The organism is Bacillus sp. BSL6 (assembly GCF_052928345.1).
Window position 1 is genome coordinate 57672 of sequence record NZ_JAVGCW010000002.1, and the last position, 57671, is coordinate 115342.

Here is a 57671-nt window from a genome sequence, read left to right on the forward strand (position 1 = left end):
ATGCTTAATCCTAGCAAAAAAACACTTCCAAAAATAATATTTCGTTTCATAACATCCTCTTTCACTACGGATAAAATGTGGAAAAGAGGAAAGCATAAATCTTTCCTCTTCTCAAAACTCAATTATTATAAATTAAGAATTCTTTACAGGTTTTTTTCTAAAGAAAATAAACGCTGCTGTTGCCATTAATAACAGACCTGCTACTGTAAAGAAGATTGTTCCTATACCACCTGTTGCTGGAATAATCCAACCGCTCTTATTATTCTCAACCTGTAGCTCTATTTTTTGGTGTTTTTCATCAATTGTAATATCAATCGGATCTCTTAACTTTTGATATTGCTCAACTGCACCGTCTTTATCTTTATACTTTGGTGCTTCCGTTTCAACAATTTGATATTCACCGTACGGTATTTCATTCCATGTAATAATACCATTTGCATCGGTTACATCGTTCATTTCTTTCCCATTAATTTTTATAACATTACCTTTTTTATCTTGTAATTGGAACTTTGCACCTTCTAATTTAAGTGCCTTATCTTTACCATCAACTTTTTCAATTTTAATATTTCCTACTGTCGGTGTAACTACTACTTCATTAGATGGCTTTCCGTCTTTTTCTGATGAAATATCATCTTTATTCGTGAAATCAAGTGAAGCTACGTTCGGAATTTCTATTCCGGCTTGAGTATCTCCTTTAATTTGTGCAGTAATTTGTAAATGTAGCTCTTTTCCATTTATTTTTGAAAAATCTTCAATCGTAGCGGTTACTTTTTGGCCTTCTACAACTACTTTTACACTACCATCTTCAACTTTCTTTCCATCAATCATAACAATTGGGTGACCTTTTATTTCCAAACGCTCATCTAAAATATCTGTTACGACATATTTTTTATATAATTTAATATCTTCTGGAAGTAATGTTTTAATATCATACGTATAATCTGTTTCTTTATTAATTCCAGCTACTTTTGAACCGTTATTTATACTTTTAGTAATGGTAGGTTCTTTAAAGTTCTTTATATCGTCCAGCTTAACTACTTTACCAGATTCCTTAATAGAGAAAGGGTGCTCTTCTTTACTAGTTAAATAATCTGTTGGAGCCTTATGCTCAATAAAATAATAATAATCTCCATATTCTAGAGAATCTACATGAATTTTACCATCTTCTCCTGTTACTAATGAACTCGGTGTCTTAACTTGTGTACTTGTTCCATCTTTATTCTTTTTAAATAAATGGAACTCTGCATCTTTTAATACTTTACCGCCTTCACCTTTTTTTACGAATTCTACTGAACCACGTTTTGTTTCATTTTTAGGGTAAATATGAACATCGTAATTTAAATCTTTACCGTCTGGACTTGTCATTGGAATATCGACAATAAAAGTAGTCTCGTCCAATTCAATATGTTCTGGGCCTTTAATAGCTTTTACTTCATAACGTCCTAGCGGAAGGTTTGTAAAGACAGCTTCCCCTTTTGCATCTGTTATCTTTGTAATTGCAGCGTCTTTTACTGGCTTTGCATCTTCTTTTATAACAGTTCCATCTTTTGAGATTTTTTCAAATGACTCAATTCGTTTAATTTCAAAAGTTACACCTTCTAAAGGTTTTGCATCTTCTGGAACAGTTTGTCCTTCTTTTCCATTACCTTCTGTAGTTGTTTTAGAATCTTTACTTTGTTCAAATTTGTGAATCGTTAACGTACCTGTACTTCTAGATTCCGCACTAACAATCATGTTAGATAACGTTGAAAAAGCTAACATACAGATTAAAAATAAACTAAAAATCTTTTTCATTGTTGTCCACTCCCTATCATTTGCATTACTTTTGTTATTTCTATCTCTCATTATTTCTCTTTTTAACAAAGAGGAAGAATGTAACAAACATCAATATTCCACCAATTGCATAATAAATAATTGTCCCTATTCCACCAGTCTCTGGAATAACAAATTCACTCTTTTTATTTTCTATTCTTATTCTTTGTGAATCCATTCCAGATTTCACTTCTATTTCTACTGGTTCTCTCATCAACATATATCCTTTTGGTGCTTGTACTTCTTTTAATGTATATTTGCCAACTATTAATGGAATAGAAGTTGCCAAACCATCTTTATCGGTTGTTAATTTACATACTATGGTTCCATCTTTGCTAATCACCTCAAATACTGCGCCTTCCAACTTGAGATTTTCATCGTTCGCATCTACTTTTTCAATCTCAAATTTCCCTAATGCTGGCGGTACTACGAATACTTCATTTGACACGGATTTATTCTGATCAAACAGTAATTCCGCTTTATTTGGAATACCATTATTTGCATTGTATTTCGTTAGTATATCTGCATCTACATTATCATTTAATCTTGACTTAATATGCATTGTATACGATTGATTCGCAAGATAAGTATAATTTCCGTCCTGCTTCGGCAACTCAATACTTACTTTCTTTAATTGTTCATCAATTTGCGGTATAACTTCTATTTCTTCTCCATCGCTGTTTACAAGTTTTACTTGTAGGATCGTTAAAATGTCTTCTAAGTCATCCTGCAATACTACTTTTTCGAGGTTCATAACATCATTACCAAAATTATAGTTTACATGCCATGTAAACTCTTCATCTATACTTTGTATTGTCGCCTTTTCCACTTCTTTCTCATCTGCATCCGAAACCATCTTTCTTACTTTAGGTTCCTTTGCCTCTACATTTGTTTTTACATTCGGTTTTTGTGGTGGCAAATCTTCATTATCTGGTGTTTTTCCCTCCACAACCGCTATGTTCTCAATTTCTTTCGTTTTTAATGCATCTTGCGTAACTTTCACGCTAAAAGTTATAATTCTTTCTTCTGTATCAAGCACGTCACCAAAGTTTACTTTAATCGTATTATCCTCATACGATCCCTCATCTTCGTCAACTGCATCTGTCAGGAAATTCCCATTCAATTTCATACTCCCAGCTATATACTCTATACCTTCAGGAAGTTTATCCATTAGACGCATGTCTTTAATAAGCCCATTTTCCAATTTATTTCGAGCTTTAATTTGATACTCAAATTCATCATTAACATGAAATTTTTCTTGTTTTATACCAATAATCTCTTTTTTCGACTCTAGTTGTCCAGACAACGGATCAACCGGCGTTTCAACTTCTGGCTTCTCCTTATCTTTCGAACTATCAGTCTCAACTATTGCTATATTTTTTATTTTCTTATTCGCCATCTCCGGTTTTACAACAACTTCAAACGTGATTGCTTTCTCTTCCTCACCTTTAAGATCGCCGAAATGAGCATAAATCGTTCCATCTTTTAAATGTGCATAATCTTCATCTTCAACATCCGTTTGTTCCTTCCCGTTTATCTTTAACGTATTTGGAACATACTCTACTCCTTCAGGAAGATTATCCGTAATTTTAACTGCCTTTAAGATGGAATCTGGCACACTATTTTTAGCATGAATTGTATATTCTAGTTTGTCGCCAACTTTCAGCGTACCACCGTTTATATCTTTAGCTAGTTTAGTAGCTACTAACTTCCCGGGTTTCTCTTCTCGTTCGGGTAATACTTTAACTACTACTTTATTAGAATCGTTAGCTTCAACCTGACTTCCTGTTAACTCATCAACCCCTTGAACAACAGCGATATTAGGGACTTCTGTTTCTACCTTCTCTCCCCCTAATTTTGCTTTAAATTCAATTGTTGTCTCAGGTGTTTTATCCGTATAGATTCCACCTTTTGTAGCATTTGCTCCTTCACCAATTCTTATTGTTAACTTTCTTGTCTTTGCATCATAGTCAACTTGTTCTGTTTCATTTCCAGCATTCGGACCAGAAATGATTTTCACCGAATTTGGTACAAATTCTAGACGCGAATCTAAAACATCTTCAATTTTTGTATCAACAGAACTCGAATTCGGTTCAATGTTTTTCACCCTTAAACGGTATGTAACTTCATCACCTGGCTCATACTTTTCTTTTGCATCTACTACTTCCTTATCGATGACAAGCTCTGGCGCTGTTGCATTTACTGCAAAAGCTAATGTGTTTAATACGTAGTCATCACCAGCTGTCGCAGCTTTTAAGCGTATTTCCTTTTGCGCTGGTTTAATATATCCTGCTGGTAACTTGATTAAATCTGCATCAACTCCCAAATTATTTTTATAATCTGGGTTAAATGTACCCGGATACTTATCTCGCATATGTTCTTCATATTCAGAAATAGTGGAATTGAATATATTACCAGTTGGATTGAGCTTATCATTAATTTCTTTCCAAGCATTATCTGTGTGAACAAACAGTTTATCACCTTGCCAATATCTATCACCTTGGACAGCGAAAACAGAAACTTTCGGATCTAAATCTCCAGTTTTTGAAGCAATAAAGTTTTTCACTGTGAATTCTTTTTCACCTGATCCAGTAGCTCTTTTCAATCCACCATCATAAACAGTAAATGCTTTTCTTGTTTTTGACTTATCTTTCGTAATAACTAACATGTACCAACCAGCAAATGAATAATATCCATAATTATAGGCAAGTTTTGTATTTGGATAAGGAATATTTGCTACAGTATAGCTTCCTCCTTTTGAATTAGAGGACTGTAAAAGCTTTGTAACATCTGCATAGTTAGAATAATAAGTACCATCAATACCAAAACCATAAAGTAAACCACTTCCGTAATACGTATTACTTGGTTTTACTTGAAAGCTCTTGCCTGTTGGAGTAGTAAACTTAATTGGTGATACATACTGTTGTTGCGTTAATTCATAACGTGTTGAACTCCAATATAATCCAGCCCATTCAATTTCAGCATCTTCTGGAACGGGAATGTATGCCTTAGATGAATTTGTAGTTGTTGGATCATCATCTACATCAATGAGTTCACGGGTATAACCATTCGGTGCTGTCGCATAGGTATACGTTATATCCGAATACAATGCTGTTTTCTTCTGATCTTCAGTGGCTTTAATACCTAAATTTACATTCCCGGTAGAGTACATATCACCTTTATGAATAGATTGATAAGTCGGTGCATCAAATCCTTCTGCATCTGTAACTGCTGCTTGTGCCGTATTAATTGGACTTAAAAACTGCAACTGAGATAATAGCAAGAATAAACTCATAACAACTACAAATACATTTAATATTTTTTTATTTTCTTTCCTCCTACTGTGCAAAGAGGTCACCTCCTTCAATAAAATTCATTAACATATTATATAAATATATCTTATACGTATTATTCTAATATAAATCACATATTTTGTTAACAAAATATGTGATTTATCCCTATTTTAAACATTCATATATAAAGATTTTTATCTCTAGTGATAATAAAATTTCGAACATCAATATAGAAACCATCTTACTTCATTCAAGTGACAATAAAAAAACGAAATATTAATAAGAAGCATGACTTCTTTTCTATTTATTACATGCTAAACTATATGAAAAGGAGGATTGTATATGAAAAATACTTCACAAAAAACGAGTCATTATTATGCAGTTATTTTCACTTCTCATTTATCAAATGATACGACAGATTATAGTGTCGCCGCTGACAAAATGGAAGAACTTGCAAAGCAGCAACCTGGATTTCTAGGCGTAGAAAGTGCACGAGATCATTCAGGACTCGGAATCACAATTTCTTATTGGAAATCACTTGAAGCAATTGAAAATTGGAAACAGAACGTCTTACATAAAGAAGCGAAAAAAAGAGGTCGTGAGCAATGGTATGAACACTTCCACCTACGTATCTGCCTTGTTGAGAAAGAATTTAAGTTTCATAGAGGTACTTTGTAGATATGAAGAAAAAATTAGCTCTCATTGCTGTTCATGAAATATATGGTGTGAACGATCATATGCATCACGTTACCCATCACTTCACTTCATCTCATATAGATGTATTCTGTCCTAATCTGCTACAATCGCAACATGCATTTCCTTATAGTGATGAAGAAAAAGCATATCATTTTTTTATGAATCATATTGGATTTGAAGATGGAAAACAGCAAATTGAAACATTCATTACTTCTCTTTCTAGTAGTTACACACATATTGGACTTATCGGCTTTAGTGTTGGTGCTACCATCTCATGGCTATGTAGTAACAATCCGAAAATAGATTTTATTATCGGATGTTACGGTTCTCGTATACGTGACTATGTTCACATAAAGCCTACATGCGCTACATTACTTATATTCCCTGAAAAAGAAGCTAGTTTTTCAGTATCCTCTTTCATTCAATCGTTGCAGCAACAAAAAAATCCTTTATTAGAAATAAAAGAACTACATGGTGAACATGGGTTTCTGAATCCGTACACTAAAAAATATAACGAGTACTCAACAAAGCAAGCATATAATTTAATAGATGCATTTCTTGTAAAAAACACTTTTATAAAGGAAATCTAAATGACGCTTACATTATTCTTACTTATTTTCATGCTCATTGCCTTTTTCTTAGCGCTAACTATTATTTTAGCAACTGTAAAAAAGGGGGAGTTTTCCAAACGCCCCTACTTACAATCTATTATCGTTTGCATTTTATTTTTTACAAATTGGATTTTATATTTATCAACTTTTTATGCGTTACTTCCTGAAAAGATTAGCGAGTTCCTATTCCTGCCCATTTGGTTTTTCCTTTGTATTTTAGGTTTTATCACTTTTTGGCGCGAATGGAGAAACAATCGTGTGTTCTCGATATGTATCGGTTTTCTTTCCTTTATTAGTTTTTTATTTGGTTTATTGTTGTTAGTTCTTTCGGGGATGTGACTGTTATAAGGGGGATAAAAATCCTCTTTATAACAGTCTTTTTCGTTCCATAACGAAAGGAATTATTAAATAAAGAGCGTAAGCAATCACCATCCAAATGGTAAATGACATGATTTGCTGTGAGGTTAATTGTGAGAATATATTAGAAGAATGATACAAGATGTAAGAATCTAAAGTTAAACCAATCGCTGTGCCACATATACCTAACTTAATAACTGCATATTTCGAGGTATCCAGTTTTTGATATAACCACATTACAAAATATAAAGCTATAGCTGTCCCTAATTCAAGCAACGCCATTTGTAGAAAAAATCTATTTGAAGTGTATTCTAATAAAACAGAAGAACCGAAAATAATGAAGAACGCTGAGGCAAAAAACCAAACGCCGATAGAAAATAAAATAGTGAGCCAAAGTTTATTATTCACTACCATTACCTCCCTTTTGTAGCTCTATGAACTTTTCCAATAACAGGTACAAATCACCATATACTTTGTCGCTAGAAAAAGATGGATTGAATAAGGCTTGCAATGCCAAACCGTCAATTAATGCATTACATAAAACGCTCCACGTTTCAATTGAAATTTGAGATGTCATATTATCTCCTACTATTTCATTTAACACCCTTGCTAGTTCTTGATTTTCATACTGTAACAGTTCACCAATTTTATCTTTCATCGCATCATTTTGCAATCCACTAGCCACTAATTGAAAAAACAAATGATGATACATTGAATCTTTCACGCATCTACTTTCAGCAGACTGTAAAGCCTTTTCTAACTGTACATCCTTTCCTATTTGTTGCCACGACGCTTTACAAAACGATTCAGTTACTTCAAGTAATAATTGATCTTTCGTTTTAAAATGATAATATACGGTACCTTGTGTAACTTGAGCACTCTCTGCAACTGCTTTTAATGTCAACTTTTCCATCCCATGCTCTGCAATAATTTCTTTTGCTGCTTGTAGTAACTTCTCTTTATTAACAACATTCGGTTTTGCCATTTCTATGCCTCCTTTTAAGTCAGTTGAATAACTAACTTAAATTATACAGAAAAGTCAGATAAAACAAAAGGAAGAAAAGCCAACTTTCAACTTTTCTTCCTTTTATGTTTACCTTTAGATTTCACTGTCACTGATTCACAAGGTGTGTAATAAATTTGAGGTGTCGCCCTATCAACAAACATCACAAACGTAATAAAGCCGATAATAAAGAAAATAAACAACGTTAATAAAATTGCTCCTATCGTTAAAAGGATCATAACACCACCCCTATATTTTTCATGTTATTACACTTTTCGCTATTATATGAGCGTAATCCTTTTTAGAAAAAGAAACGTAACAAAATAATCACAATCACACCAGTTAATACTGTACCTAATAAACTACGAGTATATATCGCTACAAGAAATGTTGGAATTGCTGCAATCAAGTAATCCCACTGCATCGTGTCATGCATAAATAAAACTTGCGATAAAAGTGCTGCTAATATCGCGATTGGTATGTAATTTAACCATTTTAAACCCCATTCTGGAATTTGTAGTTTACTAAATACGAGTAGAGGTAAAATACGTGGTACGAGTGTGACAGCACCTGCTGCTAATAAAAGTAATAATATGTCTAATCTCATTTCCATTTTTCAATCACCACTCCAATCGTCGCAGCTAGTAAGGTTGCGATAATAACCGCTATACTATCTGGCATAAATAAGTGTGAAACGTACGCAATTATAATCGCTATAATGGCAACAGTAAGATGAATAGCTAGTTTTGGTTTACTACTTATGAGCTGAAGTACAAATAATCCGATAAACATCGCTGGTAATGCATAATCCATCCCGTATGTATGCGGATCTGGTATCCATTCACCAAATAGCCCGCCAATAATGGTAGCAAGAATCCAATTTAAATAAGCTGTGACGTTAAGCCCAATCATCCATCTTTCACCTAAATATCCTTTTTGCGCTGCGTGCTGCACTGCAACGCCGAAAGTTTCATCTGTAATTTGCGAACCGATGATTAAGTTTTTAAATAGAGGAATTTTTGTAAAATACGGTGCAAGTGCTGCACTCATTAATAAATGACGTAAATTAACAAAAAATACGGTAAAAATAATTGCGGAAGCAGGAGCACCTGCTGCATACATACCAGCTAATATAAATTGGGCAGAACCTGCATAAATTAAAGTAGACATAAACGCAATTTCAATGATGGAGAAACCCGCTGTTTTTGCAATTACACCAGCTGCTATACCGATGCTTAAATAACCAAATACAGTTGGTAAACAATCTTTTACTCCTTGCTGAAATGTATCATCGCTCTGCAAAGCCACATGTGCCTCAGCTTTACTCATCCTTATCATCCTCCATTCCTTCCAGAGTTCGTTTTCCTGTTACGACATGAACTAAATCTATATTTTCACGCCACAACGTATCTAACTTATCAGCTCCAAATTCCTTCGTGATTTCTTCGACCATAATATCGTGACGCACATACTCTGTAGCAACGAGAACTAGTGCTGGGTCATACGTTGTAACAGCCCATGAAGTACTATCATTTGAGAAGTTCGCAATTAATACTTCTTTCCCATCACGTGCGATTACAGTTAAATGACCACCCATTCTCTTTTCAACAACGTGAGGCGTCATATAATTATGGTGAAACGTCGCGCCTATTTTCGTTTCTGGAGCGCCAAATAAAATTGAAAATATATGTACACCTTCCTCTTTCTTTTGATAAATGTATGGCTCAATTTCATGCACTTGATCTTCCCATACAGAAATCCATAACTCTTCCTTTGCTCTATTAATTATATTGCAAATTTCCTTCAAAACCCGATCATTTGAGCGAATATGCGAAATTACATCTATTTGTCGCTCTTGTTCTAAACTATTTAATTTCTCATCTAAAAATTCAAAGGACTTTTCAAAGTCTTTTCGCATTCGATTCATTAATTCGGTAGCTGGTACTGGTACATATTTAACTGGTTCAGAAGGTACAATATGTACTGCTCCTTTATCCATTAACTTACCGAGTACCTCGTAAATCATAGAACGAGGTACTCCTGTTTGTTTACTCACTTCATACCCAGTTACTGGGGAATGTTTTAGTAGTCCAATATACGCTTTACATTCGTACTGGGAAAAACCTAACTTTTGTAATTCTTTTATAATTTCATCCATCAGTAATCCCCCACATTCTATATAACTCTCATTTCAAAACGACGTATGTATATTAGTAGTTATTAGTATACCTACTAATATAAAAAAATCGACCTATAAAGTCAATTGATAATTCTGAAATTTAAACCAAAAATAAAAGAAACTCCCGCTAATGGAAGTCCTTTATCTCAATATTTCATTCGCTTCTTTTTCATAAATTTTATCAAATGAAGTCATAACGCGTTGTGATGCTGAAATCATTTTTTGATCTGTCATAAGATCAGCCATCTCTTTCGTCATATCTACATTTGAATTTTCTAGCATATGGTTTTTTACTAATCCTGTTCCGTTCGGTAAATCAGCAATGTTTCCTTCTGCTAGTGTAAAGCTTTTGTTTTCACGTTGCACGAGACGATTATTCGCTTCTGCATCTACTGTTTTCGTTTGCAGGCGAGCAATATTATTTTGTGTTACTTCATCATATAATGTACCATCTGCTTGTACAGCTACCTTTGCTCCTTCAGGAATACGAATACGTTCATTATTCTCTCCCATAACATAAGCACCTGAAGATGTTTGCAAGTAACGATCACTATTTATTGTAAAACTACCATCCCTCGTTAAGAATGTTTCATCGTTTTTAGATGTAACGAAAAATGATGTTGTACCGGCTGCACCGTCATCTAAAAAGAAATCTGTAGCACTATTTGTCATTTGTATATTTCCTTGTACTAAGTTCACATGCGTTGCGGCTGGCACTACAGCATAATCGACCGAACCGATATTTGTTACAGCCCCATCTCCGCGACGATATGTGTCTTGTACATCAAATACTTTAGAAGTCATATTTTCTGCTTTAAATCCTGTCGTTTGAGCATTTGCAACGTTATTTGAATGAACATTAATACGCTGCATGTAATTCATCATACCCATAGAACCTATATAAAGACCGTTCATACTCGTTTGAATAAGGCAGTTGCCTTATCCTTCACCTCTTTTCTATGATGTTTGCAACATTTGTTTCGCTAAATGTTCCGCTGTAGCGATATGTATGTTTTTCTTTACGTCTTGTCCGTCTGTCATTAATACAATAGGAGCTGATGATACTGCTGGAATTTTCAACAATTCACCACTACTTGCCGTTTCATCAAATTTCGTAAAGACGATACCATCAATATGAATATCCTTAAAGTTCGTAATGATTTCGATCATGTCTTTACTTTTCATCGAAGCTGATAACGTTAAACAAATATAATCTGGCTCTACTTGTCCCATCGTTTCAATCATTTCTTCCACTGTTTCTGACGCACGATAATTTTTTCCAGCTGTATCAATTAAAATATAATCGACGCGCGCTTCTTCTTTAAAGTACGTAAGCGCTCTTGTCATTGCAGCTTCATCACGTACAGCGATTACTTCAAATCCAATTGTCTTTACGTAATCTTGCAATTGCTGCACTGTTCCAATGCGAGAATGGTCTGTCGTAATAAAACCAACCGTTTTTTTCATACCGTGAAATTGCCATGCCATTTTCGCAAGTGTCGTCGTTTTTCCAACACCAGTGGGACCGATTAATGCAATTGTTTGTACTTCCTTTTCAAATACGTTTTCCGTATTGAAATGAGAGCTCATATCTTCCAATATATATTTGATCACTTCTTCTTCTGTAATCATCGTTGCATTCTCAAACTTCACTTTTAACTTTTCAGCATATGCATGAATGAAGTATTGTTCTACGTCGTTTTGCTCTAGCATACGAATTACTTTTTGAATAATAAATGGTACAGATTCTTGCTTTTCTTTCTTTACAACCACTTCTTCTTTCTTGACAGGAACGACTTTTTTCACAGCTTTTTGCTTTTTCGTTTCTTCCGTCTGTTTCACAACGACGATACCTTTTTCAAACAGCTTTAATAGTTTCTCTTTCTTTCTTGCCCATTCTTCACTATTTCCTGTTTGCATCGCCGCGTATGACATAGGAGTCGTCACGTTTTCTAAATTGTGTAGTACCGATTGAATTCCGTTCGCCTTCACAATTTGTTCTGAAGGCTCATTCACAACATCCATTAATTGCGCATGAAATTGAGCTGTGCCTTCGTTCACTTCTTCCTGTTTATCCTCTGGAAAAGCAACTAACATTTCATAATTCTTTTTCCAAAAAAACGGGATATTTCGTTTCACACTTTCATCGACAACGTAATAATAATCTGTACCATATTGGTCAAATAACTTTCGATACAATTCATTTTTCGAAGCTGCTTTTATTCGCATTAACGCTTCTTTCTTTTCTGTACTTTCCATTACTTCACCCCCTACTATTCAATATAGGCAATTTGATCTACAACAATTTCTGGTGCTAATTCGCTAATACAAAGTACTTGTGCTTCTACTTGATAACGCTCAAGAAGTCTTACAATCGCAAATCTGAAATCTTTTCTACGCGTTAATAATACTGGTTCTCTTCCCATTAACCTCGCTTGTTTCAATACGCGTTGTACTTGCTCAACAACTCGCGTTTCTAAATCTAAATCCCAGTTTAATAAATAACCTTGATAAGAATTGTTCACAACATCTGCGTCTAACTCAATTGAATCTGAGAAGAGCGCCGCATATATTTTACCGTCAGGATTTTTCGCATTTTCACAAATCACTTTTGAAATACATTCACGGACGAATGATGTTACACCGTCAACATGATTTTGATAAATTTCTTTTCCGTCAATAATACCTTCGATAATGGTTGGTAAATCACGAATAGAAATACCTTCTTTTAGCAATTGTTTAATAACATTTTGAACGAGTGATAAATCAATTTCTTTCTTCTTAATCTCTTCTAATAAAACGCCGTTATCATTTTCAAGGGAGTTAATTAAGTCTTTCACATGTTGACGCTGAATTAACTCATGAAGATTACGTCTAACGACAACATCTAAATGCGTAATTAATATGCTAAGTGGCTCTAACACTTGATAGCCTTTCAATTGTGCATCTTGTACCATATGCTCTAAAATCCAATATCCATCTTCACCAAAAATCGGATCTTTCGCTGGTTCTGCATCTAAATCGGCCATTACATTCGGTGTTTTCAGTGCTAATAAGTAACCTGATTTCAAAACACCTTCAGCTGCCTTCGCACCTTTAATGCGAATAATGTAACGTCCGCGTGGTCTAAAACTCGTATTATCTTTAAAGTTAATTCCAGGAACGTTAATACCAAGGTCGGTAATAATCGACTTCCTCATAAGAACAACTTTATCACGAGCTGTTTCCCCGTTAATTTTCTGCTTTACAAGTGCTGCTAAATCTAAACCGAGTTCTACAATAATTGGATATTTATCTGTAAATACGCCAAATGAATCTTCCACTTGTTGCAGTTGCTCATCTTCACCTTGAATCATTTCTATTTCTTTTTGAAGCTCGTCTTCTTTTTCTTTCTTTATTCGGTTTTTATTACGAATTCCTAAGAAGATAATTGTTCCACCAACGAGCGCGAATGGTAGAAATGGTAGCGGAGTGAAAATACCCATTGCGATAAATAAACCACCAAGTGCATATACAACGACTTCATGCGCTAATAACTCTTTAAAGATACCTTCCGTTACCGTATCCGGTGAACCGTCAAATACACGCGTTACGATAATACCTGTTGAAATCGCAAGCATTAACGAACCAATTTGGTTTACAATTCCGTCGCCGACAGTTAGCTGCGTGTAATGAAGAGCCGCTTCACCAAAGCTCATGCCCTGCTGCATCATACCAACAATTAAACCGAAAATAATATTTACGAATAAAATGACAATCCCGAAAATAACGTCCCCTTTAATGAACTTTCCGGCACCATCCATCGCTCCGTAAAACTCTGTTTCCATATTTAATTTTTTTCGTTTTGCCTGTGCATCTTTTTCTGTAATAATGCGCTGATTTAAATCCGCATCGATAGACATTTGTTTCCCAGGTAAAGAATCAAGTGTAAAACGAGCTGCAACTTCAGCTGTACGTGATGCACCGTTTGCAACGATAAACTGGAATATGATTAATACTGTAAAAATAACGATACCAATTAATAAGTTCCCGCCAATTACGAACTGGCCGAACTCTTCAATAACATGTCCGGCATTTCCGTCTGTCAAAATCGCTCGCGTCGTCGATACGTTAATCGATACACGGAAAATCCCGATTAATAACAACATCGTCGGAAATGACTTTAATTCATCCCACTCGTTAATACTTGTCGCTCGCATATAAATAAGCACTGACATACTTAGTAGAAAAACGATAATGATATCAAGTATAAATGGTGGAAGTGGAATTAAGAGCGCCACTACGAATGACGCTGCTAAAAAGATAGAAAAATAGGTTCTTGCAGAATCTATCTTAAACAAAGAGATCTCCTCCAAACGCGCTATTATACTTCAAGTTCATTCGTTTGAATTAAATAGCGCATAACTTCAATTACAGCTACGTATAAATCTTCTGGAATCGCCTCATCTTCCTCGACTTGATAATATAAAGAACGAGCAAGTGGACGGTTTTCCACCATTGGTATTTCTTGTTCACGGGCAAGCGTTCGTATATATAATGCGAGTTCATCTTCCCCTTTTGCAACGACAATTGGTGCTGCATCAACGTGTTTATTGTATCTGAGTACGACTGAAATATGAGTCGGATTGTTTACAATAAACGTTGCGCCATCCATCTTCTTCGCAATTGTTCCTTGCAATATGGCATGCATAAAGTTTTTTCGTTTCCCTTTTACTTGCGGGTCCCCTTCATTATCTTTATGCTCTTGTTTTACTTCTTCTTTTTTCATCTTAATATCTTGTTCGTACTCCCACTTTTGATATATAAAATCGATAATAGAAAGAACAATTAATATAATTAAAATAGCTAAAAAGATAAATTTAATTTGCCTGATAATTTCAGTAAGTGACGCAGTCCAGTTAAATCCAATCATACTAACGATTTTCTCTAAATTCTTTTTAAAAAGAACGTAAGCGACGTAACCGATTAATCCCATATAAAACAATGATTTCAAAATATCTACTAAACTTTTACGACTAAACAATCTCGTAAAATAGTTTTTCGGATTAATACGTGACGCTTTTGGCTTAATGACTTTAGAAGAAAATAAGAAACCAACTTGAATCATATAATTGAATAAATGAAAAGCGTATACGAGTATTAATATCGGAGCTGATACTTTCAGAAGTAATATACCCATTAAATAAAAATACTCAGTCGAATCTGTATTTTTTCCAATTTGATCAAACAGCACCGCTACGGAATTCGCAATCTCAAACCCTAGCCAATCTCCGAAAAAGTAAACGACAACTGCTAATACAAGAATGGAAAATAAATTATTTAAATCTTTACTCCGGGCGATATTCCCTTCTTCACGCGATTTCTTACGCTTCTGCGGGGTGGCCTTTTCTGTTTTATTATCCTTTGCCATGCGCGTCCCCCTACTTCGTTAAGAAAAAGTTAAATAGTTTCGTATATTCCTCAAGCAATACATCCGTCATATTTTTAAACACATAACCGAGCATCGGTACACTCATCGCAATAAACAAAATGCCACACGTAATTTTAATAACATACGCATTCATAAAAACGTTTAATTGCGGAGCGTTTTTTGCGATTAAAATTAAAACAAAGTTAATGATGAACAAACTTCCCATGAGCGGAAGAGCAATTTCAACCGCTGATGTGATCGCAAATAATAACGTTGCGAGTAGACTATCTAAAAAACTAGTCGTCAGCAATTTTGAAATCGCCTCTGTATATTGAAACGACTTTAAAATCGTGGCAACGAAATAATTAATGCCGCCAAGTGAAATAAAAATAATAAGAAAAAATATATCAAAAATGGTTGATAGTAAAGTAGACTGTGAGCCTGCATTTACATCAAACAAACTTGCTTGTGATAAACCGATATCAAAGTCTAAAATATGCCCGGCCATTTTTGGAATGTTCCACAGCATTTCTACAATTTTTGAGAGAGATAATCCAATTACAATTTGTGTTGCTGCATAAGCTGCAACGTCCCAAACTGTCTTTATATGAGAGATATCCACTTGATCAGCAACTGTAACCGAAAGACCGAGCCCGAATGTAACCTTCGCCATCGCTGGAATGGATCGACCAGAGAAAAACGGTAAAAAATATAAAAATGAAGTAATGCGGCAAAACGCAAAAAACGTCGCCGCCCATAATTCCATATTCATTTCAGTTCCCCTATCTTAGTACGAACGCAATAGCGATGGAATTTTATCAAATAAATCTAAAATAAGCGTCGTTAACTCTTGAAACATCCACGGACCTAAAATGATAATAACGAGTACAATACTCGCCATTTTCGGTAAAAACGTCAGCGTTTGCTCTTGAATTTGCATCATCGCCATAATGACAGCGATGATAATAACGACAATCATACTAACGCCGGCAACCGGCATTAAAATCATAACCCCTTTATAAAAAAAGGTTTGAAAAATATCTATAATTGGTGACGTATTCATTTATATGACTCCTATCACATAGCATCAAACGCTTCAGGCGACCGTTTTAAACATAATGTCGACGATTTTTGTATATCCACCTAAATATACGAAAACGAGTATTTTAAATGGTAAACTTAAAATCATCGGCGGTACCATCATCATCCCGAGGTACATTAACAGTGTACTAATAATCAAATCTATAAATACAAACGCTAAATAAATGAACATCCCCGTTAATAATCCCTTTTGGATTTGCGTTAACGTAAAGGATGGTACAAGCGTAAATAAGGAAAGATCTTTTAGATCTTTTAGATCTTTCGGCAACTCTTCTCCGCGCACTTTCAGCATCATTTTCAAATCATGCTTATACGTATGCTTTGACATATACTCTTTCATAATCGGAGCTGTCGTCTCCGCAGCTTGACTTACCGTTATTTTCTCTTTCGTCATCGGATCCCACACATCACTCTTCAGTTGCCCAAGTACAGGCTGCATCGTAAAGAGTGATAAAAATAATGCAAGTCCAACAAGTACTTGGTTCGGCGGTAAATTCATTACCCCGAGTCCTTGACGTGTAATCCCAAGAACGATCATAAAATAAGTAAAATGTGTAAATAATAGAACGATAGATGAAGATAATGATAAAAGGGTAACGAGCGCAAATAGCTGTACACTTGAATTACTCGTAAACTCTTTTCCATTTTCGAAATTAATAAAACCGTTTTGGGCTGCATACGCTGGATTTACAAAAATAATTGAAAAAACGATAGAAAATACGAAAATAACGGCTAATAATGATAACTGTTTCTTTATTCTCATGATGGATCCTCTACTTTTTTCGTTTCACTCTTCACCGCGTCTTCTAGCGCTTGTTGAAACTGATTTCCTGTTCCTGTTAATTGCACAGATTGTACACCGTTATTACTAATAACAGTGAACACTTGCTTGCCGTCTACTTCAAATAAAAAGGCGCTCGTTTGATGATTTAAATAAACGCCGTCCTTCACTTGAATGTGGCCATTTTCACCTTGTTTAAAAAACTGCTGTTTGCGCGTCTTTTTCGTCATATAATATGCACCGTAACCGAGCGCACCAAACAGTAAAACGACTTGAAATAAGGTCGTCATATACGACATATGACTCCTCCTCTACTCTTTATCTTGCATTTGACTTTGTGCTTTCATAAGCGCAGCTTGCTTCTTGTCAGCTTCAATTTCAGAAATAATAATACCGAACTTCTCGTCCATTACGATCGCTTCCCCAATGCCGACTTTCATATTACTTAAATACACATCTACTTTATGTCCTAAGTTTTTCTCTACTTCCAGAACATCGCCCACTTTTAACGCTTTCACATCACCAAGTGTAATAGATGTTTTTCCAAGCTTTACACCAAGTTCAATCGAAATATCTGAAACAGTATCAATATGTGCTTTACTTGTTTCATTTCGCTTTCCTGCAAATTCTTCTAACCCCATTAATGACACAGGAGATACTTCATGCTTCATATGGATCCTCCTACTCTACAAAACTTTTAAATAAGAGCGCCTTACGCGTTCCGTCTTTTCCAATAAAACAATTAAATTTATGTTTTCCATCTACATAACCACGCAATTGGTCCGAAACTTTCGTATGAAGCGGAATAATATCGCCCTCTTCAATTTGTTCAATCTCACCCATTGTCATCTTCTGCTCACCAATCGCAACGTGAACAGGTTTATACACTTGATTTACTTTCACTTCCACTTCAGACGTATACTTTTTACGCTTATCCGAAGAATGTTCGACAATATTTTCAGACGTTAACTTATCCATAATTTCTTCAACAGATAAGAATGGAATCCCAATACGCACCGTCGTATTCCAAAAATCTGTTTTCATATTTACATTCAGCAATGAAATAATATCGCTCGCTGTCGTAATCTTAAGTGCATTTGGATCTGTCTCAGTCGTTACAAATGTCGGTTTAATCGCAACAACACTTTCAAATGATTGCTCTAAATTTTTACATAAAAGCGAGAATATATTATCCAGCGTTAAAAACTCAAATGCTGTTAACGGTCTACGCATCGTAAAATTACGCTTACTATCTCCGCCAAGCCAACATTCATGAATATAAATAACAAACGCTAAATCAATCTCAATCACAATTTCTCCAAGCTCTGGAAGTCCGAGATCAATAACGCAATATAAATAATAATCTTTCGGCATCTTCTCCACATACTCACTCGTAAATGGAACTTGCTCCACTGTCGAAGGCTCTAGCTCAATTGGAATACGCATACGCGCTGACAACGTCTGTGACGTCTGTTTCCCAAACGTCGAAGCAATTGCTTGCAGACTACGCAAATGTTCCACACCAAACTTCTCCGGTCTATTAAAATCATACTCTTGAAATTTATTTTGCTTCCCTGCTACTTGTGTGAAAGCTGGCATTTCCTCGCCTTCATTTACCGCCTTCAGCAGGGCATCAATTTGTTCTTGGCTTAATTTATCGCCACTCATGAAAATCCCCTTCCCTACCTTTTCAACTCAACGATTTCGACATACATCTTTCCATTTTTCGTCAAAATCTTTCCGGTTCCAATCTCTTCATTCTCAAGCATAAGACGCACCGTATTTTTCGTTGAATTTTCAAGACGATACAATGTACCTTTCGTAATATGAAGCAGATCCTCAATTTTCTTTTTCGTATTTCCAATTTCAAAATAAATTGTTAACGGAATATCATCTTGTAATTTCAAATCTAGCCAACTCCCATATCATGTTCACGAAAATTTCATATTCTCTCTATATAATGAAATTCTTTATTTTGAAACGTCGATATTTAATATTTTTTTAATATATCCTTGCGTTTCTTTAAATGGAGGTACACCCCCGTATTTTCTCACATTACCAGGACCAGCATTATAAGATGCAAGCGCTAGTACTAAATCGCCGTTATTTCTCTTTAAATAACCACTTAACTCTTTCACGCCGCCCTCAATACTCTCAGCTGGTGAAAATGGATTTTTTATACCCATCTCTTTCACATTCGCTGGCATAAGCTGCATAAGCCCCATCGCCCCTGCATGAGACACCGTTTTCGGATTGAAATTAGACTCAACTTCAATCATTTTTTGAATTAACGTTTTCGGAATTCCGTATGTACGACTTACTCTATCTATAATATCCTCATACTTCCCTTTATTTGAAGAACGTATTTTTTGAATATTATACTTCTTCGTTAATCCCCACGTATCAACAGCCTCATTTTTCGTTTCCGGGAAACGTCGTTCAAACTCTTTTTGCGCGACTCGCACGTCATCGACTTTCTTCGTTTCAGGCTTTTCGTCCGACTTACTTACTCCCTCTACTTTATGAATAGACTCTGCTTGTTTATTTACAACCGCTTCTATTTTCGTAGATTGTACCGGCTGACTCATATCCTCTACTTTGGCCGGCTGCGTCGTAGCCTTCGTCTCCTTCATAGGATCGCTTTGCAAATTCTCTTGAAACCTACTACTAATAAAAGCCTGCGGACTACTTAACTTTTGCTGAAACTGTCCTTTTTTATATGCAAGTACTTCTTTTACTATATTTCCAACTACCATAATATCACCTTTTCGGTAAACAAAGATAATCTAATATTAGAGTTTTTTCGTAAAGTTTGCAATAATCCTTTGCAATTATATTGTAATAAAAAAACGACTAAATTGTTAAACTGTTATTTTTTTATATTTATTAATTCAAATTTTCAGTTGACACTTGATATAGCAAGGATTACAATAAATTCGAAATTGTTTTTTTTGTATATTACCGTTTAGGAATTAACAGAAAAATCAAAATCAAAAAATGGGGGTTCTTAACATGAGAATTAATACAAATATTAATAGCATGCGTACACAAGAGTACATGCGCCAAAACCAAGCAAAAATGAGTAACTCAATGGACCGTTTATCAAGCGGTAAACGTATCAACAACGCTTCTGACGATGCAGCAGGTCTTGCAATCGCAACTCGTATGCGTGCACGTGAAAACGGTTTAGGTGTTGCAGCTAACAACACACAAGACGGTATTTCTTTAATCCGTACAGCTGATTCAGCAATGAACTCAGTATCTAACATCTTACTTCGTATGCGTGACCTTGCTAACCAATCTGCAAACGGCACAAACACAGATGCTAACAAAGCTGCATTAGATAAAGAATTTTCTGCATTAAAAGATCAAATTGATTATATTTCAAAAAACACAGAATTCAATGATAAAAAGTTATTAGACGGTAGCAATAATACTATTTCAATTCAAACTCTAGATTCGAATGATACAAACAAGCAAATAAAAATCCAATTAGCTAATACATCTGCTGTATCATTAAATATTGATCGATTAGGAATCAATGGCAACCCAGCCGGCAAACCAATAGTTAGTGTTTCACAAACGCTTATTGATAACGCTAAAACTGATGGAGCAGACCAAGGAAATGCGACAGCTTTAAAGTCTTTCACTTATGTTGCTAGTACTGAACCTGAAAAAGCAAATGAAAGAACTGCTGCTGTAGATAAATTCATAACAAACTTTAACGCAGTTAAATCTGCTATGAATGAGGAAGATGTAGCAAATATTTCAGCTGCGATTGATACATTCAGATCTAGCCCAGGTGGTGTTAGCGGAAATACTGATGCTAACATGAAAAAAATAGGTGAAGCATATCTAAAGGCTGCTAGTCCTATTTTGACTGATGATGTAACAGCTGCTAACGGATTTGCTACAGCGTTAACAAGCTTAACAAATACAGCTAGTTCTGGATCTACACCTCAAGAAAGAACTGATGCAGTAAAATCTTTTACAGATGAATTTAATAAGATTAAAGGTGGAATGAGCAAAGAAGCTGCAACGAAAATTGCTGATGCAATTGACCGTTTTAACAAAGTCGATGGCTCTGGTAACAGTCTAGAAGCTGCCCAAGCAATTGGAAAGGCATTTTTAGATGCTACAACAGCTACTCCTACATCAACAACTGGTGATCCATCAGCTGCAATTAAAGCTATCGATGAGGCATTAGAAAAAATCGCCTCTAACCGTGCAACTCTAGGTGCTACATTAAATCGTCTTGACTTTAACGTAAATAACCTTAAGAGCCAACAATCTAGTATGGCATCTGCTGCTTCTCAAGTAGAAGACGCTGACATGGCGAAAGAAATGTCTGAAATGACTAAGTTCAAAATCTTGAACGAAGCTGGTATCAGCATGCTTTCTCAAGCAAACCAAACTCCACAAATGGTTTCTAAATTATTACAATAAGCCATTTGAGATGAATAAACCTCTCCGCTTGCGGAGAGGTTTATTTTTTCCATATAGATAGATTCGAAGCTTTCTTTTTAGCTTAAATAGAAGCTCTAGCCATATTTTGAAGCGGTCAGGGCTTATTTTCGTTCTCTTCCCTTGTTTTAAAACAAAAAGATACAATAAGCATAAGGCTTTCTATCCTTCCATAGCCGTTTATTAGCCTTAAAACACCTACCGCATATACCAATCTATAAAGAGTTGCTATTATGCGTATTGATACAAATGTTTTGATTATGATTGCTAGGCAGTCGTTGTATGGAAATGAGCAACACATCAATATTATGGATTATTTTGCGCCAAGTAAGACGTTAAATGCACTTCAAATAATCCACCCTTGTGGCTCATTTTTATGCAAAAGCAAAAGGGAAATACATATAAACTATGTACTTCCCTTTTATTTTGTACCCAATACTTTTATGGCGCTACCGTCATAACTTGTCCTCTACGATCGATTCTTATTTTCATTTTTCCGTCTTGTGCGTTATATAGTCCTAGTTTATGTAATTCTATTTTACAATCTTGTACGAAAGTTGGTAATTTACGAATTTGATCGACGTCGGAGCTTTTAATAAAATAAACTAACTGTTGCGTCATATCTTTCACATCTCGCACCAGTTCTTCTTTTTCTCGTTTTAACCTTTCGTTTTCCAATCGTAGCGCTCGCAATTCACTTTCTAGGCTACTTCTATTCGATTCCTCTTTGAAATGCCCAGCCGCCATGCTAGAAAGCTTATAAATACCTTCCATAAACTGATGTAGTTCATCTTCTTTTCTTTCACTATGTTGACTAATTGTCTCAAAGTTATCAACGATACCCGATATAACTGTTACAAGGCTTTTTTCACTCTCTTTATGCTGTACTTCCTCTTTTAATACTTGATTGTTTTCTTTTTTTGTTTCAACATTTGTTTCTTTTACAGGTATATATTTGCGCTTTCGTCCAGGTTTTTGTTTTTCAATATTTTCAAACGGTATTTCACATTTTTTTAATTTGTAATACGTATTTTGTAATTGACTTTCTGTTTTCGGGAAAAGATTTAGTTCGTTTTTACTAACATATTTTGAAATATTAATAATGTTTAAACCGTGACGTTGGCAAAATTGATACACTTCATACAGTAACTCTAGTTCAGACTTGAGCCATGTAATCGTTGATTTTTCATATGCTCGCATTCCGCCATGTTTTTCTATATCTATTTGAAATAATACCATTCTATTATATAAATCAACTAGTTCTTCATATTTTACTTGGAATTGTTTTTCTATTTTTTTAAATTCCGCTTCTAGTTGCATATCGTTCATTTTATTATTTGACATGTTTTGTAAGAGACTTAATACATTGATTGCTGTGTGGTGATACATAACCTGTGCCACTCCCCCTCATCCTTTCACAATTCTCATCAGACTCCCATGTCTTTTCTGAAAATAGAAAATTTTACATATCCATATTATAACATTTCGAAATTGTCTGTCAAATAATAAACATACAAAAATGTATAGTAAGTATAGAAATAGAAAAAATTTTTTCATTCATATGCATAATTGCATATCAATCACTTTTAATTATATTATATGGTATTTAGAATGTAATTTCACCGAAAAAATTTGCGTTATTACGAAAAATTACTAAAATAATCCAAAGATACGTTTTTATATTTTTAAATCAAAAATCTTCAAATAAAGATTGTTCATACATACAACCACAAACACTCCAAAAACATTCCATCTTTCCACCTATACAGCATATAGAACACTAAAAAGGAACTAACCAATACTACATATGGCTAGTTCCCTTTTCTCCACTATAATAATAGAATTGTAAATAGAGTCTGCAAATCCTCAATCAAGGCCTCACTTCTTCTACTTACCTAATAAAACCACTCCATATCTCTCGTCTCACATCGCATAGTGCTTTATTAAGCGCTGATTACTACCATACATAGCTAGTTCATCTATTCCTATAAATAGATGAGAGTTATACTCCAACTCTTCTAAAACTATCTCGGCCGCTCTCTTGCCCCATTTACCCAAAACCACTTCATATCTCTGGTCTCATATGGCATGAGGCTCTATTAGGCACTGACCGCCACCACACATAGCTAGAAAAAGCGCTTTTAACACTCTTTTACAGCACTAACTTATCTACTAAACCTATTAATTCTTGAATGTCTGGCTTACTTACTTGAGCATTTGCTCCTACCGCTTCGCCTTTATGGAATAATTCATTTGTAATTAAGGAAGAGAAAATAACGACTGGTAAACGATTCATTATCTCGCTGTCTTTAATTACTTTCGTTAAATGGTGTCCATCCATTTTTGGCATTTCAATATCCGTAATGAGCAAGTGAATATGTTCAAACATTTTTTCGCCTTGCTCTTTCGCTAGTTTTTCAATTTGCGCTAACGCTTCTGCGCCATTACTGAAGAAGTTCATTTTCGTATATCCAGCCGACGATAATGTTTCTTCTAATATTTGACGAAGCATCGCTGAGTCTTCTGCAATATAAATAACTTTTTCAGCTCGATCTGTTTTTTGCTCTAATCCTGCAAGTGATTTATTTTCATAACCAGTGTTGCTAATTTCGCAAACAATTTTTTCATAATCTAATAGTAAGATGATTTTTCCATCTAGTTTTACAATACCAGATGTCGTTTCTTCTAATCCCATAGATAATGAAGCTGGCTCATCAATTTGCTCCCATGAAATACGTTGAATACGATGCACTTCATCCACACGGAAAATAACCTTCATTTGGTTTAACTCTGAAATGATAAATTTCGTTTGATCAAGCGGCTTTGTCGATTTTAAATTTAGAGCCGTCGCTAAATTAATAACTGGTAAAATTTCACCGCGTACTTGAACAACACCTTCAACTGCATGATGAGATTCTGGCACAGTTGTAACTGGGAATGGATTAATGATTTCACGTACTTTCATTACATTGATACTAAATAGATTTTCGCCAACAGTATATGTAACAATCTCTAATTCATTTGTTCCGCTTTCTAATAAAATACTTTGTGCTTGTGACATAAAGATGTAGCTCCCCTTTCATTAATTCCGTATATCTAATTATTAAGCTTTATAAAAACGAAAAAGTCAACTATCTATATAAAAAATATAGATAGTCGAACGATTCATTTTTTAAAACAATCTTTCATCTTGTATAATCGAAGCAAGTGCCTCTAGTAATACTTCTTGCGCTCCTACAATTTCAGTCGGCATTGCTTCCCATTTTTTCGAAAGTTCTGTTTCTACTCTCATTCTTAACTCTTGGTTCATTTCTCCAAGCACATATTCTTTCGTTGCAATATCAACATCCAGTAGCGCAAGTGCATATAGTTCCGGATCATTTATTCTTTCAAATAATCGTTTGAAAACTGCCGGTGCTATATGTTTTAATTTTTCAATATGAATTTCCTTATCTGAAAATAGTAACTCATATTGAATAAACGTAACATTTTCTTTAATTACTTTAAAATAACAATTATTTTTTTTATCATTTACAAAATAACCGTTCGGATCAGCAATAATACCCTCTACTTTACGAATTAAATCTGGCAAACTACTCGCCGTCATTACAGTCCGCTGCTCAACCTCACTCGGCGAAATGAATGTAACGCGATACTTATTCTGCGCCATCCTCCTCACCTCTCCTTTTATAGAAATTCAGTCTAATTGTATACTAAATTAACTTAAACTTATTTCATATCAACGCTTCTAAACTTATATAGACCCTATCGTCAAAGGACGAAGAAGCACTAACCGCTACCACATATGGCTCGGCCTTCTCTCAAAACCTAAAAAAGAGCTTTTAAAATCTTTTAAGATCTTTTCAGTAACTCGATGTTATTAAACCAAAACGCAATTTGCTGATCCGTTATCCCTGATAACGTAACAAAAAACTCACGGCATTTCATCTCATCTTTAAATAGTTGATACTTCCACTCGCCATCACTACCAACACTTATGAAATAAAACTCATGAATACGGCCAATGATTGCTTGTTTTTCGCCAAATGAGTACGGAGGTACTTGTTTAATTTCAAATTGATCCGGTAAATATACATGCTCTTCTCGTTCTATTTTTAACACTTGATCAGCAAGTTCACGCTTATTTTCGAAAAAAGGCAATTGTAAAATTCGCTCTTGTCTTGTCATACGAATAAAAAACCCTTTCTACTTCCTTATAAATTTTCTTTATGATTTATTATCGAATTAAGTTGACAACTTCATTTAATACTTCATCTGAAATTTTAATTACTTTTGCATTTCCTTGGAAGCCACGTTGATATAGCATTAAATCAACGAATTCTACAGATAAATCTACGTTTGCACCTTCTTGTGCACTACCACGTACTTTCCCTGCACCATTTTGACCAGATACGCCAAGTGCTAAAATACCAGTTGTATTTGTCGCTGTAAAGTTACCATTACCAGTTTTCATTAGGCCGCCTTCATTCGGGAACATCCCAATAGCTAATTGACCTGCTGCTTTCATACTTCCATCAGAATATTTTACCATTACATATCCACCGTCAGCAATAAAGCAATCTTTCACAGTTGCCGCTGGTCTACCATCTACATTTGTTACTGCTATCGTTTTCTCAGTCGGGTGGTTTGTTAATTTACTAAAGTCTATTTTTACTGTTCCATTATTAAATGGTATATTCGCTTCAGGGTTTACCGGATCTGGCTTCCCTACCTCATTGAATTTTACATTACCACCTGCGCCTTGAACCTCTGTAAACTCTGTTTCTTTCTTCGATTCGTTACGCATCTTTACTGTATATTTATAATTATGTTCACCATCTTGTGTAAACTCTACGCGCATTGTCCATGTATTACCGGCATCATCGTATGCAGGCAATTCTTGCGTAATTTGTTTTGCATCAGCTGGAATGTTTCCTCCAACGATTCCTTGTGACGTTCGAATACCACCGATTGCTGATCCCATTGGAATTTGCAATGGTCCCGGAATACCAGATAAGTCAACATTACCAGTTGATGGATCAGCTGGATAAGCAAATACATATTGACCTTCTGTATTCGTAATATAATAATCTGAAGATATTGTAAATGTCCCTTTACGTGTAAATTCCATATTTCCGCCTTTTGAATCACCTACAACGAAGAAACCATTACCTTCCAATGCTGCTTGTGTTTTACCACCAGTTAACGTAATTGTACCATCGGTATAATCCGTCACCGTTCCGCTCATTTTCACACCGTTACCGATACTTTTTGGGTTCGTCCCTGCGTATCTATCGTCACCTTTTGCACCAACTGAATTGTTGTACAGTAAATCATCAAACATCGCTTTTTGTTTTTTATAACCTACTGTTTGTGCATTCGCAATATTATTTGAAGTTACACTTAATGCATTTTGTGTTGCATTCATCCCTGAAATACTTGTATATAATGCTTTAATCATAACGTATGAACACTCCCTTATGAATTTGTTGTTTTTACTTCTTCAGTTACTTTCTGGTCGTCTTTCTTTACGTCTTCTGGATTCGTTTCTCCAATCGGTTTATCAGATACTCTTTCAACGAAACGAAGGGATACAACTTTATTATCAATTACGAGCTGTACATCGTTATTTTCTGCAAGGCGAACTGTCTCTACTTGACCAGTTACTTTGTTACCGTCACCGTCAACACCTCTTACGTACTTCCCTAAAAACTTCATTCCGCCATCAAGCGCTGTCGAATACATCGTCGTTCTTAAAGAGTCAACTGCCTTTGTCATATTTTGCACTTGTTCCATAAGAGATAACTGCGCTGTTTGATTCATCATTTGATTCATATCCATCGCATTGAATGGATCTTGGTGCTGGAAACTCGATAAAAACAATTTTAAAAAATCGTCTTTTCCCATTACACCAGGCGTTTTCTGTTCACTTGCTGCTACTCCATTCGTTTGCCCTACTGGCGATTGTACACCGTTAACAGGGACATTACTTCTTTGCGCTCCTGCTTGTAACGGAATATGATTTGTACTCGTTGTATTTAATCCAACTGTTGGCACGCTTTATTCCTCCAATAACCCCGCAAATTCTTTTGATTGTTGATTCTCCTGTTTCGTACTTGCTACTTTTTGTTTTTGCCTTTGCTCTTGTTCTCGCTGTTCTTTACGGTTTTCATCTTTATCTGAATAGCTAATTTGTATATTGATTTCTTTTTCTTTTAACTTTAATCTCAATTCATCAAAAATGATTTCAACACGTTTTTTTGCATCGTGTTTTTCCATTTCTACATGAACATCAATTTGATCTCCGTGTTTTCTCATAAACACAGTTAATGTACCAAGTTTTTCTGGATTGAGCTGGAATAAAACACGTTCTTGTTTCACTACAAATTTTTGCAGCGCTTCTACTTGCGCTTCCATTTTCTTTCCTAAGTCAGGCAATGAAACCTTCTCAGCGCCACTATTTGACTTTCCTACTTGATCGGTACTTGTCGCTTTATTTAATAACTCCGCACCCGCAGAACTTGAATCGTTTAATGTATCACCTTCTGGTAACTCTACCTTTACATCATCGCTCTCTGATTTTAAAAGATCTAGGTCTAAGTCTTTAGAGTCTTCTTGTTTCTTTGCGATATTACAAGTTTCTGTTTCTACAACTTTCAATGCTTCCATCGTTTGCTCTGGCATCGTCACTTTGTCTAATACCATTTGCATTGTATCTTCTAAACATATAGCATTTTTGATATTCATATTGGAAAGGAGCTCTTGTAATTGTTGTAATTCACCTGCGGGCAATTCGTTAAGTTTTATATTTCCATATTCTTTATATAACTCTTGTATTTTTTGTATGTATTGATATAACAATTCTGGCTGCACACGTAATTGCTCAATTGCAACCATTTGCTCAGATACAGCTAACAATAACTGTTCTGTCCCTTTTTTTTCTTCTTTCTTTACAAAAGGCGCTTCTTTTGTTACCGATTTTTTAGAAAGACTATACTCTTTTTTCTCTTCAATTGGCGCTTCTTCTCGTTTCGTTTTCTCCGTTTTCGGCTGCTTTTTATTTTCCATTCTCATCGTACTATCGAATGAAGAATTTTCACTTTTTGATTGTGTTTCTAGCCCTTTTTCTTTTTGCGGAGGTAAACTTTGTTGCACCGGTAATACAGATTGTATCACTACATTCACCTCATCCATTCATACACATTTTCAAATCAAGAAGCATTTTTTCTTCCAGCTTTTCTTGTATTTTCGCAAGCTTCTTACAATCTTCTTGATACATTTCATCAATAACACGTTCTTTTTCTTTTACTTGTTCTAAAAGGCTTTCATTTTTTTGAATAAAATCTTCTGTTTTTTTTATTTTCCGATTCCATTCTTCTATTCTTTCAGGTGAAAACGTATGTGATGAAAGCATACCAGCCATAATACGTTGCCCAGTTTGTACAACTTTACTACGCGATTTCACAACATATAAATCATATTCTTTTTTTTGTTCTATTTTTCTTTTTTCAGCTGTTAATTCGTATACTTCTTTTAAAATCTGTTCTTTTTCTTGATTTATTTGTAATTTTATCGTGTCGTACTGCTGCTTATCCACCTGTTTTCATAGCCCCTTCCTATTATAACGCTCTCTTTTTCTATTATATAGTTTTTTTCCAAAAAAATCTGTGAAATATTAAAAAACAAAAAAATAAGACCTCAGAGCATGAGGCCTTATATTATATGGTGCATCGCTTGCACAATATCATCAAATTGGAAGCTATCCGATCGACCTTGCTTTAAAAATGTATTTATACCTTCTACTTTATTTTTACATTCAAAAATATAAGCATTTTCTTCATTTTCTTGAATCGTTCCTAATTTGAAATACAATTCATTTTCCTTATAAATAGATAAGATTTTTCTCATTTCATTTGCAAGTTGCCAATGGTTCGCCGACACGATTTCTTCCATAATCCTACTTACTGAATCTAATACTGAAATCGCAGGATAGTGACTGAGTGTTGCAAGCTCACGTTTTAATACAATATGCCCATCTAAAATACCACGTGCTAAATCTGGTACAGGGCCATTTAAGTCATCTCCATCAACGAGTACAGTATAAATACCTGTTATGGATCCTTTTTTCGTTTTTCCAGAACGCTCTAACAACTTCTTCATATAACTTTCCATTAAGAGTGTTTTACCACCAATCGGTAACTCTTTAACGGCAATGTCAACACTTCTACGTGCATCAGCAAAACGAGTAACAGAATCCATCATAAGTAGTACGTTGTTACCTTGATCACGGAAGTATTCGGCAATAGATGTTGCAAGCTTAGCTGCACGAAGCTGCATAAGGTGACTTTCATCTGACGTCGCTACAACAACGACGCTTTTCCTCATACCTTCCTCACCTAATTCTTTTCGAATAAAATCCTTTACTTCTCGGCCACGTTCTCCTACTAAACTAATAACGTTAATATCAGCTTTTGCGTTTTTTGCAATCATTCCAAGTAAAGTAGATTTACCAACACCTGATCCAGCAAAAATACCAATCTTTTGACCGATACCAATTGTTAACATGGAATCAATTGATTTTATTCCCGTTTCAAATACTTCAGTAATCTCTTCACGTTCAAATGCATGAATCGGCGGAGCATCTAATTTTATTTTTTGTAATGGAATGTTTGCAGCGTTCTCATTTAACACTTCTCCATTTGCGCTTAACACTTTTCCAAGTAAATGATTACCACGAGGTACAGCAACATCTTCTGCAATTAATGTAACTGAATCTCCGTAACATACTCTTTCTGTTTGTTCAAACGGGAGTAACATATTGTTTTCTTTCTCAATTGCAATTACTTCACATAAAACATTATGTTCTCCAACGAAGCAAACATCTCCAATTTTTGCTTTCGGTCCTTTCGCTACGAAAAACTGTTCTTGTACACTATGAACTTTACCGACTTTCGTATAGAACGGCGTTTCAATAAACGTATTCCATTTACTATGTTCGATTATGAGCTGGTTGTTCATACATTTTGCTCCTCAAATAATTTCTCTTCTTCCCATTTTTGACGAAGTTTCGCAAATATAGGTGCAAATTTAAATTCAAAGAACTCTTTCTCTTCTTCCAGAACAAATTCACCAAACTGTAAGGAAAAATCATATTTCCATTCTACTAATTGTAGTAGCCAATACTCTTTCGTATTTTCCTTCTCTTCTTGAATGCGTTCAAATGTTTCTGGATGTACGGTAATGACCAATTTTTCAAACGAAGTAGGCAATGTTTGAACAATGCCAGTTAAAATAGGTAGTACATCAAGTAATCGCGAATCTACTGCTTGATTTACAATTTTTTCTGCTAGTTGAAAAGATTGATCCCATAATAATTCTGTCCATTGGTATGCTGTTTCTTGTTGCTCTTTTTGAAACTGCAAACGCTCAGACTCTATCTGTTTCATTTGCTGCTGAACATGCATTTGAAATTGTTCCTTATCTTGCAATAGCTGTTGACGCTCTCGTTCTAACACTTGCTGCTCTTGTCTTAGTTGGTGCATTTCAATATGTAACGATTCTTGCTGTGCACGAAGCTCTTCATGATCTACTTGTATTTCTTCTTCAGCGTAAACGGGTATTGGTTTTGGAAATTGTAGTTCATACGTTTCTTCAGAAAAAGAAACAGAATTCTTCGGAATTCTGTTTTTAAATAAGGACATCCTCTTCACCTCTTTGAACGATAATTCTTCCTTCTTTCTCTAGCTTTTTCACTGTACCAGTGATCGTTTGCTGTGCCTTTTCAGCATCCGTCATCTTAAGCGGTCCTAAGCCATCTAATTCTTCTAGAATCATCTCTTTACGGTTTGAAGACATACATGTAAATAATTTCTCTTTAATTTCTTCTTTTGCAATTTTAAGTGCCTTCGCAAGTACGCCGTTATCCGTAATTTCTTCTAATACACGGCGAAGCGCAAGATCTTCAAGACCGAGTAAATCTTCAAAGACAAACATATTTTCTTTAATTTTCTCAGATAACTCATAATCGATTTCATCCAGTCTTTGAAAGACAGTTTTTTCAACACCTCGTGAAACGTTATTTAAAATGTTCACTATCGTTTTCAAGCCATCTGTTTTATTAATCGCACTAAATGCCATATTATTTAATTTTGATTTTAATAACTCACCAATTTGATTAATTAATTCACCATCAACTTGCTCTAGTTTCGCAATACCCATTACCGTTTCTACTCGCTTATGATCTGGTAATCTCTCAATTAATTGAGAAGCAAGTTGCGGTTTAATATAAGAAGCGATAATCGCAATCGTTTGTGGTGATTCATCATTAAGTACTGTAAGAAGTGGTTCTAAATCTGTAAGTGAATTTAAGAATTCAAACGGATTATCTTTGTTATACCAAAGGTCTTCTAATAATTTTTCCAACTCATCTTCTGGCATATTTTTAAATATGCGACGAATATACTCTTTATCTGGAGTTACTAGATTCAATTCTTTTACATTCAGTTCATATAAGAACTCCCCTAGTACATTTTCTAACGTTTCTGGTTTATATACACGAAACTTCGCGATTTCACGAAGTAACACTTCTTTTTCCTCAGCCGTCATGTATTCAATGACTTTTGCTGCCACCTCTTCATCTAATGTACGAATGAGGATGGCAGCTTTTTCTTTGGAGGAGATTTCATCTAACATCGTTATTCCTCCCTTACTGTCCGTTTAACCATTTTTTAATTACTTTCGCAGTACCTTCTACATGTTCTTTCGTAGCGTCCTGTACTTGTTCATCTAACGTTGGTTCTTTCGCTTTTTCTGGTTCAGGCTTTGGTTCTGGCGCTATTTCTTCTTCAGGAATTTCCATAATGCTTTCACTACTTGCAGCAACTTCCTCTTCTGCTAAGTATTCTTCATATTCCTCTTCTTCTTTCTTTCTCTTACGTCTTGCTAAGAAGAACCATAATAGACCAACAAGTGCTAACAAGCCACCTGTAATTCCGCCGATCAACCACCAATTCATACCACTTTCTTCTCGTTCTTTCGGCTTCTCTTCTTTCGGTTGGTCAAACTGAACAGTTACAACGTTTACTTGACCATTTGTAAAGTTGCCATTCTGATCTGCTTGAAGTCCTGCCGCTGTTCCAATCGCCTCTTTGAAAGTTGTCATATCAATTCTTCGTTTTACTAACGTATCATTATCTACCCACACAACAACATTTGTTTTCGTTAATTCTGGATGTTTCTTAATCGTTTCAACTGTTTTATCTATTTCATAGTTTTCGATTTTGTTACCATTTTTATTATCGTAGACGATTTTACCATTTTGATTATTGTTCGTACCATAGTTTGGTACTTCGCCATTCGCTGTAATACCAGCGCCTTGCTTTGTCTCTGCTCCTTCTTGTGCAGTAGAACTTTCTTCTTGCTCTTGTTTACTACGAAGTACACCTTTATCACCATATTTTTCTGACTGACGTGTAACTTCATCGTAGTTTACAGACACTTTCGTATTTACTTTATATTCATTTGGTTTAAACATCGTCATTAACGTTGCATCGATATCTTGCTTTAATTTACCTTCAATTTGGTGTTGCATCTCTACTTCTTTCTCATACGAAGAGGAACTACTAGAATGCACTTCATTGGCTCCTTTTGAGATAACACCTTTTTTGCTATCAATAACGCTTACTTCTTCTGCTTTGACACCAGGAACTGCTGCACTAATCATTTGCTGTATACCCGCTACTTGATCAGCCGTTAATAATTGTCCACGTTTTACGCCAACCGTAATCGCCGCTGTTCCTTTTGCTTTTTCTTCATCAAAAATTGTCTCTTTTTCAGGTAATGTAATTTGAACATTTGCCGTCTCAACCGTCGCAAAGTTTCTTACAATATCTTGCTCCAACTGCTTTTTCGTACCGACAATTTGTTTCATTTTTTTATCTTGCTCACTTGAACCGAGAGAGCTTTCTAATAAAATTTCCTCACCGCTTTTAGAATTAAACGGTAAGCCCATTCCATTCATTTCTTTTCGAACCCATGGAGCATCATTCTTTTGCACACGAATCGAACCATCGGCTGCTAATTGGTAATCTACACCTAGCTTCGATAATTCTGCTGTAATCTCTTGCTTGTCTGCATCATTTAAATTTTGATATACAACAACATATTTATCTGGCAAGGTGAAGTATAAAAGTGCTCCTGTTACAATTGCTAAAAGCGCTGCACCAATAACTAACTTATGCCACGTTTTTAACGATTGGAAAACATTTTTTAACTTTTCCATTTAAACACACCCGTCCATTTTCCTAAATTTGCATATTAATTAGTGACTTATAATTTTCAATAAGATTATCACGTACAAGAGCAGCCGTTTTCATTTGAGACTCAGCTTTCTTTTGCTGAATTAAAACGTCATGTGTTTCTCCTACCCCTTTTGTTAGTAAATCATATACGGCTGTTTGCGCGTTATTTTGTGTTTGATTCATATCTTCCAATAAATCAATAAACTTTTTCCCCGAAACTACAGATGTTTGCGAGTTTTTCTGTGTACCAATTGACTGAATCGCACCAAATGGCTGTGTGTTTAACATTGGTTGGATTTTCATATTCCCATTTCCCCCTTTATCCTCGGCCGATTTCTAAATCTTTATCAAGCATTTTTTTATTTGCATTTAATACACTTGTATTTGCTTCATACATTTTTTGGGCAACCATTACATTCGTCATTTCAGCCGTCACATCAATATTCGGATAACGTACATACCCTTCTTCATTTGCATGCGGATGCGTCGGATCATACACTAAGTTTTCAGTTTTATCTGCTTCAATACTTTTTATTTTCACACCGTTAGTAGGAGTCCCGTCTAACATACTAGCAAAACTATTATTTGATTCAAGTACTACACTACGGCGCTCATACAAATCTGCCCCCGGAGCCGCTGTTGTATTTGCATTTACAATATTATTAGAAGTAACTTCCATCCACTTTCTCGCTGTCGTTAGCCCTGAGCCACTTGCATTAATCGCCTGAAACATCGTTGTCTCTCCTTCTACTTTTAACGTCCACGTGCTGCTTGGTTAATTGCGTATTGTGTATTAATTGCGTTAATTGAAATACCATATAATTGGTTTGCTTTCATTAAATCTAGCATTTCTGTCGTTACATCCACACTATTTCCATCTTTATTCGTTTGCATTGACTTCGTTTGAATCTTTGCATATGTATTTTTCGCATTTACTGTCGGTAAGTGCATTTCATTCGTTTGATATAAATCCGTATTACCCTTTAAATCCGCAGTATTGTTCTTATATAATGCACTACTCTTATTCATTTGCTCAGCAAATGTAACATCTTGTGCTTTATAGCCAGGTGTATTCGCATTTGCAATATTACTAGAAACAGTATTTCGTTTCGTCACTAAATAATTCATATAATGGCTTATATCACTCACTAAATCTGGCATACTCCACACCCTTCCTTTTTAACTTACCATTTTGAACATATTGATCCACTGATGGAAGTTTCACTTCATTATTTAATTTCCTATATGTATTTATTAAAATATTAACTATTATGTACCCTTACATATTTTATTCCATTTTTACATTGTTGTCTTTAGAAAAATACAAAAATATAAAAAAGAATACAAAAAAGCTGTATACGCGTAGTAATCTATATAATATTTGAACATATTTACGACTAGCTGTAGATTATTTTTATATTATTTAGATTACTTCTATTTTTTACAGTCATAAAATGAAACCTCAATCAGCGGAACTCTTTATTTACATGAAGGAATGGATCCCCTTGTAATAAGGGGGATCCGTTTCCACACTTTATAATTAATATTTACCGTAAAATGAATTAGCTTTCATTCGCCCATCATTTGTCATAATCATTTCTTCCAAAATCTTTTGCTTATCTCGAATATGCTGTGCTGCCTTAATAATGAATGGACTTACTTCTGCCGCAACTTGTGCGCGCGTTTCTTCATCCAATGTCATCATCCAGCGATTTAACATCGCACTCTTCTCAGCAAACTCTTCATCTGACACTTGCAATTCACCGATTTCATTAAAACAGCCGACAAATGCTCGATAAATATCATTGTTCATTTTCAAGCGCTCCGCGATAACCGTCTATTAAATCTTGTAACACTTTCACAATTGCATCAATGTCTTTTGCTTCACGTGTTACTTTCATCGTTTGAATTTGAACACTAATCCAATCATATAAACCATAAAGACTATCATATAAATCTTTCGTAATCTCAGGGTTTAATTGAAGCTTTAATTCTTCAAAAATACGTTCTAACTTCTCAAGAAGTGCATCTCCCTCTTGTAGTTTAAAAGTATGTAAAAGCTCTTCTAAATTACGAAACTCTACAATGCATCTTTCATAAATAAAAATTGTATTTTTAATCGGATTACTCGTCATAATATCATTTTGCATATAACGTTGCCATGCTTGCATACGATCACTTCCTCAACTTTCATTAATCATCACTTTTTTGTTTTGTCATTGCTTTAATTGTTTTTAATTGGCTATCTAGTGCCGCTAATGTACTTTCTAGCTTTTGATACTTCTTCACAATTTCATCTTGTTTTTGCAAGTTTTGTGCTTCAATATCTTTAATCTTTTTATCTAAATCACTTACACGTGAATCAATACTTTTTACTCGTTCTCCTACTACACCTTTATCACCAAATAATTTTTCAAGTGGTTCTTCCATCATTTTTCCTAATCCGTTAGAACTAAAGAAAAATTGTTTCGCTGCATCCGGCTTCTCTTTTAACGCTTTCGTTAATGCTTCATCATTAACTTCCATCGTTCCATCTTGCTTTAATTGAATACCAAATGAGAATAAGTAATTACCATCTTGAGAAAATGTTACGACGCTATTCATCGCTTGGCGTACACTTTGCATAATAGCTTGACCTTGGAACGCCCCGCCTTTACCAGCAAAGATATCTACTGTAGAAACAGCTTTATTATAATCCGCAACCATTTTTTTAATAACATTTGATGCGTCTGTTACGTTTGAGTCACTTACTGTAAACTTCAGCTCTATCCCTTTTGCTTGTGCCTCTGTTGTCTTTGGATCAACCTCTGTACTTTCTCCGTCCGGATTTTCTACTGGCTTTTCCTCTACTTTTTGCTCAGTTACTTTTAATAATTCAATTTTCACACCTGGAAGGGCTTCAACCGTATTGGTGGAGCTGCTACCTGTAATACCATTAATCGTATATTCAGCATTTTGCGCTTCATTGATTATATGGATCGCTGCACCCTTCTCATTAGCTAACCCTATATCTTGAAAAAATTTAGATGTGTTCCCCTCAAAATTAATTACTCCATCTTTTCCTTCTTTTTTTGAGGTCATAAAAATTTTATTTCCAAGTGTGTAAGCTGATACACCATAATCTCCATCATTAATTTTATTAATTAAATCCTTATATGTCATATCAGATGTTATTTTTAGTTCTTTATTACCTAGTTTTAATGTTTCATCTCTATTAAGCTTTGCATCTATATCTTTAATTTCATCAGAAGCTATTTGATGGCGCTGCGCAAGCTGTGTAATTTTCATATTAAAAGTTCCCGCAATAGCTCCACCATCAGCTTTGACATTAATATAACCGTCTTGTGATGTTGTTACCTTTTTCTCATTCCCTTTAAAAGCCGCTAAATTTTTAAATGTTTGCGTGAAAGAACTGAATTCCGATTTTAAACTTGTATATAAAAGTTTATCTTGTGAAAGGCTATTCTTTTCAGTTGTATACGGTGTTTTTCTCATATCTAACGCATTCATTTCTAATTCAACGAAGTTAGAAGTATCGATCATGTTATTTCCGAGATTCCAAATCTGTTGTCTACCGCCAATACCCGTTATCGTTCCTGCCATATTTCTCACTCCTTATTCTTTACATGTAGTCTAAAATACTCGTTTTACTCATCGTACTAACCGCTTTAAGCGTCGCTTCATACGTCGCATTTATGTAAGCTAACTCTGAAATGGCTGCTGCTAAATCAACATCTTCAATTTCTTTACGGTTTTCTTGAAGCGCTAAGTTTTGCTCACTTAAAATCGTCTTAAACGTATCTACAGTGTTCATTGTTGATCCTACTTCTGTTGTACGGTTAATAACACTGTCTAAGTTTTTCTTATTTTCTTCTAAAAACGGTTGTAACGCTTTTTGATCACCGCTTTGCAAAGCATCTTTCATTTTTACTAACGTTTGAATAACAGGAGTTAATAAATCTTCACCTTTACGAAATGCTTTAATTTCATAACCATCATTTAGCTTCCACATTACATCTTTTTCGCCACCTTGGTATGTCCCATCATCTGCAAACGGCGGTTTCTCTGCACTATCTCCACCAAAAAGGTAACGACCTTGTTCTTTCGTATTTGCTAAATAAACGACTTGTTTTAGAAGTTGATCCACTTCTGCTCCAATTGCTTTTAATTCTTTTTCACTATTCGTGCCATTTAACGCTTGTATCGTTAACTGATCCACCCTCGTTAAAGATTTCGCAATACCTTGCAATGTATTTTCTGTTTGACTTAGCATATTTCTAGAATCCGCTATATCTTTTTGCATTTGTTCAATATTCGCCAATGAATGTTGAATCGCAAATGATTTACTTGCCGCAAGCGGATCTTCACTCATAAGAAGATTTTTCTTCCCTGAAGTTACTTGATTTCGATGATATTGCTGTTGCACATTCAAATCCATTAACTGGTTCTTTGCCCAGTTTGCATTTTGAAATGTAGATACTCTCATTTCTATCTCCTCCTTTATCTATTTCAAATTAATTTGAAGAAGAAACCAAAATTATTTCCGGCTCTCCCCTTACCTAACTTATCCCTCTACCGCCTCATATCTCTGGTCTCACACCAATAGGCCCACTGTTAGGCACTGACCGCTTCTTCACTACGCTGACACTCTCTTCAATCACAGAAGAAAAGATCTTCGCTTTGTCACTTCATTCGCGATTCATGGCTGTTCCCTCTTCTAACTTATCCGGCAACTGCCCCATAGCTCTGGTCTCACACCAATTGGTCCACTGTTAGGCACTGACCGCTTCTTCACTACGCTGGCACTCTCTTCAATCAAAAAAGAAAAGGGTTTTGTTTTTATCTCTCATTATCTAATAATCGAAAACAGACTATCAAACACTTCATTCATCGTACTAATCGCTTTCGAGTTCGCCACAAAGTATTTTTGATAGGCCATTAAATTTACCATTTCCTCTTCCATATTAACGCCTTCGATACTCATTTTTTCTTGTTGAATACCATCCAATAAATCCCCATGAATACTTTGATAAGCATTCACTGCATTTTTATCAGAAGCTATTCCAACTATGAATTGGTCTAATGCCTGTTTATAAGAAAGTCCCTCTTTATAATCTCCATCTGTAATTCCTGCCAGTTTATTTGCTGTTTCAGCAGATATTTTCATTTTCGAAACATCTTGTGCAAATTCCGGATTTAATTTCATCTCTTGCGCATAATCTCCAACGAAGAAATCTTTTCCCATCACTGTATTCACTTGTTTTTTCACTGAGCTCATTAAATCTTCAAGATTTTTCTTATAACCTGCAATCTTCGCTTTCGTATCTATTGCAGATTGAATTGCACCACTAGTTAAAGGAATTTCCGAACCATAAATTTCAACAGACATTGGTTCTTTTTCTTTATTTAATTGAATTGAATATGCATCTTGTCCATTGACTGTTAAAACACCATTCATTCTAACACTTGCGATATTAGGATTCATAGATTCATAAGATACTTCTATATTTGCATACTTAGACATCTCTGTAACGATACGATCACGTTCGTCTAAAAGTTGATTTGGTACTTGTGTACCAGCTTGCCCGATTTTTTTATTTGCTTCTGCTAAACTAGCCGCGAGACGATTAAATTCATTAACATGCGCTTCAATATCTTCGGTCGTCTGAATTTCCGCTGTAGCTAAATTTTTTGCAAGACGATTTACCTGACTTGTGAATTTCCCCGTTTCAGCAATTAATGTATCATAGTAATTTGATTGGTCCGGATTTTTTGCAACTTCACGAAAAGCATTAAAGAAACCGTCCATTAAACTAGATAACGAATTCTTTCCAGTCGTACCTACCATAGACTCTACTCTTGATAAAGTAGAATTCATATATGCATAATAAGAGAACTGTGACAATTGATCATTATATTGCTTCGTTTTCACTTCATCCGTAATACGATCAACACCTAATACTTGTACACCGTAACCAATTCTTTGTGCTGGTATATGGCCATTACTCGCTCCAGCAGAGGTAATATTCACTGCTTGACGTACATACCCAGGAGTATGAATGTTAGATAAGTTTTGCTTTGTTGTTTGTAACCCCATTTGTGCCGCTAACATACCCGATAACGGGGTATTATAATCAGATAATCTCATAATGCTTCACTTCCCCTTTACAATAGTTCGTTCATAAAGATTTGCGAATTATTGTTTCGTTCTAAGTTATATTCAGAAACAGAATCCACAATACTTTCTGTAGTTTTTAATAGTACGTTTAAATAATATTGATTTTTCAAAAGAAGCATTTTTGCATTCTCTTCTAATTCCGCTAAGTTTTTTTGTAATTTTTCCATTTTTTCAATTTCTTCATGGGAAAAATACGAAAATAATGCACTTACGCGACATACTTCTACTCCCTGCTCTTTACAAAACTGAACAACCATCTCTTCAAATGAACTTGATAATTGCTTTAAACCATCAACGTACTGCAATTGTTCTACTTGTAACTTTTGAACTGCATTTATGTTTTTATTTTTTAAATTCTCATATATTTGTTCTCCAAGCGCTTGAATGTTTTCATATGCTTTTTGAATAATAACGAGCTTTTCATATAATTGTATATACATATAGCTTCCTTCCCTTTTACAAGACTAAATTCACAATTAAACCGTGGATTTCTCCAATTTGATTTAACATTTCTAAATGTCCCGTTTTTGTATTAATTAAATTCATAACATCTTCTAACTCATTCAATCCCATTTCTGCCTGCTTCACAATCGTCATTTTCTGAGAATATCCATAACGTGGATGACGAGACATGACATCTTTATATTGCAATACATTATCAACGTAAAAATTCAAAAATGATTTTACTGTATTTTTGTATTCCATTACATTATCGAGTGTTAATTCCATTTCAATTTTCTCTTTAATTTCTCCAATGTTATCAACAAACGCTTCCATTTGTTCTAACAATTTATCTTTTTTCGGATCTGCATGCAAATTATCCGAAAATGCAAGTCCTGTTCTGACATTTGCTTCTTTCGGCATTTGAGTAGCAGGCGGTATATGCGATAAAATTGGATTATGCGAGATAGAACGTAGCATATATATCACCTATTTATTTTTTTATTTCTTCCTAAAGTTAATCGTAAAATCTAATTATTTATAATTATACTCTGAACACTAATATTTTGCAGTTATTTTTTATAGAAGATATGTTACAATTTAGCATGAGGTGGCACAATTCTATGAATATTTTTCTTTGTGGTTCAAATCAATTAACAGCATTAGATCAAGAAGAAATAAAAAAATTTTTAACTGACTATGCTCACAAACATAAAATTTACATATTATGTTATAAATCTATTGAAAATGAGGTACTTCGTTTTTTCGTCGAAAACGAAAGACTCGCTCAAAATTTATGCTTTTATACGCTTCAACCGTTACAAGCAGTAACAGATGAATTTCAAGAAATCGTTGATTATTTAAAAAAACACGGAGCCGAGTATGTTGCTTTTGATCATCCTTCCGACTCTATTTACCGATCAGATTATATATTTTTTGTTAAACAAATTATTGAAGATACCGATTTAGTTCTCTGTTTTTATAACGGAGACAAACATACATCTGTCATTCCCATTGACATTGCAAAAGAAGTAGGGATTGATGCTGTTATTTATGATTTACCAGGTTTACATGAAAAACAAATGAAAAAAAGCTTTGAACAAAAAATTCGTATGATGTAAAGGGGGCGGCACAATATCGTTATTGTGCCCATTGTAAATATGATAATTGAACAAGATTACGATCATTTTATCACGAGTTTTAAACAACAATTCAATATGGATATCGCTTCGTATAAACAAGATAGGATGCGCCGTAGAATCGATGCTTTTATTTCAAGGAAAGGCTTTGAAAACTACACTATATTTTTAAGTACTTTACGTATTGATCAAAACTTATTTTTAAGTTTTATTGACTATATCACAATTAATGTTTCAGAGTTTTTTAGAAATAAAGAACGTTGGCAAACGTTAGAATCGAAAGCACTGCCAAAATTACTCGAACAAAATAACGGAAAATTAAAAGTATGGAGTGCCGCTTGCGCCGCTGGTGAAGAACCATATACACTCTCTTTAATTTTATCGAAACATCTCTCTCCATTTCGCTATGAAATACTAGCAACAGATCTTGATTTTCATATTTTAGAGAGTGCAAAACGCGGCCAATATACGGAACGTTCTTTAAAAGAATTACCTAGCGATTTGAAAGAACGTCATTTTACAAAAGAGGATGATATATATTCATTGCATCAAAATATTAAGCAACACGTCACATTTAAACAGCATGACCTACTCATGCAATCGTTCGATACAAATTACGATTTAATTGTTTGTCGTAATGTAATGATCTATTTCACAGAAGAAGCAAGAGTCAAGCTGTATGAAAAATTTAGCCGTTCTTTACGAAAAGGCGGTGTGCTATTTGTCGGTAGCACAGAGCAAATTTTAACACCTGAACGATTCAATCTTCAGCGTTTTGATACATTCTTTTATGAAAAAATATAGAAAAAAGCAGGATTATTGCACCCTGCTTTTTTTGTATTTATTTACTAAAATCATAACAAAGAATTGCGTGATTCCGTTCATTTTTTATATAACTCGAATTAAAATAATACAAGCAACCCATATAAAGAGAAAAAGAAACGTCATAGACCATTTATGTTCTTGCACCGTTTGTTTCAATGCCTGTGATAATTGTGTCATATTCATTTCTGCAAGTGCTCTCCATACACTTGCATCCCGCTCTTTAGCTGTGCGATTCGTGACGCTAATTAAAATGGTTTCGTTAGACAATTTCGTGATATACGCAGTAATAACCGTTACCATTAAATTTATATTTCCTTCTGACGAGTCACTCTCCACGCTAGAGAGGAGTGCACTTACATCTAATAACGGAATGTGTACCTTTTTACCAAATGATAGTTGTACTTCAGCGAAATCATACGTTCCATCTAATAAAGGCAGTTCTTTTATATGCGCCTGTTTCACAAGCCCTTGTAAGCTTCTCATTACTTGTTCAAATATTTTATCTGTTTGCTTTCCTTCTCCAGATAATGTATGTAACTTTTTAAAGAGTTGTAATACTGTATCCATCTCTTTAGAAAGCATTTCCTTCATAACCTTTCCATCACCTAAACTCGCAAGTAAAATCCCTATTTCGTTATTTTTCGAAATAATTTTAGACTGTCCAGTAAACACTAGATTGCTATACTTTCGTTCTTTCTGGATTTCATGTTCTGAAATAGCTGCAGGCTGTTTTAATGGTTGTAGCGTCTTATTTTCAATTGTCGTACGTTTAATTTCCATTTAAGCGCCTCCACTATGATGAAATTAATTAGCCCCATTCTTTATTGCTCTTTAAAACTAAAAATAGTACGAATAAACCTGACATAATAGCAAATACATTAGAAGCTTGTATTCCATGGTCACTTTTAGTTTCTTTCTTATCTTCTGGCTCTTCTTTTTTTTCTTTCTTTTTCAAAATGACTTGATTGTTATTATCTTTATCTTTTTGAGCCTTCGTATTATTTACTTCCTTGTTGTCTGTGAGAGGCTCTTTTATAACATAAGTAATTTTTTCTTTCTCTTTCAATGGTTCTTTTATAAAGTCGTTTACTTTCTCTTCTTTTTTCGGAATTTGAACAACTGGCTGTTTTTCTTCCTGAAGCGGGATTTCTACTTTTGTGTCTTCCTGCTTCTCAGTTTCTTTCTTATCTTCTAGTTTATTTTCTAATTTATCTTCTTTCTCTCGTTCTTCTGTCTTTTTATCCTCTTCTGTTTTTTGTTCCAAAACAGAAACGACATACTCACTTTCTTCAACGAGTTTATTTCCAGCCGCATCTACTACTTCTACAAGTAGTTCGTATGTCCCATTTGATAATGCATCCGTTATTTCAAATACTTTTTGCCATTCCATGTCGCGCTTATTGTAATCTAATAAAAATGTAATCTCTTTATTTTCTTTTCCTTTTAATGTAACACGAACTTCTTTCACAACCGATTCCACGTCTGCCGCCTTCACTCTTACACGTATAGAATCGCCTCGTTTTCGTTCGATTACATTCTCCTTCGCCTCGTCAATAGTGACTTTATGCAACTTCGGCATCTCTTTATCTATTGTTGGCGCTTCATTATTTATACGAATAAGTGGGACTTTCACTTCATTTTCTATAAGCTCTTCTTTCTCATTTTCTTTAAAACTTTGAATAAGCTGAAGGTTCCAATCACCTTGCAAATCAAAAATCCTGACCTTATAGTTAGCAATCCATCGCTTCGTCTCTTCTTCATAGTCAAAAGGTATCATTCTTTCTTGCTCATACAGATTACTTTTTTTGGGCAAACGCAACATACCTTTTATACTTTGAATATTTGTCTCTTTTGGCTCTACAATAATTCGCACTTCTTCGCCAACCTTTAATTCTCGCTTATTTATTGTAATAACCCCTTGATCCGTCTCTATCTTTTTTTCGGTTTCTTGTTCATTCTTTACTTCTTGTTGTTCCTCTTTATCTTGCTTTATTTCCACTTGTTCGGGCTGTTCTTGAACTTTCTTGTTCTCTTCTTGTACATTCACTTCATTTATATTTTGTTCTGGCACATTTTGCTCTTCCGCCTGACTTTGCAGTGGGAAGAGCAAGCACACATGTATGCATAGCCAGCAAATTAGAAAAAACTTTACGCTTTTCATCTACTATTTCAACGCCTTATAGTGATTTTGTCACTTTTACTCCGAAAAATCCATCTACATTTACAAGTTCACCATACGCCACCAATACATCATTTACATAAATTCGAATTGGTTCATCAATATCTTCATCTAATACAACAGCTTCATTTTCTTGTAAACTTAATATATCTTGAATCGTTTTCACTGTACTTCCAAATACAAATTTCACATTCATTTCTACATTTTGTAGAATAGATGTATCCATATACACTGGCTCAATTTGTTTCACTTCTTTAAATTCAATAGGTTGTACAACAGGTTCTACAACCTCTTCTTCCATTTCTTCCTCTGCAATCTCTTCTTCTGCTTCCACCATTGGATATAGCAGTCGTCTTACCATTTCTTTCGCTTCTGAAATCGGTAAAATTTGATACATTTTCGATTGAAGCAAGTCGCCAATTTCAAGGTTGAACGTAATTTGAACGAGTTCATCCACTTCCATTGACTCTCCCAAATATTCCATTTCTTCTTTTAACGTGACAAATTTGACGTCTGGCGGCGTCATGTCCATCTTCTCTTTAAACATTTCTGACATCGCTGTTGCCGCATGCCCCATCATTTGGTTCATGATTTCTTTAATACCGCTCAGCTCTAATTCACTAAGCTCTTTCTCTGGATCAATCTCCCCTGTTCCCATCATCATTAAATCTACCATTGTCAAAGCAACATCTTTCGTAAATACGAATACGTTCTCATTCTTTAAACCTTCAACAAAATCGACATTTAAAATCACAAAGGGAACCGGTACACCGTCATAATGACGCACATTAATCGCTTCTACATTGGGTGTACTAATCGTAACCGGCTGATTTAAAAGCGTTGATAATACCGTTGAGGCTGAACCGATGGAAATGTTGGCAATTTCCCCAAGTACATCTTTCTCCTCTTGCGTTAACTGCTCTTTTTCAACATGTTCTTCTACAATCTCAGCTTCCGCTACTTCTGCTGGCTCGTCTTGCTCTTCTACGCCACCAGATAATTGTAGTAATTTATTTATCATTTGTTTCGCATGTTCAACTGAAACAATTTGTACGAGTTTAGAGTTTACAAGATTATCTATTTTAAGGTCAAACGACACTTTCACAATCGTGTTATTTCCAGTTATTCCAGAGATTTTCTCCATCTCTTCTAATAACTTTACAACTTTAATTGTCGGCGGTGACATGTCTACTGTATCTTGGAAGAATTCCGACATAGATGTCGCTGCGAATCCCATCATCTGGTTCATCGCTTCTTGTACAGCACTTAACTCTAATTCGCCAAGTTCTTTCCCCTCTTCCACTTCCCCTGTTCCCATCATCATTAAATCAGCAATAGATAAAGCAACATCTTGCTGAAGGACAAGTAGATTTTCCATATCTAATCCTTTTGTAAAATGAATGTTTAATACAACATGAGGAACCTCAACATCACTTGTATCGTATAAATCTACTAACTCTACATGAGGAGCAGTTATACTTACTTGCCTATTTAAAATTGTTGATAATACTGTCGAAGCAGAGCCAAATGATATATTTGCAATTTCGCCAAGAATATCACATTCTTGAGGCGTTAAAAGCTCCTTTTCTTTTTCTAGCACAATTGTGCTCGTATCCCCTTTTGTGTGTTGCTCAGGCATTTTCCCTGCCTCCTCATTTTTGTTTTTCTATTAAATGAATACACTCATTACATTTTAACAAATTTATTACGTAAATCGTGAACATGTATTTATTTCCTGTTATATATATTAGTATGTAATTAACCAAAAAGCTCCCCAATTGTATACAAGTGGGGAGCTTTCCTTCATTCCTATTATAAACCTTCTGGGTTTAAAATGAGGACCACTCGTCCATCGCCGAGAATCGTCGCGCCAGAGAAATAGTTCGAACTTTCTGCAAAGAAATCGCCTAATGACTTTAAGACAATTTCTCTTTGGCCGATAATTGTGTTTACAATAAGTCCATAGCTACGATGTGTATTACGAACAATTAACACAGGAACCATTTGACTTTCATATGATTCAAATGCCTCATCTACTGTTTTTTCACCAAATACAGTACTTAAATGCTTCACTTCAATAATTTGATCACGATAGTTTAACACATCTTTTCCTTGTATGGATTGGATGTCTTCTCTCTTAATTCGAATTGCTTCAACAATATTACCAAGAGGTAAAGCATAACGTTTATCATTCGTTTGAACAAGCATAGATTGAATAATGGACAACGTTAATGGAAGTTCAATTCTAAATGTACTTCCCTTTCCTTCTTCTGAATCAATAATTAAATGTCCACCTAAACTATGGATTGTATGTTTTACAACATCTAATCCAACCCCGCGCCCTGAAAGATCCGATACTACTTCTGCTGTACTAAATCCTGGTTGGAAAATGAGATCAAACACTTCACGATCCGTTAATTTATTTGCCTCAGATTCTGTTACAACACCATTTTTAATCGCTTTTTCTAATACTTTCCCTTTATGAATTCCATTTCCATCATCCGTAATTTGAATTACGACATGATTTCCACTATGGAACGCTTCTAATTTAATTGTACCCGTCTCATTTTTCCCTGCATCACGACGTTTTTCAACAGTCTCAATACCATGATCAATTGCATTACGAATTAAATGAACGAGTGGATCACCGATTTCATCAATAACAATTTTATCAACTTCTGTATCTTCACCCGTAATTTGTAAATCGATTTTCTTCCCTAAATCTTTCGCTAACATACGCACCATACGCGGGAAACGATTAAAGACTGTTTCAATCGGCACCATACGCATGTTTAGAAGTACATTTTGAATATCTTTTGAAATATCGCCTAATCGATTTAAATGCTCAATTAATTCTTTGTTTTGAATTGCTTGTGCCAATTCATCTATGCGACCACGCTCAATTACACTCTCTTCAAACATATTCATTAATCGTTCAATTTTCTCTAGCTGCACACGAATGGAACGATTCTCACCTTTAGCATTTTTCGTTTTTGCAGTGCTTTTAGTTGGCGTAGCACTTGCAGGTTGCTTCGCTGTCTCAATAGGTGCTTCCACCTGCGCAACTACAGACGGCTGTATCATTTCTTCTACTCGCGTAGTTTCTTGCGTAGCAACCATCGAATCTACTTCCTGTAATGATTCTCCTTGTTTCACTACTACTTTCTCAATTTCAGAAACGTGAAGCACTACCTGTTTCACTTCTTCTTCACTACGATCCGTATTCATAAATACTGTAAACTCAAAACCGAAAGCATCCGCTTCGATTTCTTCAATACTAGGAACCGTTTTTTGTATATCGCCTATATTTTGCAGTGCTTCAATACACATAATGGCACGTACTGCTTTTAAAATAGCTTGCTGTTCAACGGTTATATGCACTTCATGCGAAACTGCATTATCATTGTTTATAGACTCTTGCTCTACATGTTCCATAGAAGTTTCTACATTTCCGTTCAATAACGCTTCTAATTTTTGTTTCGTTGCGACTATATCAATATTACCCATTCCGCCTTGCTGCACATCTGCAACCATTTTCTCTAAATTATCAATGCATTCAAAAATCACATCAATAATATCCGCATGTACTACTATATTTCCATGACGAATTTCATCTAAAACGTTTTCCATTTTATGCGTTAAATCCGCCATTTCCGTAAATTCCATACTCGCAGACATACCTTTGAACGTATGAGCTGAGCGGAATATTTCTCCCACTACATCCATATCTGTAGGATTCTGCTCTAAAATTAGCACATTTTCATTTAGCGACTGTAAATGTTCTTCCGACTCTTCAAAAAATATATTTAATAGATCTGTTTGCATTTTCATCCCCTACCTGTCTAACAAACATTTCATTTATGTATAACAATTTAGTGTTTTAAAATAAGAAAAAAGGGGCCACACATCTATCCGTTATCACTGTTTTGATTCCTTGTGGCACCCCTTTTATATTAGCTATTTGCTACTTTTGTTAAAGCTTCGATTACGCGATCTGCTTGGAATGGCTTTACAATAAAGTCTTTTGCCCCGCCCTTAATTGCATCTAATACCATACCTTGTTGTCCCATTGCTGAACAAATAACAACCTTTGCACTTGAATCAATTTTCATAATTTCTTTTAATGCTTCAAGTCCGTCCATTTCTGGCATAGTAATATCTAATGTTACAATATCAGGTTGAAGTTCTTTATATTTTTGAATTGCCTCCACTCCATTTTCCGCTTCTCCGATTACTTCAAATTCAGAATTACTCTTTAATAAGTTTTTAATCATTGTTCGCATGAACATCGCATCATCTACAACTAAAATTTTATGTGCCATTCTTTTTGATTCTCTCCTTCTATGTATAAATATATCTTAATATTTCACCTTATCATTCTCACTCATTATACAAAATAAAACGAGAAAATTTAATATTTTTTTAAAAGAATTTCTTCATTTTAGTATTTTATTACTAAAATACTAAAATACTATTCTTTAATGTAAATGACAACGCGACGGTTTTTCTCCCAATTTTGCGGTGAATCATTCGGTACAACTGGCTTTGTGTCTGCATATCCTACCGCAGCTAACCTTTTATCCTCCACATTATACACTTCAATTAAATGGTGGATCATATTAGCTGCTCGTGCTGAAGATAATTCCCAATTAGAAGGGAACTTTTCATTATGGATCGGTCTACTGTCTGTATGTCCTTCTACAACAATGGGATTTGGTACCGATTGGAAAAACCCAACTAATTGACTTATTATCTCTTTCGCTTCTGGTTTAACGTTCGCGTCACCCGTATCAAATATTAAATTATCTACTATAACAACGCTTACTCCCGTATCCTCTCGATATACATTCACTTGACTAATACCGTTATTATCTACATATGCTTTTAACTTCTTATATAATTCATCCATTCTTTTTTTCGAAATCATTTTTTCATCATTTTTTTCATGCGAAATATCTGGTATAGTATTTTCCATTACTTTTGCATCAACTTGCTCCGTATCACTAAACTTTTCAAGCATCTTTGACAATTTTACTGCATCCTGCTTTGAAGTAGCAACTAGTAACACAAAGAAAGTTAATAATAACATCGTTAAATCTGTAAAAGTCGTCATCCAACGAGGCGATCCCTTTTGCGGTCGTTTTATCATCACCATACCACTCCTTGCAATATTAGGCTGCTCGTTTTACTTTTTTTATCTTTGTTTCGTATACATACGTATCAAGTTTTAACTTTAATTTAGACGGAATTTGTCCACGATACAATTCTGAAATTGCTTCAATAACAAACTTCTTCTCTGTATATAAATCCTCAATCCCTCTATACACTTTTTCAGCAAGTGGGATTGCAATCATATTTGCAAGTACGGATCCATACAATGTCGTTAACATCGCAACTGCCATCCCGGTACCAATTTGCGATGTGTCTTGCAAGTTTTGAAGCATAATGATAAGACCAATTAAAGTCCCTATCATACCCCAAGCAGGAGCGAAATCACCAATTTTATCTAATAACGCCGCTCCTTTTCTTAACTCATACACTTCCGTTTCAACATCTTTCATTAACACTTCTTTTAATTCATCTTCATCGTAACCACTTAACATTAATCGAATTCCTTTTTGAATAAAAGGATTGTCCACCTGCTCTCCATCAACTTCTAAAGAAAGCAGGCCGTGTTTTTTAGATTTTTTTGAAAAATCAACAAACAAATCCGTTAACTGTTCTAAATCTTCTTCTCTTCTATGTAAAACAGTAAAAATACTTTTCGTATATTTTTTTATTTCTCCAAATCGATATGCCACAACAATTGTCGCTGTAGTTCCCCCTATGACAATTAAAATAGATGAAACATCTAAAAAGTTTTTAAAACCTTTTATTCCGCCTCCGCCAAGCATAATTGCCGCTATCACTATGGCAAAACCTACTATAATGCCAAATGGGCTAGAAATGTCAAACTTCCTTTTTCTTCTTTCTGGTCTAGCAAATCCTTGATTTTCGTCTCCCATATTCCTGCCCTTTCCTTTTCATTTTTATAAAACATTTTTTTATTTTAATAATACGTTTTCACATATAATGTTTATTATACGCTTATCATCTATTTATCGCAATATACTCATAAAATTGACACATTTCATTTCCATATTAGAATTATGGTATAGAAGTATGAGGAGGATCACGATGGAACATAACATTTTACAAGTCATTGCACTAGCAGAAAAACTAAAATATGAAATGCGACATAGCTGGCTTTCTAACGGACGTCAAGAAAGTGTTGCTGAACATACGTGGCGCATGTCTCTAATGGCCATTTTAGTTGAACCTTATTTAGATCAAAAAGTAAATATTGAAAAATTACTTAAAATGGTTATTATTCACGATCTAGTCGAAGCAGAAGCTGGTGATATTCCTGCTTTTGATACAATGAATAGTCATGAATTACAATTACAAAAACAAATAAATGAACAAGAAGCAATTTCAAATATTAAACGAACATTAAAAGGTTCTCTCGGCGAGGAATTATATGATTTATGGATGGAGTTTGAAGCGAAAGAAACGTACGAAGCAAAAGTTGCTAACGCACTCGATAAGCTTGAGGTAAAAATTCAGCATAACGAAGCTGATATTGATACGTGGCTGCCAATTGAGCATAAAATGACATTCCAAGTAGCAAAGCATACAAACTTTGATTCTTTCCTATCTAAATTACAAAAAATCATTGAGCAAGATGGTGAAAAAAAATTATTAGCTGCCGGCATTGACGTTGAAGCCTGCAAGCAATAATGAAATAAGACACTCAGTACGAGTGTCTTATTTCATTATTGTTGATACAGCCTGCTTGTAAATAAGTTGTTGTTTTCCATCAACTAACATTAAAACGGTAAATTTGTCTATTGCAACAACTTCTCCTACTATTCTAACGCCACTCTTTAAAAAAATTGTAACAATACCTTTTTCTTCTTTTATTTGTTTATATAGCTCTTCTTGTAAATGTTCCAAATATATCTCTCTCCTCTTTGTTGAATATCTTAATATAAAAAACTACAAATTATTTATTTATGTACTTTATCTTTCACATTCATAAACTTATTAATAAGTATATCTAAATCTCGGCTAAATAACAAAACTTTATCATGATCCAATCCATGTCTAGCAACAAGTTGAATTAGCTCTTTCTTTTTGTTTTCTATTTTATTTTTTAATTGTCCCATCTCCATCTCTTCACTAAAACTCCTTTTTCCCATAATATTACTTGTAAAATTATAGTACAAATTCTCTCATAAAAAAATATAAAAATGGTTTTTTTTACAATTTATATATTTTTTTATGAACAAATCGCAAAATATATAACGATTCATCCCTATATCCGTAGCTCTATATACAATTAGAATGACCATACAGGCGTTTGTCTAATTACAAAAGAGACTGGCTCCTTTTCTATACAAAAAACATACTGTATATAGTAGTCCATGAATTATATAGATTAACTTACTCAAAAGGAGGAACACATATGAGTTATGGTGGAAGTTGCGCTGGTTTCGGCGGTGGATTTGCTTTGCTTATCGTACTATTCATCCTTCTAATCATCATCGGATGTAGCTGTTGGGGTGGCGGCGGATACGGATACTAATATATATCCTATCCTTAACAAATGAACGAAAAACTATAAGAAAACAGCTCATATTTGAGCTGTTTTTTCATACTTTCGTATGAAGTGATGTCCCTCCTTTTTCTGATTTCAACTCATAAAAAAACGTTTACTATGAAATAAGAAATATTTTTACTTAGGAGGATTACAATGATTAAAGGTCTTTACGAAGCACATTTACCCGTCCGTAGCTTAGAAGTGTCTATACCTTTTTACGAATCGCTAGGACTAAAATTATATAAAAGAGGAGACGATATTGCTTTCTTTTGGATTAAAGAAAATGAAAGTTGGCTCGGTCTTTGGGAAGGTACAGAATACAAAGTGAATTATCATTCCTCTTTACGACACATCGCCTTTCAAGTAAGCTTACATGATTTAGAACATGCGATACATTGGCTAAACCAAAAAGGCATTTCAGCACGAAAAGACTTTGGAATGGAGCCAATTGAACCGATTGTTTTTCCAAAATTAGCACATGCCGCCGTATACTTTAACGATCCTGACGGGAATAGTTTAGAATTGATTGCACAATTACCTGTTGGACTTCCTACAGAGGAGAAAGTGTATTTAAGTGAGTGGAAAAAACAAGTTCAAGCATCATCATTACATAAGGATTGAGCTTTTTATGTCAGTTTCTTATTCCGCACTTCTTAAAACAAATAAAAACTTCAACAAACTATTTTACGGACAAACATTAAGTGTACTTGGAGATTGGTTTCATACAGTAGCTTTATTAACATTCGTCTATAGCATAACAGAATCTCCGTTTATGATTGCACTTACTTTTATAAGTAAAGGTTTACCACAACTACTTCTTAGCCCTTTCATAGGCGGAGTGGTAGATCGTTTTTCTAAAAAGAATATTATGATTTTCACCGATATTACACGGGGAATTCTAGTCCTTACATACATACTCGCAAGCTATAAAATTGAAATTATTTTCATCGCTAATATATGTTTATCTGTACTTTCTTGCTTATTTGAGCCAGCTAAACAAGCAACCTTAAAAAACATCGTACACGAAAATCATTTCGTAACTGCTAACTCTCTTTCTAGTACAATGAATGGTTTTATGTCTATTATGGGTGCTTCTTTAGGCGGTATAATTGCACAATCTTTACATATTGAGTTCGCTTTTTTAGTAAATAGCCTATCATACTTTATTTCAGCCTATTTTATTTATAGTATGTGTATCCCTTCTCATAATACTTGTAACAAGAAAAAAGCATTTTTGACTGATATAAAAGATGGTTATACATATATATCGCAAACAAAAATCATTTTAACATTAATTGTTGTCGGCATTTCATGGGGGCTTATTGGCGGCGCTTATCAGCTACTTCTAACAATCTATGCCGAAAAAATTTTCCACACGAACATTGGGATTTTATATACGGTTCAAGGGGCTGGGCTTATGATAGGAAGCTTTCTCGTTAATCTTTATATATCCCATAATAAAGAAAAAATGAAAAAAGCATTTGGCTGGGCCTACTTCCTACAAGGCATTTTCTTTCTTGGATTCATTCTATCCGATCAACTTATTTTCGGTATCATTACATTACTATGTATGCGCATAGCAGGAGGAATCATCGTTCCACTTGATACGACATTACTTCAAACTTACACGCGGGAAAATATGATTGGTAAAGTTTTCTCCTTTCATTACTCTATTTATGGCTCACTTATACAGTTATCTATGCTCATGACAGGATGGTTATTAGAAATTCTTTCTCCTCAAATGATTGGTAGTTTATTAGCTACATGCTGTATATTTGTAAGTTTTATATGGCTTTATCTGTTTTATCGCGGGAAACTTAATGAAGAATCTACTATTGCTTAATAGCATGTTTATGTACATGCTATTTTTATTTATGTCGAAATATAAAGGAAAAAGACGATTTATTTTCCTTACGTTCTAATTTTTTAGAATGTACAATAAATTTAGATTATAAGAAAGGGGATATCATCATGTTTGACGATAGACTTACTATTTCAGCTGAACAGCAGAAGCTCATTTCCAACGCAACTCGTATTCAAATTCTTCACCTTTTAAAAGACGAAGCACTCACTGCAAAACAAGTAGCTACTAAACTAAACAAATCTAATGGTAGCGTACATTATCACGTTCAAATTTTATATGATGGAGGGTTACTTGAATTAGTAGACACGAAGGAAAAACGAGGGATTATTGAAAAATATTACAAGGCAAAATCCGCTCATTTCTATATTGAAGAAAGCGGCACAGAGGGAACGAATACAGATAGTCATATTGTTTCTCATTTATTTTTAACTCCAGAGGAATTACAACAGCTTACTTGGGAGGTTACACAAGTTTTATTACGCTGGGAAAACAAAACCGCTCGTCAATCAAACTCTGAAGAGGAATACGCTATTTCCTGCAGGATAAAAAAACAATGAAAGAAAGGTCCAGCTGCTCATGAAAAATAAATTATTATTATTGTCGGGAACAGGAATTTCTCGTTTAGGTGATTTTATGTATCTCATCGCCTTAAACGTAATGGTGTTACATAGCACAAACTCTCCTGCTGCTGTAGCAGGATTATGGATTGTCGGTCCAATTGCGACCGTTGTTACAAAAATTTGGTCTGGTAGCATAGTAGATCGATTAAACAAGCGGTCCATTATGCTCATCACAGATATAATTCGAGCAGTTCTCATTGGCTGCGTTCCACTATTTGATTCTATTTGGGCCATTTATATTTTTATCTTTTTAACTCGTATCGCTACATCATTTTTCGATCCAGCTTCATTTTCTTATAAAACAATGCTTATACGTGCTGAAGAACGCGCTCAATTCAACGCTTGGAGTAGCTTTTGTACAAGCGGAGCTTTCATTATCGGTCCAGCTCTTGCTGGAATACTTCTCACCACGCACTCAGCATCCTTTGTAATTTACTGCAACTCACTTTCCTTTCTACTTTCTACTATTCTCATTTATTTCTTGCCTAACATTACGTTACAAACAAAGCAAAACGAAGAAGTTGCAAATACTTTCGTACAAACTTTACGAAGTGATTGGAAACAAGTTTTTTCATTCGCTCGAACTGAAACGTACATTATTCTCATATTCGTTTTATTTCAAGCGACTATGCTTGTCGCTATGGCACTTGATTCACAAGAAGTTGTTTTTACAAGACAAGTACTGTTTTTAACCGATATAGAATACAGTATGCTTGTTAGTATAACTGGCGCTGCTTACGTTTCCGGTTCATTTCTTGTCTCTCTCTTTGCCAAACGTTTACCAATTCAATATTGTATTGGATTAGGGACAATTTTCACAGCAATAGGTTATGTAATTTTCGCCTTTTCAAATTCATTTATCGTCGCGGCAGGCGGTTTCATTTTACTGGGCATTTCTTCATCATTTGCTGGTACTGGCTTTTTTACATTTTATCAAAATAACATCCCGATCCATATGATAGGACGTATCGATAGCGTATTTGATTCCATAAAAAGTTTTATCCAAATCTTTTTCATTTTAGCAATTGGAGCATCCGCACAATTTCTTTCCGTTCAAATGACTGTAATAAGTAGCTCGTTACTCATCCTTTTCCTTTCCTGTTTATTAGCAATCCGAGTAATGACGCCTTCACGAGAAAAATATTTTAAGGCTACAGGATCATCATTGGAATATTAACCGCAACATAACAAGCGGCGATTTGCTAGGTAGTAAGCCCTCACTGATTAAAGTTTTACTTTATGTTAAAATATTAATGAAATTTGATTATGTAGGGGGGCTTTTTTGAATACTATATTCATGTTCATTTGTATTATATTAGTAGCTTCTATTTTACAAACAAGTACCGGTTTTGGCTTTTCTATTATGGCAACACCTTTCTTACTCATGTTATTTCTACCACAAGAAGCTATACAAATAAATATCATTTTATCATTCATTATTTCTATATCACTCATTTGGAAAATAAGAATGGACATTGATTGTATTCTACTGAAAAGATTAATTTTCGGCAGTATAGTTGGTGTTCCTTTTGGTATTATCATTTTCACTTCTATTAACATCAACACATTTAAATTAGCAATTAGCATCCTACTCTTACTATTAACTTTGATGCTAATCTGTAACTTTAAGATTCAATCAACAAAATCTAGAGATTTCATAGTTGGCGGATTATCCGGTCTTTTAACGACAAGTATCGGTATGCCAGGACCACCCCTGTTACTGTACTTTACAGGAACTGATACAAAAAAAGAGAAGTTGAGAGCAACTACTTTAGCTTTTTATCTATTTATATATTTCATTAGTCTACTAACGCAAATACTCTTTACCGGCACAAACAAGACAATTTGGGAATCAAGTTTTTACGCTATTCCAATCGTATTTCTAGGTTTGTATATAGGTCAAATTATTTTCAAATGGCTTAATCAACGGATTTTTAAAATATTTACGTACATCCTTTTAAGTTGCACGGGCATATATCTTCTTATTGAAAGTTTGCATTCGTTATAGAAGGTGCTTTAGTATGTGTCATAACGGCGGATAAGTTTTCAATATTTTAAAACGTGATAACAATAAAAAGCGGCTATTATGCCGCTTTTTATTTTCAAATTAAATATTTTAAAACTAGAAGCCCACCCATCGCTATTACAAACACATTGAAAAAAATCAGCCAACTTTTTTCAAACTCTTTATATCTCTCTTCTTTCACCCCGCGTTGTTTTAGCTTCTCAATTACAGTTTTCAATTCTTGCTCATGCTCGGTACTTCCTAATTGTATATAGTTATTATCTATAGTAATTCCATATACATTCTTCATTTTTTTATGTCGCGAAACTGCTTGAATTGAGCTTATTAACACATTGTACTCATTTATTTTTTTGAAATAACAATCTAACGATTTAATTCGTAATCTTGTATTTGTTAAAACAATATAATAGTAAAAGGTAGCACCTGCTGTGAATATATTCGGTATAACTTTAGAATTTACAAGACTTCCTTCTTCCACTAATATTTCATATTCGATTTTTTCTCCTTCTTGTAACTCTTTACGAACTGATTCTTCCAACATTTGCACCGTTAATTTCTTCAATAATTCTCCGTTTTTCACATAATACTTATCTATATTGATAGACTCATCCGCTTCTTTCTCTAAACGTGTAATTTCTTCCTCTGAATATTGGAACTCATTTAACATAGATAATAATCTTTTATCCATATTACACACTCCCTTTCCATAGTTTTTGAATTTTTTTCTTTCCACGAGAAATTCGATTGTATA

The 57671-nt window shown here is 34.6% G+C and carries 67 protein-coding genes (2 of these 67 cut by a window edge); 13 read left to right on the top strand and 54 right to left on the bottom strand.

The window, feature by feature from the left end; translation table 11 throughout:
- The 3 genes from RCJ96_RS06435 to RCJ96_RS06445 all read right to left on the bottom strand — a co-directional run.
- Positions 1–50 carry the beginning of a class C sortase gene (locus RCJ96_RS06435; protein ID WP_074609866.1) on the bottom strand. 760 nt of this gene lie to the left of the window's left edge, so only the first 50 of its 810 coding nucleotides appear in the window; its start codon is at positions 48–50; the stop codon falls past the left edge of the window.
- Positions 51–132: 82 nt separating this feature from the next.
- Positions 133–1794, bottom strand: a complete 1662-nt coding sequence (locus RCJ96_RS06440; protein WP_416504156.1) for a SpaH/EbpB family LPXTG-anchored major pilin — start codon at positions 1792–1794, stop codon at positions 133–135.
- 40 nt (positions 1795–1834) lie between these two features.
- Entirely contained in the window at positions 1835–5161 is a 3327-nt protein-coding gene (locus tag RCJ96_RS06445) for an isopeptide-forming domain-containing fimbrial protein (protein ID WP_416504157.1), read from the bottom strand.
- A 286-nt stretch (positions 5162–5447) separates the two neighbouring features.
- Here RCJ96_RS06445 and RCJ96_RS06450 point away from each other — a divergent pair, with 286 nt between their 5' ends.
- The 3 genes from RCJ96_RS06450 to RCJ96_RS06460 are packed head-to-tail and all read left to right on the top strand — an operon-like array spanning position 5448 to position 6751.
- The gene (locus RCJ96_RS06450) at positions 5448–5783 is read left to right on the top strand and encodes an antibiotic biosynthesis monooxygenase family protein (protein WP_074610687.1); all 336 of its coding nucleotides are present in this window, start codon (positions 5448–5450) and stop codon (positions 5781–5783) included.
- A 2-nt stretch (positions 5784–5785) separates the two neighbouring features.
- Entirely contained in the window at positions 5786–6391 is a 606-nt protein-coding gene (locus RCJ96_RS06455) for a dienelactone hydrolase family protein (protein ID WP_416504158.1), read from the top strand.
- Complete coding sequence (locus tag RCJ96_RS06460) at positions 6392–6751, top strand: hypothetical protein (protein WP_416504159.1); 360 nt, start codon at positions 6392–6394, stop codon at positions 6749–6751. It begins immediately after the preceding gene.
- A 27-nt stretch (positions 6752–6778) separates the two neighbouring features.
- Here RCJ96_RS06460 and RCJ96_RS06465 read toward each other — a convergent pair whose 3' ends face one another.
- The 18 genes from RCJ96_RS06465 to RCJ96_RS06550 form a co-directional block, all read right to left on the bottom strand.
- Positions 6779–7177, bottom strand: a complete 399-nt coding sequence (locus RCJ96_RS06465) for a DUF5367 family protein (RefSeq protein WP_042874825.1) — start codon at positions 7175–7177, stop codon at positions 6779–6781.
- Positions 7170–7754 (bottom strand): TetR/AcrR family transcriptional regulator, encoded by a 585-nt coding sequence (locus RCJ96_RS06470; protein WP_074610698.1) that lies wholly within the window; start codon positions 7752–7754, stop codon positions 7170–7172. The genes RCJ96_RS06465 and RCJ96_RS06470 overlap by 8 nt, the downstream gene beginning before the upstream one ends.
- Before the next feature lie 86 nt (positions 7755–7840).
- The gene (locus RCJ96_RS06475) at positions 7841–8011 is read right to left on the bottom strand and encodes a DUF3951 domain-containing protein (protein WP_416504160.1); all 171 of its coding nucleotides are present in this window, start codon (positions 8009–8011) and stop codon (positions 7841–7843) included.
- Positions 8012–8073: 62 nt separating this feature from the next.
- Complete coding sequence (locus RCJ96_RS06480; protein ID WP_416504161.1) at positions 8074–8385, bottom strand: AzlD domain-containing protein; 312 nt, start codon at positions 8383–8385, stop codon at positions 8074–8076.
- Positions 8376–9101, bottom strand: a complete 726-nt coding sequence (locus RCJ96_RS06485) for an AzlC family ABC transporter permease (RefSeq protein WP_274431165.1) — start codon at positions 9099–9101, stop codon at positions 8376–8378. The genes RCJ96_RS06480 and RCJ96_RS06485 overlap by 10 nt, the downstream gene beginning before the upstream one ends.
- The gene (locus RCJ96_RS06490; RefSeq protein ID WP_416504162.1) at positions 9094–9930 is read right to left on the bottom strand and encodes a TrmB family transcriptional regulator; all 837 of its coding nucleotides are present in this window, start codon (positions 9928–9930) and stop codon (positions 9094–9096) included. Before RCJ96_RS06490 ends, RCJ96_RS06485 begins: the two co-directional genes overlap by 8 nt.
- Before the next feature lie 162 nt (positions 9931–10092).
- The gene (locus RCJ96_RS06495) at positions 10093–10866 is read right to left on the bottom strand and encodes a flagellar basal-body rod protein FlgG (protein WP_074610707.1); all 774 of its coding nucleotides are present in this window, start codon (positions 10864–10866) and stop codon (positions 10093–10095) included.
- 42 nt (positions 10867–10908) lie between these two features.
- Positions 10909–12210, bottom strand: a complete 1302-nt coding sequence (gene flhF / locus RCJ96_RS06500; RefSeq protein WP_416504163.1) for a flagellar biosynthesis protein FlhF — start codon at positions 12208–12210, stop codon at positions 10909–10911.
- Between the two features lie 14 nt (positions 12211–12224).
- Positions 12225–14291: a flagellar biosynthesis protein FlhA gene (gene flhA / locus RCJ96_RS06505; RefSeq protein WP_416504164.1), complete on the bottom strand. Its 2067-nt coding sequence runs from the start codon at positions 14289–14291 to the stop codon at positions 12225–12227.
- 23 nt (positions 14292–14314) lie between these two features.
- Entirely contained in the window at positions 14315–15361 is a 1047-nt protein-coding gene (gene flhB / locus RCJ96_RS06510) for a flagellar type III secretion system protein FlhB (protein WP_074610713.1), read from the bottom strand.
- Between the two features lie 10 nt (positions 15362–15371).
- Positions 15372–16133, bottom strand: a complete 762-nt coding sequence (locus RCJ96_RS06515) for a flagellar biosynthetic protein FliR (RefSeq protein ID WP_062922204.1) — start codon at positions 16131–16133, stop codon at positions 15372–15374.
- 15 nt (positions 16134–16148) lie between these two features.
- Positions 16149–16424, bottom strand: coding sequence for a flagellar biosynthetic protein FliQ (locus tag RCJ96_RS06520; RefSeq protein ID WP_001098085.1), 276 nt, complete (start codon positions 16422–16424; stop codon positions 16149–16151).
- A 33-nt stretch (positions 16425–16457) separates the two neighbouring features.
- Positions 16458–17225 carry a flagellar biosynthesis protein flip gene (locus tag RCJ96_RS06525; protein WP_416504165.1) on the bottom strand — a complete coding sequence of 256 codons (768 nt, stop codon included), beginning with the start codon at positions 17223–17225 and terminating at the stop codon, positions 16458–16460.
- Positions 17222–17542, bottom strand: coding sequence for a hypothetical protein (locus RCJ96_RS06530; protein ID WP_000121176.1), 321 nt, complete (start codon positions 17540–17542; stop codon positions 17222–17224). The genes RCJ96_RS06525 and RCJ96_RS06530 overlap by 4 nt, the downstream gene beginning before the upstream one ends.
- Positions 17543–17554: 12 nt before the next feature.
- Positions 17555–17914: a flagellar motor switch protein FliN gene (gene fliN / locus RCJ96_RS06535; RefSeq protein ID WP_416504166.1), complete on the bottom strand. Its 360-nt coding sequence runs from the start codon at positions 17912–17914 to the stop codon at positions 17555–17557.
- A 10-nt stretch (positions 17915–17924) separates the two neighbouring features.
- Complete coding sequence (gene fliM, locus RCJ96_RS06540) at positions 17925–18911, bottom strand: flagellar motor switch protein FliM (RefSeq protein WP_062922202.1); 987 nt, start codon at positions 18909–18911, stop codon at positions 17925–17927.
- Between the two features lie 14 nt (positions 18912–18925).
- On the bottom strand, positions 18926–19150 hold the full coding sequence (locus RCJ96_RS06545; RefSeq protein ID WP_000775712.1) for a flagellar motor switch protein FliN: 225 nt from the start codon (positions 19148–19150) through the stop codon (positions 18926–18928).
- Positions 19151–19213: 63 nt separating this feature from the next.
- Complete coding sequence (locus RCJ96_RS06550) at positions 19214–19999, bottom strand: lytic transglycosylase domain-containing protein (RefSeq protein WP_416504167.1); 786 nt, start codon at positions 19997–19999, stop codon at positions 19214–19216.
- 256 nt (positions 20000–20255) lie between these two features.
- Here RCJ96_RS06550 and RCJ96_RS06555 point away from each other — a divergent pair, with 256 nt between their 5' ends.
- Positions 20256–21689 (top strand): flagellin N-terminal helical domain-containing protein, encoded by a 1434-nt coding sequence (locus RCJ96_RS06555; RefSeq protein WP_416504168.1) that lies wholly within the window; start codon positions 20256–20258, stop codon positions 21687–21689.
- A gap of 459 nt (positions 21690–22148) precedes the next feature.
- Here the strand turns inward: RCJ96_RS06555 and RCJ96_RS06560 are convergent, their stop codons facing one another.
- The 22 genes from RCJ96_RS06560 to RCJ96_RS06665 form a co-directional block, all read right to left on the bottom strand.
- On the bottom strand, positions 22149–23096 hold the full coding sequence (locus tag RCJ96_RS06560; RefSeq protein WP_416504196.1) for a DNA-binding domain-containing protein: 948 nt from the start codon (positions 23094–23096) through the stop codon (positions 22149–22151).
- A gap of 763 nt (positions 23097–23859) precedes the next feature.
- On the bottom strand, positions 23860–24768 hold the full coding sequence (locus tag RCJ96_RS06565) for a chemotaxis protein (protein ID WP_062922195.1): 909 nt from the start codon (positions 24766–24768) through the stop codon (positions 23860–23862).
- A gap of 111 nt (positions 24769–24879) precedes the next feature.
- Positions 24880–25377, bottom strand: coding sequence for a LysR family transcriptional regulator (locus RCJ96_RS06570; RefSeq protein ID WP_270794636.1), 498 nt, complete (start codon positions 25375–25377; stop codon positions 24880–24882).
- Between the two features lie 182 nt (positions 25378–25559).
- Positions 25560–25895 carry a DUF3964 family protein gene (locus RCJ96_RS06575; RefSeq protein ID WP_103141648.1) on the bottom strand — a complete coding sequence of 112 codons (336 nt, stop codon included), beginning with the start codon at positions 25893–25895 and terminating at the stop codon, positions 25560–25562.
- Positions 25896–25944: 49 nt separating this feature from the next.
- The gene (locus RCJ96_RS06580) at positions 25945–27168 is read right to left on the bottom strand and encodes a flagellar hook protein FlgE (protein WP_000588289.1); all 1224 of its coding nucleotides are present in this window, start codon (positions 27166–27168) and stop codon (positions 25945–25947) included.
- A 17-nt stretch (positions 27169–27185) separates the two neighbouring features.
- Positions 27186–27764 (bottom strand): flagellar hook assembly protein FlgD, encoded by a 579-nt coding sequence (locus RCJ96_RS06585; RefSeq protein ID WP_062922192.1) that lies wholly within the window; start codon positions 27762–27764, stop codon positions 27186–27188.
- Between the two features lie 3 nt (positions 27765–27767).
- The gene (locus RCJ96_RS06590; RefSeq protein WP_416504170.1) at positions 27768–28883 is read right to left on the bottom strand and encodes a flagellar hook-length control protein FliK; all 1116 of its coding nucleotides are present in this window, start codon (positions 28881–28883) and stop codon (positions 27768–27770) included.
- A gap of 10 nt (positions 28884–28893) precedes the next feature.
- Complete coding sequence (locus RCJ96_RS06595) at positions 28894–29304, bottom strand: hypothetical protein (RefSeq protein WP_062922191.1); 411 nt, start codon at positions 29302–29304, stop codon at positions 28894–28896.
- Positions 29305–29420: 116 nt separating this feature from the next.
- Positions 29421–30725 carry a flagellar protein export ATPase FliI gene (gene fliI / locus RCJ96_RS06600; RefSeq protein ID WP_416504171.1) on the bottom strand — a complete coding sequence of 435 codons (1305 nt, stop codon included), beginning with the start codon at positions 30723–30725 and terminating at the stop codon, positions 29421–29423.
- Complete coding sequence (locus RCJ96_RS06605; protein WP_270794630.1) at positions 30722–31408, bottom strand: FliH/SctL family protein; 687 nt, start codon at positions 31406–31408, stop codon at positions 30722–30724. The genes fliI and RCJ96_RS06605 overlap by 4 nt, the downstream gene beginning before the upstream one ends.
- Positions 31395–32399 carry a flagellar motor switch protein FliG gene (fliG, locus tag RCJ96_RS06610; RefSeq protein ID WP_074610733.1) on the bottom strand — a complete coding sequence of 335 codons (1005 nt, stop codon included), beginning with the start codon at positions 32397–32399 and terminating at the stop codon, positions 31395–31397. The genes RCJ96_RS06605 and fliG overlap by 14 nt, the downstream gene beginning before the upstream one ends.
- A gap of 13 nt (positions 32400–32412) precedes the next feature.
- On the bottom strand, positions 32413–33987 hold the full coding sequence (locus RCJ96_RS06615) for a flagellar M-ring protein FliF C-terminal domain-containing protein (RefSeq protein WP_416504172.1): 1575 nt from the start codon (positions 33985–33987) through the stop codon (positions 32413–32415).
- 22 nt (positions 33988–34009) lie between these two features.
- Positions 34010–34309, bottom strand: coding sequence for a flagellar hook-basal body complex protein FliE (gene fliE, locus RCJ96_RS06620; RefSeq protein ID WP_074610737.1), 300 nt, complete (start codon positions 34307–34309; stop codon positions 34010–34012).
- A 16-nt stretch (positions 34310–34325) separates the two neighbouring features.
- A complete protein-coding gene (gene flgC / locus RCJ96_RS06625; protein WP_062922185.1) occupies positions 34326–34739 on the bottom strand; it encodes a flagellar basal body rod protein FlgC in 414 nt (137 codons plus the stop codon).
- 20 nt (positions 34740–34759) lie between these two features.
- Positions 34760–35167: a flagellar basal body rod protein FlgB gene (flgB, locus tag RCJ96_RS06630; protein ID WP_317458491.1), complete on the bottom strand. Its 408-nt coding sequence runs from the start codon at positions 35165–35167 to the stop codon at positions 34760–34762.
- A 379-nt stretch (positions 35168–35546) separates the two neighbouring features.
- Positions 35547–35819: a hypothetical protein gene (locus RCJ96_RS06635; RefSeq protein ID WP_001058066.1), complete on the bottom strand. Its 273-nt coding sequence runs from the start codon at positions 35817–35819 to the stop codon at positions 35547–35549.
- Positions 35809–36177 (bottom strand): flagellar export chaperone FliS, encoded by a 369-nt coding sequence (locus tag RCJ96_RS06640; RefSeq protein WP_001149522.1) that lies wholly within the window; start codon positions 36175–36177, stop codon positions 35809–35811. The genes RCJ96_RS06635 and RCJ96_RS06640 overlap by 11 nt, the downstream gene beginning before the upstream one ends.
- 22 nt (positions 36178–36199) lie before the next feature.
- Positions 36200–37609, bottom strand: coding sequence for a flagellar hook-associated protein 2 (locus tag RCJ96_RS06645; protein WP_229142962.1), 1410 nt, complete (start codon positions 37607–37609; stop codon positions 36200–36202).
- Positions 37610–37628: 19 nt separating this feature from the next.
- On the bottom strand, positions 37629–38492 hold the full coding sequence (locus RCJ96_RS06650) for a flagellar hook-associated protein 3 (protein ID WP_270794623.1): 864 nt from the start codon (positions 38490–38492) through the stop codon (positions 37629–37631).
- 363 nt (positions 38493–38855) lie between these two features.
- Entirely contained in the window at positions 38856–40154 is a 1299-nt protein-coding gene (gene flgK, locus RCJ96_RS06655; protein ID WP_242303558.1) for a flagellar hook-associated protein FlgK, read from the bottom strand.
- 17 nt (positions 40155–40171) lie between these two features.
- Positions 40172–40624: a hypothetical protein gene (locus RCJ96_RS06660; RefSeq protein ID WP_074610747.1), complete on the bottom strand. Its 453-nt coding sequence runs from the start codon at positions 40622–40624 to the stop codon at positions 40172–40174.
- A 16-nt stretch (positions 40625–40640) separates the two neighbouring features.
- Positions 40641–41105, bottom strand: coding sequence for a YaaR family protein (locus RCJ96_RS06665; protein ID WP_000946323.1), 465 nt, complete (start codon positions 41103–41105; stop codon positions 40641–40643).
- Positions 41106–41248: 143 nt separating this feature from the next.
- Here RCJ96_RS06665 and RCJ96_RS06670 point away from each other — a divergent pair, with 143 nt between their 5' ends.
- Both RCJ96_RS06670 and RCJ96_RS06675 read left to right on the top strand, forming a co-directional pair.
- Complete coding sequence (locus tag RCJ96_RS06670) at positions 41249–41746, top strand: flagellar motor switch protein FliG (RefSeq protein WP_074610148.1); 498 nt, start codon at positions 41249–41251, stop codon at positions 41744–41746.
- Positions 41747–41785: 39 nt separating this feature from the next.
- The gene (locus RCJ96_RS06675; RefSeq protein WP_139302896.1) at positions 41786–42568 is read left to right on the top strand and encodes a CheR family methyltransferase; all 783 of its coding nucleotides are present in this window, start codon (positions 41786–41788) and stop codon (positions 42566–42568) included.
- A gap of 84 nt (positions 42569–42652) precedes the next feature.
- Here RCJ96_RS06675 and RCJ96_RS06680 read toward each other — a convergent pair whose 3' ends face one another.
- From RCJ96_RS06680 to RCJ96_RS06710, 7 genes are all read right to left on the bottom strand, one after another.
- Complete coding sequence (locus RCJ96_RS06680; RefSeq protein ID WP_416504173.1) at positions 42653–43369, bottom strand: hypothetical protein; 717 nt, start codon at positions 43367–43369, stop codon at positions 42653–42655.
- A 28-nt stretch (positions 43370–43397) separates the two neighbouring features.
- Positions 43398–44750 carry a transglycosylase gene (locus RCJ96_RS06685; RefSeq protein ID WP_446699746.1) on the bottom strand — a complete coding sequence of 451 codons (1353 nt, stop codon included), beginning with the start codon at positions 44748–44750 and terminating at the stop codon, positions 43398–43400.
- Positions 44751–44766: 16 nt separating this feature from the next.
- Positions 44767–46407 carry a flagellar motor switch protein gene (locus RCJ96_RS06690; protein ID WP_001114993.1) on the bottom strand — a complete coding sequence of 547 codons (1641 nt, stop codon included), beginning with the start codon at positions 46405–46407 and terminating at the stop codon, positions 44767–44769.
- Between the two features lie 173 nt (positions 46408–46580).
- Positions 46581–48593, bottom strand: coding sequence for a chemotaxis protein CheA (locus RCJ96_RS06695; RefSeq protein WP_270794616.1), 2013 nt, complete (start codon positions 48591–48593; stop codon positions 46581–46583).
- A 128-nt stretch (positions 48594–48721) separates the two neighbouring features.
- Positions 48722–49090, bottom strand: coding sequence for a response regulator (locus RCJ96_RS06700; RefSeq protein WP_000940577.1), 369 nt, complete (start codon positions 49088–49090; stop codon positions 48722–48724).
- Between the two features lie 149 nt (positions 49091–49239).
- On the bottom strand, positions 49240–49917 hold the full coding sequence (locus RCJ96_RS06705) for an OmpA family protein (RefSeq protein ID WP_074610136.1): 678 nt from the start codon (positions 49915–49917) through the stop codon (positions 49240–49242).
- Positions 49918–49939: 22 nt separating this feature from the next.
- Positions 49940–50773, bottom strand: coding sequence for a flagellar motor protein MotP (locus RCJ96_RS06710; RefSeq protein WP_074610134.1), 834 nt, complete (start codon positions 50771–50773; stop codon positions 49940–49942).
- Positions 50774–50945: 172 nt separating this feature from the next.
- Between RCJ96_RS06710 and RCJ96_RS06715 the strand changes: the two genes are divergently transcribed.
- Positions 50946–51548: an HD domain-containing protein gene (locus RCJ96_RS06715; RefSeq protein WP_000400760.1), complete on the top strand. Its 603-nt coding sequence runs from the start codon at positions 50946–50948 to the stop codon at positions 51546–51548.
- Between the two features lie 27 nt (positions 51549–51575).
- Here the strand turns inward: RCJ96_RS06715 and hfq are convergent, their stop codons facing one another.
- Both hfq and RCJ96_RS06725 read right to left on the bottom strand, forming a co-directional pair.
- Positions 51576–51764: an RNA chaperone Hfq gene (gene hfq / locus RCJ96_RS06720; protein ID WP_000400661.1), complete on the bottom strand. Its 189-nt coding sequence runs from the start codon at positions 51762–51764 to the stop codon at positions 51576–51578.
- A 53-nt stretch (positions 51765–51817) separates the two neighbouring features.
- Complete coding sequence (locus RCJ96_RS06725; protein WP_446699747.1) at positions 51818–52036, bottom strand: aspartyl-phosphate phosphatase Spo0E family protein; 219 nt, start codon at positions 52034–52036, stop codon at positions 51818–51820.
- 239 nt (positions 52037–52275) lie between these two features.
- On the opposite strand from RCJ96_RS06725, the gene RCJ96_RS06730 reads away from it, so the two are divergent.
- The 6 genes from RCJ96_RS06730 (at position 52276) to RCJ96_RS06755 (ending at position 56902) form a co-directional block, all read left to right on the top strand.
- Entirely contained in the window at positions 52276–52395 is a 120-nt protein-coding gene (locus tag RCJ96_RS06730) for a YjcZ family sporulation protein (RefSeq protein WP_000120179.1), read from the top strand.
- Positions 52396–52563: 168 nt separating this feature from the next.
- Positions 52564–53031: a VOC family protein gene (locus tag RCJ96_RS06735; RefSeq protein WP_270794613.1), complete on the top strand. Its 468-nt coding sequence runs from the start codon at positions 52564–52566 to the stop codon at positions 53029–53031.
- A gap of 7 nt (positions 53032–53038) precedes the next feature.
- Positions 53039–54253 carry an MFS transporter gene (locus RCJ96_RS06740; protein ID WP_416504175.1) on the top strand — a complete coding sequence of 405 codons (1215 nt, stop codon included), beginning with the start codon at positions 53039–53041 and terminating at the stop codon, positions 54251–54253.
- A 128-nt stretch (positions 54254–54381) separates the two neighbouring features.
- Complete coding sequence (locus RCJ96_RS06745; protein ID WP_416504176.1) at positions 54382–54831, top strand: ArsR/SmtB family transcription factor; 450 nt, start codon at positions 54382–54384, stop codon at positions 54829–54831.
- Between the two features lie 19 nt (positions 54832–54850).
- Entirely contained in the window at positions 54851–56071 is a 1221-nt protein-coding gene (locus RCJ96_RS06750; RefSeq protein WP_416504177.1) for an MFS transporter, read from the top strand.
- A gap of 105 nt (positions 56072–56176) precedes the next feature.
- A complete protein-coding gene (locus RCJ96_RS06755; RefSeq protein WP_001092069.1) occupies positions 56177–56902 on the top strand; it encodes a sulfite exporter TauE/SafE family protein in 726 nt (241 codons plus the stop codon).
- A gap of 94 nt (positions 56903–56996) precedes the next feature.
- Here the strand turns inward: RCJ96_RS06755 and RCJ96_RS06760 are convergent, their stop codons facing one another.
- Both RCJ96_RS06760 and RCJ96_RS06765 read right to left on the bottom strand, forming a co-directional pair.
- Entirely contained in the window at positions 56997–57608 is a 612-nt protein-coding gene (locus RCJ96_RS06760; RefSeq protein ID WP_139302895.1) for a flagellar motor switch protein FliG, read from the bottom strand.
- A 1-nt stretch (position 57609) separates the two neighbouring features.
- Positions 57610–57671: the end of a sigma-70 family RNA polymerase sigma factor gene (locus tag RCJ96_RS06765; protein WP_139302894.1), read on the bottom strand. Its footprint extends 484 nt past the window's final position; the window shows 62 of its 546 coding nt (coding positions 485–546); its start codon lies off the right edge, out of view — the gene reads right to left on this strand; the stop codon is at positions 57610–57612.

What these genes read in the sequence shown, in the direction of transcription:
- RCJ96_RS06740 (WP_416504175.1), top strand. Translation starts at nt 53,039, where the DNA reads ATGTCAGTTTCTTATTCCGCACTTCTTAAAACAAATAAAAACTTCAAC.
- RCJ96_RS06705 (WP_074610136.1), bottom strand. Translation starts at nt 49,917, where the DNA reads ATGATAAAACGACCGCAAAAGGGATCGCCTCGTTGGATGACGACTTTT.
- RCJ96_RS06470 (WP_074610698.1), bottom strand. Translation starts at nt 7,754, where the DNA reads ATGGCAAAACCGAATGTTGTTAATAAAGAGAAGTTACTACAAGCAGCA.
- RCJ96_RS06440 (WP_416504156.1), bottom strand. Translation starts at nt 1,794, where the DNA reads ATGAAAAAGATTTTTAGTTTATTTTTAATCTGTATGTTAGCTTTTTCA.
- RCJ96_RS06560 (WP_416504196.1), bottom strand. Translation starts at nt 23,096, where the DNA reads ATGTATCACCACACAGCAATCAATGTATTAAGTCTCTTACAAAACATG.
- RCJ96_RS06665 (WP_000946323.1), bottom strand. Translation starts at nt 41,105, where the DNA reads ATGCTACGTTCTATCTCGCATAATCCAATTTTATCGCATATACCGCCT.
- RCJ96_RS06745 (WP_416504176.1), top strand. Translation starts at nt 54,382, where the DNA reads ATGTTTGACGATAGACTTACTATTTCAGCTGAACAGCAGAAGCTCATT.
- RCJ96_RS06450 (WP_074610687.1), top strand. Translation starts at nt 5,448, where the DNA reads ATGAAAAATACTTCACAAAAAACGAGTCATTATTATGCAGTTATTTTC.
- RCJ96_RS06550 (WP_416504167.1), bottom strand. Translation starts at nt 19,999, where the DNA reads ATGGTAGTTGGAAATATAGTAAAAGAAGTACTTGCATATAAAAAAGGA.
- RCJ96_RS06475 (WP_416504160.1), bottom strand. Translation starts at nt 8,011, where the DNA reads ATGATCCTTTTAACGATAGGAGCAATTTTATTAACGTTGTTTATTTTC.
- RCJ96_RS06575 (WP_103141648.1), bottom strand. Translation starts at nt 25,895, where the DNA reads ATGACAAGACAAGAGCGAATTTTACAATTGCCTTTTTTCGAAAATAAG.
- RCJ96_RS06645 (WP_229142962.1), bottom strand. Translation starts at nt 37,609, where the DNA reads ATGGCAGGAACGATAACGGGTATTGGCGGTAGACAACAGATTTGGAAT.
- RCJ96_RS06670 (WP_074610148.1), top strand. Translation starts at nt 41,249, where the DNA reads ATGAATATTTTTCTTTGTGGTTCAAATCAATTAACAGCATTAGATCAA.
- RCJ96_RS06650 (WP_270794623.1), bottom strand. Translation starts at nt 38,492, where the DNA reads ATGAGAGTATCTACATTTCAAAATGCAAACTGGGCAAAGAACCAGTTA.
- fliN (WP_416504166.1), bottom strand. Translation starts at nt 17,914, where the DNA reads ATGAAGCATGAAGTATCTCCTGTGTCATTAATGGGGTTAGAAGAATTT.
- RCJ96_RS06525 (WP_416504165.1), bottom strand. Translation starts at nt 17,225, where the DNA reads ATGAGAATAAAGAAACAGTTATCATTATTAGCCGTTATTTTCGTATTT.
- RCJ96_RS06615 (WP_416504172.1), bottom strand. Translation starts at nt 33,987, where the DNA reads ATGGAAAAGTTAAAAAATGTTTTCCAATCGTTAAAAACGTGGCATAAG.
- RCJ96_RS06485 (WP_274431165.1), bottom strand. Translation starts at nt 9,101, where the DNA reads ATGAGTAAAGCTGAGGCACATGTGGCTTTGCAGAGCGATGATACATTT.
- RCJ96_RS06735 (WP_270794613.1), top strand. Translation starts at nt 52,564, where the DNA reads ATGATTAAAGGTCTTTACGAAGCACATTTACCCGTCCGTAGCTTAGAA.
- RCJ96_RS06515 (WP_062922204.1), bottom strand. Translation starts at nt 16,133, where the DNA reads ATGAATATGGAATTATGGGCGGCGACGTTTTTTGCGTTTTGCCGCATT.
- RCJ96_RS06460 (WP_416504159.1), top strand. Translation starts at nt 6,392, where the DNA reads ATGACGCTTACATTATTCTTACTTATTTTCATGCTCATTGCCTTTTTC.
- RCJ96_RS06570 (WP_270794636.1), bottom strand. Translation starts at nt 25,377, where the DNA reads ATGGCGCAGAATAAGTATCGCGTTACATTCATTTCGCCGAGTGAGGTT.
- RCJ96_RS06715 (WP_000400760.1), top strand. Translation starts at nt 50,946, where the DNA reads ATGGAACATAACATTTTACAAGTCATTGCACTAGCAGAAAAACTAAAA.
- RCJ96_RS06490 (WP_416504162.1), bottom strand. Translation starts at nt 9,930, where the DNA reads ATGGATGAAATTATAAAAGAATTACAAAAGTTAGGTTTTTCCCAGTAC.
- RCJ96_RS06495 (WP_074610707.1), bottom strand. Translation starts at nt 10,866, where the DNA reads ATGAACGGTCTTTATATAGGTTCTATGGGTATGATGAATTACATGCAG.
- flhF (WP_416504163.1), bottom strand. Translation starts at nt 12,210, where the DNA reads ATGGAAAGTACAGAAAAGAAAGAAGCGTTAATGCGAATAAAAGCAGCT.
- flgK (WP_242303558.1), bottom strand. Translation starts at nt 40,154, where the DNA reads ATGAGATTATCTGATTATAATACCCCGTTATCGGGTATGTTAGCGGCA.
- RCJ96_RS06565 (WP_062922195.1), bottom strand. Translation starts at nt 24,768, where the DNA reads ATGTCACAAGCACAAAGTATTTTATTAGAAAGCGGAACAAATGAATTA.
- fliM (WP_062922202.1), bottom strand. Translation starts at nt 18,911, where the DNA reads ATGAGTGGCGATAAATTAAGCCAAGAACAAATTGATGCCCTGCTGAAG.
- RCJ96_RS06480 (WP_416504161.1), bottom strand. Translation starts at nt 8,385, where the DNA reads ATGGAAATGAGATTAGACATATTATTACTTTTATTAGCAGCAGGTGCT.
- RCJ96_RS06675 (WP_139302896.1), top strand. Translation starts at nt 41,786, where the DNA reads ATGATAATTGAACAAGATTACGATCATTTTATCACGAGTTTTAAACAA.
- RCJ96_RS06760 (WP_139302895.1), bottom strand. Translation starts at nt 57,608, where the DNA reads ATGGATAAAAGATTATTATCTATGTTAAATGAGTTCCAATATTCAGAG.
- RCJ96_RS06710 (WP_074610134.1), bottom strand. Translation starts at nt 50,773, where the DNA reads ATGGGAGACGAAAATCAAGGATTTGCTAGACCAGAAAGAAGAAAAAGG.
- RCJ96_RS06580 (WP_000588289.1), bottom strand. Translation starts at nt 27,168, where the DNA reads ATGATTAAAGCATTATATACAAGTATTTCAGGGATGAATGCAACACAA.
- RCJ96_RS06605 (WP_270794630.1), bottom strand. Translation starts at nt 31,408, where the DNA reads ATGTCCTTATTTAAAAACAGAATTCCGAAGAATTCTGTTTCTTTTTCT.
- RCJ96_RS06750 (WP_416504177.1), top strand. Translation starts at nt 54,851, where the DNA reads ATGAAAAATAAATTATTATTATTGTCGGGAACAGGAATTTCTCGTTTA.
- RCJ96_RS06730 (WP_000120179.1), top strand. Translation starts at nt 52,276, where the DNA reads ATGAGTTATGGTGGAAGTTGCGCTGGTTTCGGCGGTGGATTTGCTTTG.
- RCJ96_RS06635 (WP_001058066.1), bottom strand. Translation starts at nt 35,819, where the DNA reads ATGAACAATGATATTTATCGAGCATTTGTCGGCTGTTTTAATGAAATC.
- RCJ96_RS06685 (WP_446699746.1), bottom strand. Translation starts at nt 44,750, where the DNA reads ATGAAAAGCGTAAAGTTTTTTCTAATTTGCTGGCTATGCATACATGTG.
- RCJ96_RS06555 (WP_416504168.1), top strand. Translation starts at nt 20,256, where the DNA reads ATGAGAATTAATACAAATATTAATAGCATGCGTACACAAGAGTACATG.
- RCJ96_RS06680 (WP_416504173.1), bottom strand. Translation starts at nt 43,369, where the DNA reads ATGGAAATTAAACGTACGACAATTGAAAATAAGACGCTACAACCATTA.
- RCJ96_RS06530 (WP_000121176.1), bottom strand. Translation starts at nt 17,542, where the DNA reads ATGTCGTATATGACGACCTTATTTCAAGTCGTTTTACTGTTTGGTGCG.
- flgC (WP_062922185.1), bottom strand. Translation starts at nt 34,739, where the DNA reads ATGTTTCAGGCGATTAATGCAAGTGGCTCAGGGCTAACGACAGCGAGA.
- fliE (WP_074610737.1), bottom strand. Translation starts at nt 34,309, where the DNA reads ATGAAAATCCAACCAATGTTAAACACACAGCCATTTGGTGCGATTCAG.
- RCJ96_RS06640 (WP_001149522.1), bottom strand. Translation starts at nt 36,177, where the DNA reads ATGCAAGCATGGCAACGTTATATGCAAAATGATATTATGACGAGTAAT.
- RCJ96_RS06700 (WP_000940577.1), bottom strand. Translation starts at nt 49,090, where the DNA reads ATGGCACATAAAATTTTAGTTGTAGATGATGCGATGTTCATGCGAACA.
- RCJ96_RS06660 (WP_074610747.1), bottom strand. Translation starts at nt 40,624, where the DNA reads ATGTATATACAATTATATGAAAAGCTCGTTATTATTCAAAAAGCATAT.
- fliG (WP_074610733.1), bottom strand. Translation starts at nt 32,399, where the DNA reads ATGTTAGATGAAATCTCCTCCAAAGAAAAAGCTGCCATCCTCATTCGT.
- RCJ96_RS06520 (WP_001098085.1), bottom strand. Translation starts at nt 16,424, where the DNA reads ATGAATACGTCACCAATTATAGATATTTTTCAAACCTTTTTTTATAAA.
- RCJ96_RS06455 (WP_416504158.1), top strand. Translation starts at nt 5,786, where the DNA reads ATGAAGAAAAAATTAGCTCTCATTGCTGTTCATGAAATATATGGTGTG.
- RCJ96_RS06695 (WP_270794616.1), bottom strand. Translation starts at nt 48,593, where the DNA reads ATGCAAACAGATCTATTAAATATATTTTTTGAAGAGTCGGAAGAACAT.
- flgB (WP_317458491.1), bottom strand. Translation starts at nt 35,167, where the DNA reads ATGCCAGATTTAGTGAGTGATATAAGCCATTATATGAATTATTTAGTG.
- RCJ96_RS06690 (WP_001114993.1), bottom strand. Translation starts at nt 46,407, where the DNA reads ATGCCTGAGCAACACACAAAAGGGGATACGAGCACAATTGTGCTAGAA.
- fliI (WP_416504171.1), bottom strand. Translation starts at nt 30,725, where the DNA reads ATGAACAACCAGCTCATAATCGAACATAGTAAATGGAATACGTTTATT.
- flhB (WP_074610713.1), bottom strand. Translation starts at nt 15,361, where the DNA reads ATGGCAAAGGATAATAAAACAGAAAAGGCCACCCCGCAGAAGCGTAAG.